Source organism: Bradyrhizobium sp., from assembly GCF_004799445.1.
Taxonomy (GTDB): domain Bacteria; phylum Pseudomonadota; class Alphaproteobacteria; order Rhizobiales; family Xanthobacteraceae; genus Bradyrhizobium.
This window is the reverse complement of the sequence record NZ_SSNA01000062.1, coordinates 1-55,079: the sequence shown is the minus strand read 5'-3', so window position 1 is coordinate 55,079 and position 55,079 is coordinate 1. Positions and strand designations below refer to the sequence as shown.

General features: G+C 62.6%; 59 protein-coding genes (1 of these 59 running past the window's edge). 40 read left to right on the top strand and 19 right to left on the bottom strand.

Annotated features, from left to right (window positions below; all coding sequences use genetic code 11):
- From E8A46_RS08725 to E8A46_RS08685, 9 genes are all read left to right on the top strand, one after another.
- Positions 1-674, top strand: the end of a protein-coding gene (locus E8A46_RS08725; RefSeq protein ID WP_291559489.1) for a pyruvate dehydrogenase complex E1 component subunit beta. The gene continues 727 nt to the left of window position 1, outside the view; only the last 674 of its 1,401 coding nucleotides appear in the window; its start codon lies off the left edge, out of view; the stop codon is at positions 672-674.
- A 3-nt stretch (positions 675-677) separates the two neighbouring features.
- A complete protein-coding gene (locus E8A46_RS08720) occupies positions 678-983 on the top strand; it encodes a DUF5076 domain-containing protein (protein ID WP_291559487.1) in 306 nt (101 codons plus the stop codon).
- A gap of 2 nt (positions 984-985) precedes the next feature.
- On the top strand, positions 986-1,438 hold the full coding sequence (locus tag E8A46_RS08715) for a nucleoside deaminase (RefSeq protein WP_291559486.1): 453 nt from the start codon (positions 986-988) through the stop codon (positions 1,436-1,438).
- A 105-nt stretch (positions 1,439-1,543) separates the two neighbouring features.
- Complete coding sequence (locus E8A46_RS08710; protein ID WP_291559484.1) at positions 1,544-2,878, top strand: pyruvate dehydrogenase complex dihydrolipoamide acetyltransferase; 1,335 nt, start codon at positions 1,544-1,546, stop codon at positions 2,876-2,878.
- Between the two features lie 60 nt (positions 2,879-2,938).
- Entirely contained in the window at positions 2,939-3,148 is a 210-nt protein-coding gene (locus E8A46_RS08705) for a hypothetical protein (RefSeq protein WP_291559482.1), read from the top strand.
- Between the two features lie 12 nt (positions 3,149-3,160).
- Positions 3,161-4,579 (top strand): dihydrolipoyl dehydrogenase, encoded by a 1,419-nt coding sequence (gene lpdA / locus E8A46_RS08700; protein ID WP_291559480.1) that lies wholly within the window; start codon positions 3,161-3,163, stop codon positions 4,577-4,579.
- 213 nt (positions 4,580-4,792) lie between these two features.
- Positions 4,793-5,002 (top strand): hypothetical protein, encoded by a 210-nt coding sequence (locus E8A46_RS08695; protein WP_291559478.1) that lies wholly within the window; start codon positions 4,793-4,795, stop codon positions 5,000-5,002.
- A 277-nt stretch (positions 5,003-5,279) separates the two neighbouring features.
- Positions 5,280-7,004 (top strand): dihydroxy-acid dehydratase, encoded by a 1,725-nt coding sequence (gene ilvD, locus E8A46_RS08690; RefSeq protein WP_291559476.1) that lies wholly within the window; start codon positions 5,280-5,282, stop codon positions 7,002-7,004.
- Positions 6,991-7,812 (top strand): tetratricopeptide repeat protein, encoded by an 822-nt coding sequence (locus tag E8A46_RS08685; RefSeq protein WP_291559474.1) that lies wholly within the window; start codon positions 6,991-6,993, stop codon positions 7,810-7,812. Before ilvD ends, E8A46_RS08685 begins: the two co-directional genes overlap by 14 nt.
- Positions 7,813-7,860: 48 nt before the next feature.
- On the opposite strand, the gene xth is transcribed toward E8A46_RS08685, so the two are convergent.
- Entirely contained in the window at positions 7,861-8,652 is a 792-nt protein-coding gene (gene xth / locus E8A46_RS08680) for an exodeoxyribonuclease III (RefSeq protein ID WP_291559472.1), read from the bottom strand.
- Between the two features lie 16 nt (positions 8,653-8,668).
- The gene (gene erpA / locus E8A46_RS08675) at positions 8,669-8,998 is read right to left on the bottom strand and encodes an iron-sulfur cluster insertion protein ErpA (protein ID WP_291559470.1); all 330 of its coding nucleotides are present in this window, start codon (positions 8,996-8,998) and stop codon (positions 8,669-8,671) included.
- 108 nt (positions 8,999-9,106) lie between these two features.
- Between erpA and E8A46_RS08670 the strand changes: the two genes are divergently transcribed.
- The 14 genes from E8A46_RS08670 to surE all read left to right on the top strand — a co-directional run bounded on the left by E8A46_RS08670 (position 9,107) and on the right by surE (position 22,733).
- Positions 9,107-10,321, top strand: coding sequence for a deoxyguanosinetriphosphate triphosphohydrolase (locus E8A46_RS08670; protein WP_291559468.1), 1,215 nt, complete (start codon positions 9,107-9,109; stop codon positions 10,319-10,321).
- Positions 10,322-10,330: 9 nt separating this feature from the next.
- Positions 10,331-12,109 (top strand): arginine--tRNA ligase, encoded by a 1,779-nt coding sequence (gene argS / locus E8A46_RS08665; protein WP_291559466.1) that lies wholly within the window; start codon positions 10,331-10,333, stop codon positions 12,107-12,109.
- A 108-nt stretch (positions 12,110-12,217) separates the two neighbouring features.
- Positions 12,218-13,693 (top strand): SPOR domain-containing protein, encoded by a 1,476-nt coding sequence (locus E8A46_RS08660; RefSeq protein WP_291559464.1) that lies wholly within the window; start codon positions 12,218-12,220, stop codon positions 13,691-13,693.
- A 57-nt stretch (positions 13,694-13,750) separates the two neighbouring features.
- Complete coding sequence (gene nagZ, locus E8A46_RS08655; RefSeq protein ID WP_291559462.1) at positions 13,751-14,776, top strand: beta-N-acetylhexosaminidase; 1,026 nt, start codon at positions 13,751-13,753, stop codon at positions 14,774-14,776.
- Positions 14,773-15,603, top strand: a complete 831-nt coding sequence (locus E8A46_RS08650) for a ScpA family protein (RefSeq protein ID WP_291559460.1) — start codon at positions 14,773-14,775, stop codon at positions 15,601-15,603. The genes nagZ and E8A46_RS08650 overlap by 4 nt, the downstream gene beginning before the upstream one ends.
- A 21-nt stretch (positions 15,604-15,624) precedes the next feature.
- On the top strand, positions 15,625-16,341 hold the full coding sequence (gene scpB / locus E8A46_RS08645) for an SMC-Scp complex subunit ScpB (RefSeq protein ID WP_291559458.1): 717 nt from the start codon (positions 15,625-15,627) through the stop codon (positions 16,339-16,341).
- Between the two features lie 180 nt (positions 16,342-16,521).
- Entirely contained in the window at positions 16,522-16,758 is a 237-nt protein-coding gene (locus E8A46_RS08640) for a twin-arginine translocase TatA/TatE family subunit (protein ID WP_291559456.1), read from the top strand.
- 158 nt (positions 16,759-16,916) lie between these two features.
- Entirely contained in the window at positions 16,917-17,414 is a 498-nt protein-coding gene (tatB, locus tag E8A46_RS08635; RefSeq protein WP_291559454.1) for a Sec-independent protein translocase protein TatB, read from the top strand.
- On the top strand, positions 17,411-18,235 hold the full coding sequence (gene tatC, locus E8A46_RS08630) for a twin-arginine translocase subunit TatC (protein ID WP_291559452.1): 825 nt from the start codon (positions 17,411-17,413) through the stop codon (positions 18,233-18,235). Before tatB ends, tatC begins: the two co-directional genes overlap by 4 nt.
- 197 nt (positions 18,236-18,432) lie before the next feature.
- Positions 18,433-19,824, top strand: a complete 1,392-nt coding sequence (serS, locus tag E8A46_RS08625; RefSeq protein ID WP_291559450.1) for a serine--tRNA ligase — start codon at positions 18,433-18,435, stop codon at positions 19,822-19,824.
- Positions 19,825-20,041: 217 nt separating this feature from the next.
- Positions 20,042-20,497 carry a hypothetical protein gene (locus E8A46_RS08620; protein WP_291559448.1) on the top strand — a complete coding sequence of 152 codons (456 nt, stop codon included), beginning with the start codon at positions 20,042-20,044 and terminating at the stop codon, positions 20,495-20,497.
- Between the two features lie 179 nt (positions 20,498-20,676).
- Positions 20,677-20,916 (top strand): response regulator, encoded by a 240-nt coding sequence (locus E8A46_RS08615; protein ID WP_291559446.1) that lies wholly within the window; start codon positions 20,677-20,679, stop codon positions 20,914-20,916.
- 177 nt (positions 20,917-21,093) lie between these two features.
- On the top strand, positions 21,094-21,783 hold the full coding sequence (locus E8A46_RS08610) for a Crp/Fnr family transcriptional regulator (RefSeq protein WP_291559444.1): 690 nt from the start codon (positions 21,094-21,096) through the stop codon (positions 21,781-21,783).
- A 182-nt stretch (positions 21,784-21,965) separates the two neighbouring features.
- Positions 21,966-22,733, top strand: coding sequence for a 5'/3'-nucleotidase SurE (gene surE / locus E8A46_RS08605; protein WP_291559442.1), 768 nt, complete (start codon positions 21,966-21,968; stop codon positions 22,731-22,733).
- A 153-nt stretch (positions 22,734-22,886) separates the two neighbouring features.
- Here the strand turns inward: surE and E8A46_RS08600 are convergent, their stop codons facing one another.
- Positions 22,887-23,264, bottom strand: a complete 378-nt coding sequence (locus E8A46_RS08600; protein WP_291559440.1) for a response regulator — start codon at positions 23,262-23,264, stop codon at positions 22,887-22,889.
- Between the two features lie 275 nt (positions 23,265-23,539).
- Between E8A46_RS08600 and E8A46_RS08595 the strand changes: the two genes are divergently transcribed.
- The gene (locus tag E8A46_RS08595; RefSeq protein ID WP_291559438.1) at positions 23,540-24,190 is read left to right on the top strand and encodes a protein-L-isoaspartate(D-aspartate) O-methyltransferase; all 651 of its coding nucleotides are present in this window, start codon (positions 23,540-23,542) and stop codon (positions 24,188-24,190) included.
- A 108-nt stretch (positions 24,191-24,298) separates the two neighbouring features.
- On the top strand, positions 24,299-25,624 hold the full coding sequence (locus E8A46_RS08590; RefSeq protein WP_291559436.1) for a peptidoglycan DD-metalloendopeptidase family protein: 1,326 nt from the start codon (positions 24,299-24,301) through the stop codon (positions 25,622-25,624).
- 167 nt (positions 25,625-25,791) lie between these two features.
- Here the strand turns inward: E8A46_RS08590 and E8A46_RS08585 are convergent, their stop codons facing one another.
- Positions 25,792-26,763, bottom strand: coding sequence for an ATP-binding protein (locus E8A46_RS08585; protein WP_291559434.1), 972 nt, complete (start codon positions 26,761-26,763; stop codon positions 25,792-25,794).
- A 179-nt stretch (positions 26,764-26,942) separates the two neighbouring features.
- Here E8A46_RS08585 and yajC point away from each other — a divergent pair, with 179 nt between their 5' ends.
- The 5 genes from yajC to E8A46_RS08560 are packed head-to-tail and all read left to right on the top strand — an operon-like array spanning position 26,943 to position 31,267.
- A complete protein-coding gene (gene yajC, locus E8A46_RS08580) occupies positions 26,943-27,308 on the top strand; it encodes a preprotein translocase subunit YajC (RefSeq protein ID WP_291559432.1) in 366 nt (121 codons plus the stop codon).
- A gap of 41 nt (positions 27,309-27,349) precedes the next feature.
- Positions 27,350-28,948 (top strand): protein translocase subunit SecD, encoded by a 1,599-nt coding sequence (gene secD / locus E8A46_RS08575; protein ID WP_291559431.1) that lies wholly within the window; start codon positions 27,350-27,352, stop codon positions 28,946-28,948.
- Positions 28,949-28,960: 12 nt separating this feature from the next.
- Positions 28,961-29,965 carry a protein translocase subunit SecF gene (secF, locus tag E8A46_RS08570; RefSeq protein ID WP_291559429.1) on the top strand — a complete coding sequence of 335 codons (1,005 nt, stop codon included), beginning with the start codon at positions 28,961-28,963 and terminating at the stop codon, positions 29,963-29,965.
- A 46-nt stretch (positions 29,966-30,011) separates the two neighbouring features.
- Complete coding sequence (locus E8A46_RS08565) at positions 30,012-30,407, top strand: MTH938/NDUFAF3 family protein (RefSeq protein WP_291559538.1); 396 nt, start codon at positions 30,012-30,014, stop codon at positions 30,405-30,407.
- Positions 30,404-31,267 carry a phytoene/squalene synthase family protein gene (locus E8A46_RS08560; protein WP_291559428.1) on the top strand — a complete coding sequence of 288 codons (864 nt, stop codon included), beginning with the start codon at positions 30,404-30,406 and terminating at the stop codon, positions 31,265-31,267. Before E8A46_RS08565 ends, E8A46_RS08560 begins: the two co-directional genes overlap by 4 nt.
- Here E8A46_RS08560 and E8A46_RS08555 read toward each other — a convergent pair.
- The 5 genes from E8A46_RS08555 to E8A46_RS08535 form a co-directional block, all read right to left on the bottom strand.
- Complete coding sequence (locus tag E8A46_RS08555) at positions 31,259-32,362, bottom strand: serine/threonine protein kinase (protein WP_291559426.1); 1,104 nt, start codon at positions 32,360-32,362, stop codon at positions 31,259-31,261. The two genes, E8A46_RS08560 and E8A46_RS08555, sit on opposite strands and share 9 nt — an antisense overlap.
- Positions 32,363-32,369: 7 nt before the next feature.
- A complete protein-coding gene (gene trmFO / locus E8A46_RS08550) occupies positions 32,370-33,803 on the bottom strand; it encodes a methylenetetrahydrofolate--tRNA-(uracil(54)-C(5))-methyltransferase (FADH(2)-oxidizing) TrmFO (RefSeq protein WP_291559424.1) in 1,434 nt (477 codons plus the stop codon).
- A gap of 113 nt (positions 33,804-33,916) precedes the next feature.
- Positions 33,917-34,069 (bottom strand): DUF1127 domain-containing protein, encoded by a 153-nt coding sequence (locus tag E8A46_RS08545; protein ID WP_291559422.1) that lies wholly within the window; start codon positions 34,067-34,069, stop codon positions 33,917-33,919.
- 421 nt (positions 34,070-34,490) lie between these two features.
- On the bottom strand, positions 34,491-35,303 hold the full coding sequence (locus E8A46_RS08540; protein WP_291559536.1) for a lytic murein transglycosylase: 813 nt from the start codon (positions 35,301-35,303) through the stop codon (positions 34,491-34,493).
- 211 nt (positions 35,304-35,514) lie between these two features.
- A complete protein-coding gene (locus E8A46_RS08535) occupies positions 35,515-36,429 on the bottom strand; it encodes a DUF2189 domain-containing protein (RefSeq protein WP_291559420.1) in 915 nt (304 codons plus the stop codon).
- Between the two features lie 385 nt (positions 36,430-36,814).
- On the opposite strand from E8A46_RS08535, the gene E8A46_RS08530 reads away from it, so the two are divergent.
- On the top strand, positions 36,815-37,219 hold the full coding sequence (locus E8A46_RS08530; RefSeq protein WP_291559418.1) for a DUF3597 domain-containing protein: 405 nt from the start codon (positions 36,815-36,817) through the stop codon (positions 37,217-37,219).
- 162 nt (positions 37,220-37,381) lie between these two features.
- Positions 37,382-38,173: a fumarylacetoacetate hydrolase family protein gene (locus E8A46_RS08525; protein WP_291559416.1), complete on the top strand. Its 792-nt coding sequence runs from the start codon at positions 37,382-37,384 to the stop codon at positions 38,171-38,173.
- A gap of 32 nt (positions 38,174-38,205) precedes the next feature.
- Here the strand turns inward: E8A46_RS08525 and E8A46_RS08520 are convergent, their stop codons facing one another.
- The 3 genes from E8A46_RS08520 to E8A46_RS08510 are packed head-to-tail and all read right to left on the bottom strand — an operon-like array spanning position 38,206 to position 39,339.
- Positions 38,206-38,478: a GNAT family N-acetyltransferase gene (locus tag E8A46_RS08520; protein WP_291559414.1), complete on the bottom strand. Its 273-nt coding sequence runs from the start codon at positions 38,476-38,478 to the stop codon at positions 38,206-38,208.
- Positions 38,479-38,489: 11 nt separating this feature from the next.
- A complete protein-coding gene (locus E8A46_RS08515) occupies positions 38,490-38,771 on the bottom strand; it encodes a GNAT family N-acetyltransferase (protein WP_291559534.1) in 282 nt (93 codons plus the stop codon).
- Between the two features lie 31 nt (positions 38,772-38,802).
- Positions 38,803-39,339, bottom strand: a complete 537-nt coding sequence (locus E8A46_RS08510) for a DUF3828 domain-containing protein (protein ID WP_291559413.1) — start codon at positions 39,337-39,339, stop codon at positions 38,803-38,805.
- Between the two features lie 89 nt (positions 39,340-39,428).
- Between E8A46_RS08510 and E8A46_RS08505 the strand changes: the two genes are divergently transcribed.
- Complete coding sequence (locus E8A46_RS08505; RefSeq protein ID WP_291559411.1) at positions 39,429-39,557, top strand: hypothetical protein; 129 nt, start codon at positions 39,429-39,431, stop codon at positions 39,555-39,557.
- 224 nt (positions 39,558-39,781) lie between these two features.
- The gene (locus tag E8A46_RS08500; RefSeq protein ID WP_291559409.1) at positions 39,782-39,982 is read left to right on the top strand and encodes a hypothetical protein; all 201 of its coding nucleotides are present in this window, start codon (positions 39,782-39,784) and stop codon (positions 39,980-39,982) included.
- Between the two features lie 743 nt (positions 39,983-40,725).
- On the opposite strand, the gene E8A46_RS08495 is transcribed toward E8A46_RS08500, so the two are convergent.
- Positions 40,726-41,049, bottom strand: coding sequence for a hypothetical protein (locus E8A46_RS08495; protein WP_291559407.1), 324 nt, complete (start codon positions 41,047-41,049; stop codon positions 40,726-40,728).
- A 177-nt stretch (positions 41,050-41,226) separates the two neighbouring features.
- Between E8A46_RS08495 and E8A46_RS08490 the strand changes: the two genes are divergently transcribed.
- On the top strand, positions 41,227-41,997 hold the full coding sequence (locus E8A46_RS08490; protein ID WP_291559405.1) for an AAA family ATPase: 771 nt from the start codon (positions 41,227-41,229) through the stop codon (positions 41,995-41,997).
- Between the two features lie 109 nt (positions 41,998-42,106).
- On the opposite strand, the gene E8A46_RS08485 is transcribed toward E8A46_RS08490, so the two are convergent.
- The 4 genes from E8A46_RS08485 to E8A46_RS08470 all read right to left on the bottom strand — a co-directional run bounded on the left by E8A46_RS08485 (position 42,107) and on the right by E8A46_RS08470 (position 47,151).
- On the bottom strand, positions 42,107-42,301 hold the full coding sequence (locus tag E8A46_RS08485) for a hypothetical protein (protein ID WP_291559403.1): 195 nt from the start codon (positions 42,299-42,301) through the stop codon (positions 42,107-42,109).
- 310 nt (positions 42,302-42,611) lie between these two features.
- Positions 42,612-42,845: a hypothetical protein gene (locus tag E8A46_RS08480; RefSeq protein ID WP_291559401.1), complete on the bottom strand. Its 234-nt coding sequence runs from the start codon at positions 42,843-42,845 to the stop codon at positions 42,612-42,614.
- Positions 42,846-43,042: 197 nt separating this feature from the next.
- Positions 43,043-46,141, bottom strand: coding sequence for an excinuclease ABC subunit UvrA (gene uvrA, locus E8A46_RS08475; RefSeq protein ID WP_291559399.1), 3,099 nt, complete (start codon positions 46,139-46,141; stop codon positions 43,043-43,045).
- Positions 46,142-46,401: 260 nt separating this feature from the next.
- Complete coding sequence (locus E8A46_RS08470; RefSeq protein ID WP_291559397.1) at positions 46,402-47,151, bottom strand: outer membrane beta-barrel protein; 750 nt, start codon at positions 47,149-47,151, stop codon at positions 46,402-46,404.
- A 471-nt stretch (positions 47,152-47,622) separates the two neighbouring features.
- Here E8A46_RS08470 and E8A46_RS08465 point away from each other — a divergent pair, with 471 nt between their 5' ends.
- From E8A46_RS08465 to E8A46_RS08445, 5 genes are all read left to right on the top strand, one after another.
- The gene (locus E8A46_RS08465; RefSeq protein ID WP_291559395.1) at positions 47,623-48,120 is read left to right on the top strand and encodes a single-stranded DNA-binding protein; all 498 of its coding nucleotides are present in this window, start codon (positions 47,623-47,625) and stop codon (positions 48,118-48,120) included.
- A gap of 95 nt (positions 48,121-48,215) precedes the next feature.
- Positions 48,216-48,614 (top strand): DUF2306 domain-containing protein, encoded by a 399-nt coding sequence (locus tag E8A46_RS08460; protein WP_291559393.1) that lies wholly within the window; start codon positions 48,216-48,218, stop codon positions 48,612-48,614.
- Between the two features lie 225 nt (positions 48,615-48,839).
- On the top strand, positions 48,840-51,557 hold the full coding sequence (gene gyrA / locus E8A46_RS08455; protein ID WP_291559391.1) for a DNA gyrase subunit A: 2,718 nt from the start codon (positions 48,840-48,842) through the stop codon (positions 51,555-51,557).
- A gap of 130 nt (positions 51,558-51,687) precedes the next feature.
- Complete coding sequence (locus E8A46_RS08450) at positions 51,688-52,260, top strand: carbohydrate-binding family 9-like protein (protein WP_291559389.1); 573 nt, start codon at positions 51,688-51,690, stop codon at positions 52,258-52,260.
- 18 nt (positions 52,261-52,278) lie between these two features.
- Positions 52,279-53,742 carry an FAD-binding protein gene (locus E8A46_RS08445; RefSeq protein ID WP_291559387.1) on the top strand — a complete coding sequence of 488 codons (1,464 nt, stop codon included), beginning with the start codon at positions 52,279-52,281 and terminating at the stop codon, positions 53,740-53,742.
- A 160-nt stretch (positions 53,743-53,902) separates the two neighbouring features.
- Here E8A46_RS08445 and E8A46_RS08440 read toward each other — a convergent pair whose 3' ends face one another.
- Both E8A46_RS08440 and E8A46_RS08435 read right to left on the bottom strand, forming a co-directional pair.
- Positions 53,903-54,238 carry a PRC-barrel domain-containing protein gene (locus E8A46_RS08440; RefSeq protein ID WP_291559385.1) on the bottom strand — a complete coding sequence of 112 codons (336 nt, stop codon included), beginning with the start codon at positions 54,236-54,238 and terminating at the stop codon, positions 53,903-53,905.
- Between the two features lie 104 nt (positions 54,239-54,342).
- Complete coding sequence (locus E8A46_RS08435; protein WP_291559383.1) at positions 54,343-54,633, bottom strand: hypothetical protein; 291 nt, start codon at positions 54,631-54,633, stop codon at positions 54,343-54,345.
- Positions 54,634-55,079 lie beyond the last annotated feature (446 nt).

Genomic DNA, 55,079 nt, shown 5'->3' with positions numbered 1-55,079 from the left:
ATATGTCCGGCGGGCAGATGGGGTGCTCGATCGTATTCCGCGGCCCGAACGGCGCGGCCGCGCGGGTCGCTGCCCAGCACAGCCAGGATTACTCCGCCTGGTATTCGCAGATTCCCGGCCTCAAGGTGGTCGCGCCGTTTTCGGCCGCCGACTACAAGGGGCTGTTGAAGGCCGCAATCCGCGATCCCAATCCGGTGATCTTTCTCGAAAATGAAATGCTCTATGGCCATTCCGGCGAGGTGCCGAAGCTCGACGACTATGTGATCCCGATCGGCAAGGCGCGGATCGTGCGCTCCGGCGCTCACGTCACCATCATCTCCTGGTCGAATGGCATGTCCTACGCGCTGAAGGCCGCCGACGAATTGGCCAAGGAAGGCATCGAGGCCGAGATCGTCGATCTGCGGACGCTGCGCCCGCTGGATACCGACACCGTCGTCGCTTCGGTGAAGAAGACCGGCCGCGCCGTCACGGTAGAGGAAGGTTGGCAGCAAAACGGCGTCGGCGCCGAGGTCGCCGCCAGGATCATGGAGCACGCATTCGACTATCTCGATGCGCCGGTGGCGCGGGTGTCGGGCAAGGATGTGCCGATGCCCTATGCCGCCAATCTGGAAAAGCTCGCATTGCCCTCGGTGGCCGAGGTGGTCGCGGCCGCCAAGGCCGTCTGTTATCGGTGACGCATGGCCGGTCCCAGCGAGCAGCCGTTGCCGCCCGACGTGATAGGCCGCGATGATGCCACGGAGGTGTTGCGCGCCTTCGTGGTCGATGGCGGACTTTCCATCGCGTTCGCGCGCGCGTTCGAGGAGCCGGATATGTGGGGCCTGCTGCTGGTCGACGTCGCGCGTCATGCTTCGCGCGCCTATGCGCGCGAGAGCGCCTATAGCGAGGAAGAAGCGTTGAGGCGTATCATCGACATGTTCGAAGCTGAACTCGCGCGGCCGACCGATATGGGCAGCACTGCGCCGCGGTCGGGACAGGGGCACTGACTGTGACCATTGAAGCCTATCATTTCGATTTCATGGCTGAAGCCATTCGCGAGGCGGAGATCAGCATCGCCGAGGGCGGACTGCCGATCGGCGCGGTGCTGACGCGTGACACGAAAATCATCGCGCGCGGTCATAACCGCCGGGTGCAGGAGCAGAACGTCATTCTTCACGGCGAGATGTCATGCATGCGCAACGCCGGGGTGATCCCGTTTCATGACACCGTGATGTACACGACGCTGTCGCCCTGTTCGATGTGCGCGGGCGCGATCGGGTTGTTCAAGCTTTCGCTTCTTGTGATCGGCGAGTCCGTAACCTTCCCCGGCAGCAAGGACATCCTGACGCAGTTTGGCATTCCCTATATCGATCTTGCGGACGAGCGATCGGTCAACATGATGAAATCATGGCGATCGGTTCCCGCCAACGAGCGCCTCTGGCAGGGCGACATCGGCAATTGACGCGGGTCGTCGATCTTTCATCGGGTGGCGGTGACACCCAAACGGTCTTTGGTTGGCTTTCCAGCAAATGGAAGACAACGAGCAAGAATATCCTGTGAGGTCAGTATGCCCATCAACATTCTGATGCCCGCGTTGTCGCCGACCATGGAGAAGGGCAACCTTGCCAAGTGGCTCAAGAAAGAGGGCGACAAGGTCAAGTCCGGCGACGTGATCGCGGAAATCGAGACCGACAAGGCGACCATGGAGGTCGAGGCGGTCGACGAGGGCACGATCGCGAAAATCCTGGTACCCGAGGGCACCCAGGACGTCGCGGTCAATGACGTGATCGCGGTGCTCGCCGGCGACGGCGAGGACGTCAAGGCGGCCGGCGCAGGCGCCACGAGTGCGCCGCCGAAGGCCGCTGCCGCCGCACCGGCGCCTGCCGCCGCGCCGGCTCCGGCGGCAAAGATTCCGGCAGCGGAGCCGACAGGCCCAGCGCCACAGGCGGCAGCAGTCCCACAGACCAACGGTCACGCGCGGACCTTCTCATCGCCGCTCGCCCGGCGTCTCGCCAAAGAAGCCGGCATCGAGCTTGCGCGCATCAACGGATCGGGCCCGCACGGCCGCGTCATCGCGCGCGATGTCGAGGAAGCCAGGTCCGGCAAGGGGCTGAAAGCGCCTGCCGCAACACCGGCCGGCGCGCCGGCGTTCGCGCCCTCGATGTCGGACAAGCAGATTCTGGCGCTGTTCGAACCCGGCAGCTACGAAGTCGTACCGCACGACGGCATGCGACGCACGATTGCCCAGAGGCTCACCGCCTCGGTGCAGACCGTGCCGCATTTCTATCTGACGATGGACTGCGATATCGGCAAACTGCTCGCCGCGCGCGAGGAGATCAACGCCACGGCGCCGAAGGACAAGGAGAAGAAGCCGCTCTACAAGCTCTCGGTCAACGATTTCGTCATCAAGGCGATGGCGATTGCGCTGCAGCGGATACCCGATTGCAATGTGAGCTGGACCGAAGCTGGCATGCTCAAGCACAAGCATTCCGATATCGGGGTAGCGGTGGCAATGCCGGGCGGCCTGATCACGCCGATCATTCGCAGCGCGGAAACCAAATCGCTGTCGACGATTTCAGGCCAGATGAAGGATTTTGCGGCGCGCGCGCGGGCCCGCAAGCTCAAGCCGGAGGAGTATCAGGGCGGCACCACGGCCGTCTCCAATCTCGGCATGTACGGCATCAAGGATTTCACCGCCGTGATCAACCCGCCGCACGCGACGATACTTGCGGTCGGCACCAGTGAAGAGCGCGCGGTAGTCCGCAACGGCAAAATCGAGGCGGCGCACATCATGAGCGTGACGCTGTCGTGCGATCACCGCGCGGTCGATGGTGCGCTCGGGGCTGAGCTGATCGGCGCGTTCAAGATGCTGATCGAAAATCCGGTCATGATGATGGTGTGATGCAAGCCAAGCCGTTTGGGGGCGACGTTGAATGTTCGGACGCGATGGCCCTGGATATCGATGCTGCTCGCGGCGATCGCTGCGCTCAATCCCCTCGGCCTCGACGTGATCTATGCCGCGTTCTTCTCCGGTGAAGCGCTGTCGCGGAACATCTGGAGACCAATCGCGCTGACCGGAATGGCGATCATGGTTTTGGTTGTCGCGCTGGAATGGCGGACAAGAAAGTTCATCATCAATCGTCGTGCACGCATCACATCGACTTTGAGTTAGACGGGAGCCTTCATGGCCGATACATCCTTCGACATCATCATCATCGGCTCCGGCCCCGGCGGTTACGTTACCGCCATTCGCGCCGCGCAGCTCGGCTTCAAGACCGCGATTGTCGAGAAATCCTATCTCGGCGGTATTTGCCTGAACTGGGGCTGCATCCCGACCAAGGCGCTGCTGCGCTCGGCGGAAATCTACCACTACATGCAGCACGCGAAAGATTACGGGCTTTCCGCGGAGAACGTCTCGTTCGACGCGAAAGCCGTGGTGCAGCGCTCGCGCGGCGTCTCCAAACGCCTCAATGACGGCGTCGGCTTTCTGATGAAGAAGAACAAGGTGACGGTGATCTGGGGCGAGGCCGTCATCGATGCGCCCGGCAAGATCACGGTGAAAAAATCCGCGGTCGAGGCGCCGAAGGGCGCGCTGGGCGAGGGGGCTTACCAGGCCAAGCATATCATTCTTGCGACCGGCGCGCGGCCGCGCGTGCTGCCGGGGCTTGAGCCCGACAAGAAGCTGGTCTGGACCTATTTCGAGGCCATGGTGCCGGAAAAAATGCCGAAGTCGCTATTGGTCGTAGGCTCCGGCGCGATCGGCATCGAATTCGCATCGTTCTTCCACACCATGGGCGCTGACGTGACCGTGGTCGAGGTACTGCCGCAGATCCTCCCCGTCGAGGACGCCGAGATCGCGGGCCTGGCCCGCAAGCGCTTCGAAAAGCAGGGCATCAAGATCCTCACCAACACCAAGGTGACAAAGCTCGAGAAGAAGAGCGACAGCGTGGTCGCCACCATCGATGACGGCAAGAAGCCGCAGACGGTTGAATTCGACCGGGTGATTTCGGCGGTCGGCGTGGTCGGCAACATCGAAAATCTCGGGCTGGAAAAGCTCGGCGTCAAAACCGAGCGCGGCTGCGTGGTGATCGACGGCTACGGCAAGACCAGCGTGCCCGGCATCTATGCCATCGGTGACGTCGCCGGTCCCCCGATGCTCGCGCACAAGGCCGAGCACGAAGGCGTGGTGTGCGTCGAGGCCATCAAGGGTCTTCACCCGCATGCGATGGACAAGAATCTCATTCCCGGCTGCACCTATTGCAACCCGCAGATCGCTTCCGTCGGTCTGACGGAGGCGCGAGCGAAAGAGGGCGGCCGCGAGATTCGCGTCGGACGTTTCCCGTTCGTCGGCAACGGCAAGGCGATCGCGCTTGGCGAGGATCAGGGGTTGGTAAAGGTGATCTTCGATAAGAAGACCGGCCAGTTGCTCGGCGCGCACATGATCGGCGCCGAAGTCACCGAGCTGATCCAGGGCTATGTGGTCGCGATGAATCTCGAGACCACGGAAGAAGAATTGATGCACACCGTGTTCCCGCATCCGACGCTGTCGGAGATGATGAAGGAAGCGGTGTTGGACGCCTATGGTCGGGTGCTGAATATTTAGATGATCGTAACCGCGTGTTCTCGGCCCCCGAGCACGCTGGTAGCGGCAGTGATGAATATCTAGCCGAAAAATTTTTTGAACAAAGAATTTGCTCGCTGCTTCGTGATTCCAAACCCAGTAATAATCGTCGTCGTCCGTCCATATCTCTCTCGAACACAGCGGGGAACGTGAGGCGCCGGGCCTTGCACCGCGACTATTCAAGGGAGAAGAAGAATGAAGAAGTCGATTCTGACGATCGCGGGTTCCGCACTGCTTGTCTTGTCCGCGGTGCAGTTCGCCGCCGCCTCCGAGCCTCAGCAGGGCAGGGTCCATCACCGTGCCGCCGTCCGCGACAGCAATGCCTATGTGGCGCCCGCTTATGATGCAGCGCAGTCGGAGGGGTACCGCTATAGCGGTGGATATTCGGCGCCTGCTGGTCGCTGATATCCCTCGTCCCCGCCAAGCGAAGGGGCCGGTCGCGGTGCGACCGGCCTTTTGCTTTGCGGGAAAGGGTTGCTCTGCGGCAACGATTGTGGCTTGGGTGCAACAGTTGCCGAACATTTAACCCTCATATCAGCCCGCTCTTGTCTGCGCCGCTTTTTAGCCACACCCCTCCATGAAATGATTTCTTCGTAGGCTGAAGGCCACGGCGCTCGCGAAGACGATGGGAAATTGGGATTTCCCGGGTTCCAAAAGGGATGGCTGGGGAAACAGGTTCGCGATGGACGCCAAGACCAGCATCAAGAAGAGACTGCCGAGCCGTCACGTGACGGAGGGCCCGGAGCGGGCGCCTCATCGCTCGTATCTTTATGCCATGGGCTTGACCACCCAGCAGATCCACCAGCCCTTCGTTGGCGTGGCGTCTTGCTGGAATGAGGCTGCGCCCTGCAATATTTCGCTGATGCGCCAGGCGCAGGCCGTCAAGAAGGGGGTTGCCTCCGCCGGCGGCACTCCGCGCGAATTCTGCACCATCACCGTCACCGACGGTATCGCCATGGGCCATGACGGCATGCGCTCGTCGCTGCCGTCGCGCGAATGCATCGCCGATTCCGTCGAATTGACCATCCGCGGCCATGCCTATGATGCGCTGGTGGGTCTGGCCGGCTGTGACAAGTCGCTGCCGGGCATGATGATGGCGATGGTCCGGCTCAATGTGCCCTCGATCTTCATCTATGGCGGCTCAATCCTGCCCGGCAATTTCCGCGGCCAGCAGGTTACGGTGCAGGACATGTTCGAGGCCGTCGGCAAGCATTCGGTCGGCGAGATGTCGGACGCCGATCTCGATGAAATCGAGCGAGTGGCTTGCCCGTCAGCCGGCGCGTGCGGCGCACAATTCACCGCCAACACCATGGCGACGGTATCGGAAGCTATCGGGCTGGCGTTGCCCTATTCGGCCGGCGCGCCTGCGCCTTATGAAATTCGCGACGCGTTTTGCATGACCGCGGGCGAAAAGGTCATGGAGTTGATTGCCCTGAACATCCGGCCGCGGGACATTGTCACGCGTCGCGCGCTGGAGAATGCGGCCGCTGTGGTGGCCGCTTCCGGCGGTTCGACCAATGCTGCGCTGCATCTTCCGGCGATTGCCCACGAATGCGGTATCAAGTTCAACCTTTTCGACGTCGCGGAAATCTTCAAAAAGACACCCTATGTCGCGGATTTGAAACCAGGCGGTCGTTATGTCGCCAAAGACATGTTTGAAGCTGGTGGCATACCGCTTCTGATGAAGACGCTGCTCGACAATGGCCACTTGCACGGTGACTGTCTGACAGTCACGGGCCGAACGATCGCCGAGAACCTCAAGAGCGTGAAATGGAATCCGCACCAGGACGTGGTGCGGCCCGCTGACAGGCCGATCACCGTCACCGGCGGTGTGGTCGGCCTGAAGGGAAATCTCGCGCCCGAGGGCGCGATCGTGAAGGTCGCGGGCATGTCGAACTTGAAATTTACCGGTCCCGCCCGCTGCTTCGATCGCGAAGAGGATGCCTTCGAGGCGGTGCGGAAGAAGACCTACAAAGAGGGCGAGGTCATCGTGATCCGCTATGAAGGGCCGCGCGGCGGTCCCGGGATGCGCGAAATGCTGTCGACCACGGCGGCGCTGACCGGGCAGGGCATGGGCGGCAAGATTGCCCTCATCACCGACGGTCGGTTCTCCGGCGCGACCCGGGGCTTCTGCATCGGCCATGTCGGACCGGAAGCGGCGGTCGGCGGGCCGATCGCGCTGCTGCGGGACGGCGACATCATCGAAATCGACGCCAATATCGGGACTCTTAACGTAAAGTTGACCGAGGCGGAGTTGGCCGAGCGCAAGACCAAATGGCAGCCGCGCGCGACTAACCATACATCAGGTGCATTGTGGAAATACGCCCAGCAGGTTGGGCCGGCGGTGGATGGCGCCGTAACCCATCCGGGCGGGGCGCACGAGAAACTCTGTTATGCGGATATCTGAGCGTATCATTTTTGCGTTGATTTTAGGGGCCACGCCGGTGGCCACGCAGGGATTCGCCTTCGACGGAGCGCCGGTCAATCAGGATACCGCGATTCCGGTCGTTTCGGCCCAGTCGGGGGGCGCCGCTGCCGCCTTGAAGAAGGCCGTTCCCCAATCCGCGCCCGAGACCTCGCTGACCTCGTTGCAATACGCCGCCGAAGGCGGTCATCCCATCGCTCAGTGGAAACTGGGGCGGATGTACGCCGACGGCGATGGCGTCGCGCAGGACGATCTGCGCGCGTTCGAGTATTTCAGCCGCATTGCCAATGCCCATGCGGAAGACAGCCCTTCGGCGCCGCAGGCGGCGATCGTCGCCAATGCCTTCGTGGCGCTCGGGCGGTATTATCTCAGCGGCATTCCGAATTCGAAGATCAAATCCGATCCGGAGCGGGCGCGGGAGATGTTTTCCTACGCGGCCTCGTATTTCGGCAACGCGGACGCCCAATATGATCTGGCCCGGCTCTATCTGAAGAGCGCCGGATCGTCGCGCGATGACTTCCGCTATGGGGCGCGCTGGCTCGGCCTTGCCGCCCAGAAGGGCCAGCACCAGGCGCAGGCCATGCTGGGTCAGATGTTGTTCAATGGTGACCAGCTGCCGCGCCAGGCCGCCCGTGGACTGATGTGGCTGACGCTGGCACGGGACAGCGCCGCGCCGGATGAGACCTGGATCAAGGACAGCTACAGCAAAGCGATCGCCAAAGCGTCCGATGACGACCGTGCGATGGCGCTGCAGATGCTCGAGCACTGGGTGCAGGGTCGCAAGGACTGATCCCGCAAGGACTGATCCCTCGCGCTGCCTGCGAAAGAGGGGACGGGCTCAGGCCGCATCGAGGTCGAGATCGATCCAGACCGGCACGTGATCCGACGGTTTCTCCCAGGCGCGCACATAGCTGTCGATCCCGGCATCGATGAGCCGGTCACTGGCCTGCGGCGACAGCAGCAGATGATCGATCCGCAAGCCCTGGTTCTTCTGCCAGGCGCCCGCCTGATAATCCCAGAAGGTGTATTGGCCGGGGGCGTCGGTGACGGCCCGGAGCGCATCCGTCAGGCCGAGGCCGAGCAGCGATTGAAAGCTCTCGCGGGTGGCCGGGCGGAACAGGGCGTCGTTGACCCAGGCCGCCGGATTGTGGACGTCTTCCGCCTTTGGGATGACGTTGAAGTCGCCAGCCAATACCAGCGGTTCTTCGGTCTTAAGTCTTTCTCTTGAATACTCAAGAAGCCGAGACATCCATTTGAGTTTGTAGGGATATTTCTCTGTTTCCGGCGGATTGCCGTTGGGCAAATAAAGGCAGGCGATCCGGAGCACGCCATGCCTTAGCGTGACCACCCCTTCCAGGAAGCGGGCATGAGCGTCGTCATCGTCGCCGGCGAGGCCCGACTTGGTTTCGTCGAACGGCAGCTTGGACAGCAACGCAACGCCATTGAAGGTCTTCTGGCCGTGGGTGACGACGTTATAGCCGAGCGCCTCGATCTCCAGCCGCGGAAACGCCTCATCGACGCATTTGATCTCCTGCAGGCAGACGATGTCCGGCGAGCAGTCCTTCAGCCAAGTCAACAGATGGTCGATCCGCTGGCGGACCGAATTGACGTTCCAGGTGGCAATACGCATCAGGAATAGTGATCTCTCAGATTGAGAAACTGGTGCCGCAGCCGCAGGAGGCCGTCGCGTTGGGATTGACCACCCGGAACGACGCGCCGATCAGGTCGTCGACGAAATCGACCTCCGAGCCGGCGAGAAACGGCACCGAGGCCGGATCGACGAGCACCACGGCGCTGTCGCGCGCGATTACCAGATCGTCCTCGGTCCGTGCATGATCGACGTCGAATTTGTACTGGAAACCGGAGCAGCCGCCGCCCTCGACGCTGATCCGAAGCATGGCGCCGCCGCCCTCGACTTTAAGGATTTCGCCGATGCGGCGGGCTGCCCGCTCGCTGATGGTGACGGCTGCGGTCATGTCAAAGTCTCCGGTCGCGGGCGCCTGGCCCAAATTATCTGGTATCCCGCGCCCAGCATAGTTAAGTGCGCCGGACAGCGGAATCAAACATTCAGGAGATAAATAACCGTGTCGGTCGGAATGGCTGCTCCTCGCTCGGCCTATGCCTGCGACCCCGAGCGCAGCCGCGGGCGGCTGTTCGCGGAACCGCCGAGCAAGACCCGCAGCCCGTTCCGGCGCGATTGCGACCGGGTGATTCATTCCACTGCCTTTCGCCGCCTGAAGTACAAAACCCAGGTTTTCGTGTTCCATGAGGGCGATCATTACCGCACCCGGCTCACCCACTCACTGGAAGTGGCACAGATCGCCCGCGCGCTGGCCCGGCAGCTCGGCCTCGACGAGGATTTGACCGAGACGCTGGCGCTCGCCCACGACCTCGGCCATCCCCCGTTCGGCCACGCCGGCGAGCGGGCGCTGGATGCCTGTCTGCAAGCCCATGGCGGCTTCGATCACAATGCGCAGACCTTGCGCGTTGTCACCTCGCTGGAGCATCGCTATCCCGATTTCGACGGGCTCAACCTGACCTGGGAATCGCTGGAGGGCATCGTCAAGCACAATGGCCCGCTGACCGCGCGCAACGGCGCGGCGGTCGGTCGTTATCGCGACCGCGGCGTTCCGGTCGGCGTTTCCGACTACGTCCGGACATACGACCTGGAATTGTGGAGCTTTGCGTCGCTGGAGGCGCAGGTCGCCGCGATCGCCGACGACATTGCCTACGATGCCCACGACATCGACGATGGCCTGCGCGCCGGCCTGTTCGATGTCGACGATCTCAGGGTCATCCCGATTGCCGCTGACATGATCGCCGAAATCGCCAGGCGCTATCCTGGTCTGGACGACAGCAGGCGCGGCGCGGAACTGGTGCGCGAGCTGATTTCCCATCTGATCGGGGCGGTGGTCTCGGAAGCGCGCCGGCGTCTGGAGCTGGCGCGGCCGACGGGCGTCGACGATGTTCGCAACCATGGCGAAGTGCTGATCGCCTTTCCAGCCGAGGTGGCGCAGGCGGAAGCCGGAATCAAGGCATTCCTGAAGCTAAGAATGTACCGGCATTCGCGGGTGATGCGGGTGATGGGGGACGCAGAGCAGATCCTGTTCGACCTGTTCGCGCGCTACCACAACCATCCCGGCGATCTGCCGGCGGAATGGCTGCCGCCGGGCGGCGACCACAGCGAGACCGAAACCGAGCGGGCACGGCGGATCGGCAACTTCATCGCCGGGATGACCGATCGCTTCGCGCTGACCGAGCATCAGCGGCTTTTTGACTCGACCCCGGATTTGCGTTAGGCGGCGGCCATGGCCGGCAAACCCTCGACGCAACATCTCTTCGCCAACGTGCTGACGCGCGTGCACGCCGTCTGCGCGGCGGAGCTTGGCGCTGGCGCCGATCTGTCGCGCGTGGTCGTCGAGCCGCCAAAGGACCCGTCCCATGGCGACATGGCGACCAACGCCGCGATGGTGCTCGCCAAGGAAGCCGGAAAGAAACCGCGCGATCTTGCCGAACAGATTGCGGTCAGGCTGCGGACGGACGATTTGATTGCCTCCGCCGATGTCGCCGGTCCCGGCTTCATTAATCTCACCCTGAAGGTATCGGTCTGGGCCGACACGCTGCGCACCGTGTTAGGTGAGGGCCATTCGTACGGGCAAAGCGCGATCGGTGCGGCCGAGAAGGTCAATGTCGAATATGTCTCGGCCAATCCGACCGGGCCGATGCATGTCGGGCATTGCCGGGGCGCGGTGTTTGGCGATGCGCTGGCGAGCCTGCTGGTGTTCGCAGGTTATGATGTCTCCCGCGAATATTACATCAACGATGCCGGCGCGCAGGTCGATGTGCTCGCCCGCTCGGCCTTCCTGCGCTACCGCGAGGCGCTCGGCCAGAGCATCGGCGACATCCCCGAAGGGCTCTATCCCGGCGACTATCTGAAACCGGTCGGAGAGACGCTGGTTGCCGAATATGGCGACAAGCTGTTGACGATGCCGGAAGCCGGGTGGTTGCCGGCGGTGCGCGCCAAAGCCATCGCGATGATGATGGAAGCGATTAAAGGCGACCTCGCCGCGCTCAATATCAGGCACGACGTGTTTTTTTCCGAGAGGTCGCTGATCGAAACTGGCAACAACCGCGTTGCCCGGACCATCGATTTTCTTCGCGCCAAGGGCGATATTTACGAGGGCAGTTTGCCGCCCCCAAAGGGCGGGCCGATCGAGGATTATGAGGATCGCGAGCAGACGCTGTTTCGCGCCACGGCGTTTGGCGACGATGTCGACCGTCCGCTGATCAAGTCCGATGGCTCCTATACCTATTTCGCATCCGATATCGCCTACCACCGGGACAAGTTCGAGCGCGGCTTCCGCAACCTCGTCGATGTCTGGGGCGCCGATCACGGCGGCTATGTCAAGCGCGTGGAAGCAGCGATCAAGGCCGTCACCTCGGGCAAGGCCACGCTGGACGTGAAGATCGTGCAGCTGGTCAAGCTTCTGCGCAATGGCGAGCCGGTGAAGATGTCGAAGCGGTCGGGCGACTTTGTCACCTTGCGTGAAGTGGTCGACGAGGTCGGCAAGGATGCCGTCCGCTTCATGATGCTCTACCGCAAGAACGACGCGGTGCTCGATTTCGACCTCGCCAAGGTGATCGAGCAGTCGCGTGAGAACCCGGTATTTTACGTCCAGTACGGCCACGCCCGGGGCCACTCGGTGTTCCGCAATGCGCGGGAGATGATCCCGGATTTGCCGGAAGAGGCCGGTGCGCGGGCCGCCTTCCTGGCCGATGCGGCGCTCGAACGCCTGAACGACCCTGCGGAACTTGACCTGTTGCGGCGGCTGGCGCTCTACCCCCGGACCATCGAGGCGGCGGCATCCGCGCATGAGCCCCACCGAATCGCCTTTTACCTCTATGATCTCGCCAGCGAATTCCATGCGCTGTGGACGAGGGGACGCGATTTGCCCTATTTACGCTTCATTATCAATAATGATGCAGAGATTACAAAGGCGCGGCTGGCTTTGGTTCAGGGGGTCGTCTCGGTGTTGGCATCCGGGCTTGCCGTTCTCGGCGTCGATGCTCCGGACGAGATGCGCTGACGGAGACAGGCACCGCTCACTGGGGGATTATGTGAGCGGCATCCGGCAACGGCCGGTTCGTTTGTAGAAGTGGGCTGGCGGCTTTCCCGAAGGGGACGCATCATCACGATGGCTGATCGATATCAGGATAGACCTTTTCCCGCTGAAGACGACTACGATCGCGGCGGTGAGCAGCACGCGTCTGCCGGGCGGGACAGCGATCCCCTGGCGGAGCTCGCGCGCCTGATCGGGCAGACCGATCCGCTCGGGACGATGGGACGGGCCAATCTGCCGCTGCAGCCGCGGGACGTTGAGCGCGATCGGCGCGATCAGCATCAGCTGCCGCCGCAGGCTGATTATGGGACCGACGACGAGCCGATTCCCGCACCCAGCCCGCCATCATGGATGCAGCGCGCCGCCCGGCAGGAGGCGCCGGAGCCGCAGCCGGATTATCCCGCCGCCGTGCATCCGCTGCACCGCTACGGCGCCACCCATGCCGCGCCCTTGGCAGATGATATCCACGCGCCGTCGTTCGCTGATGCCGGTCATGAGCCGGATCCGTCGCGTTACGATGATGCACTCTACGGCGAGCTCGATTCTGGCGCGGAAGCCTTTCAGCACGATCCGGTCTACGCGGACGACGCCTACGATCAGGACGGCTACAGCGACGGTGCGGAGGATATCGTCCCCAAGCGCCGTGGCGGCATGGTCACCGTTGTCGTCGTGCTCGCGCTAGCGGTGCTGGGGACCGGCGGGGCTTTTGCCTATCGCACCTTCATGGGATCGGCTCGCAGCGGCGAGCCGCCCATCATCCGGGCTGACGCTGGCCCGACCAAGATCGTTCCGGCTCCCGCCGATGGCAGCGCCAAGGTCCCCGATCGCATGTCGAGCGGCGACGGCACCGAGAAAATCGTTCCGCGCGAAGAAACCCCGGTCGACGTCAATGCCAGGTCGGGCCCCCGCGTGGTATTTCCGCCGCTGAACCAGAACGGCAGTCCGCCATCGATGGCCATCGTGGGTCAAAGTGCCACGCCGCCGGCCAGTGCCGGGAATGGCACGCTATCCAACCCCGAGCCGCGAAAGATCAGGACCCTGTCCGTCCGGGGCGACCAGCCCGACGGTGCAGCGATGCCGGTAGGGGCCACGCCGCCGGCGGTCGCTAAGCCCACCCCGGCTGCGCGGACGGCCGCACCGGCGCCAACGGCTGCCCCGCGAGCCGCGCCTTCATCGGCCAATGCAAACGCCAATGGGCCACTCTCGCTCGCGCCGCAGTCCGCTCAACCGGCAGCGGAACCTGCGACCCGGGTGGCCTCCAACACCCCCGCGCAAATCGCGCCGAGTGGGGGCGGAGGCAGCGGCGGATACCTGGTGCAGGTTTCCTCGCAGAAGAATGAGGCCGATGCTCAGGCTTCCTACAGGGCGCTCCAAGGCAAGTTCCCGGCCGTGCTGGGATCTCGCGCGCCTGTCATCAAGCGTGCCGACCTCGGTGAGAAGGGTATCTATTACCGGGCCATGGTCGGTCCATTCGGCTCTCCCGACGAGGCCTCGCAGTTCTGCGGCAGCCTGAAGTCCGCCGGCGGGCAGTGCGTCGTCCAAAGGAATTAACGGCGGTTTCCTCGACCCTTGTTGACCCCCGGGGCGCCAGCGGGCTAATCGGCCCGCATGCAAAGCCGCGCATTCATTACAGGTGTATCCGGACCGGAGTTGACCCCCGCTGAGCGCGAATTCATCGGTTCAGAGCGGCCGTGGGGATTTATTCTATTCAAACGGAATATTGAAACACCGCAGCAGGTCGCTCTATTAGTTCAACAATTGAGAAAATCCGTGGACGCCCCGGATGCCCCGGTTCTGATCGACCAGGAGGGTGGCCGGGTCCAGCGTCTGGGGCCGCCGCACTGGCCGGTCTATCCGCCCGGGGCGCTCTTCGGTGCGCTTTACGACCTGGACCCAGCGCTCGGTCTGGCGGCAGCGCGGTTGAGCGCCCGGCTGATCGCCGCCGACCTCGCAGATCTCGGAATAAACGCGGACTGCCTGCCGCTGGCGGATGTGCCCGTTGCGGGGGCCGATGCGGTCATCGGTAACCGGGCCTACGGAACCGAGCCGGCGAAGGTCGCGGCGATTGCCCGCGCGGTAACCGACGGGCTGGACCAGGGCGGCATTTTGCCCGTGCTCAAGCATATTCCCGGGCACGGGCGGGCGACCGCGGACAGCCATTTCGGACTTCCAACGGTCGACACCCCCGAAAAGGAGCTGGAACGGACTGATTTTGCGGCGTTTCAACCGCTTTCGGACCTGCCGATGGCGATGACCGCACATGTTGTGTTTAGCGCGCTGGACCCCGCCCATCCGGCCACGACTTCTGCGACAATCATCGAACGGGTGATTCGCGGCGTGATCGGGTTCCAAGGTTTGTTGATGAGTGATGACGTGTCCATGAATGCGCTCGCGGGATCGATCGCCGAGCGGACGCGGGCCATCTTTTCCGCCGGCTGCGACGTGGTGCTCCATTGCAACGGCAGGTTCGACGAGATGCGTGAAGTCGCCGCAGAGACGCCGGAATTATCGGGGAAAGCGCTGGATCGGGCGAGGCGGGCGCTGGCGTCGCGTCGAGCGCCGCAGCCGTTCGATCGGCGGGCGGCGCGGACGGAACTGGATGCGATGATGAGCAGGGCAGGAACAGGCGCATGACCGCGGAAATTCTGTCATTTGAAACCGGACGGCCTGCCGAACTCGCGGACGACGAGCCCTCGCTGGTTGTCGACGTCGAGGGCTATGAAGGCCCGCTTGACCTGTTGCTCGCGCTGGCGCGCCAGCAGAAGGTCGATCTCGCCAAGATTTCCATCCTGGCGCTGGCGAATCAGTACCTGGTATTCATCGAGGCCGCCCGGAAGATCCGGCTTGAGCTTGCCGCCGACTATCTGGTGATGGCGGCTTGGCTGGCGTTTCTCAAATCGCGGCTGCTGCTGCCCGAACCCGTCACCGCGGACGGACCAAGCGCCGAGGAAATGGCGACGGCGCTGGCCAACCGGTTGCGCCGGCTGGAGGCCATTCGCGAAGCTTCCAACCGCTTGATGAACCGCCCGCAATTGCAGCGCGATATCTTTCCACGCGGCAATCCGGAATCCATCGCCGAAATCCGGCATCCCAAATATACCGCAACGCTGTTCGACCTGCTCACCGCCTATGCCGCGCAACGCCAGCAGCGGGTGCTGGCGACGGTGCATCTGGCCAAGCGCACGGTGTGGTCGCTCGCCGAGGCGAGGGCGTCGCTGGAGCGCTTGATCGGAATGGCCGAGGACTGGAGCCGCCTCGACGAATACCTCATCAACTACGTCGTCGATCCCTCGCAAAAGTCCACGGTCTTTGCGTCCAGTTTTGCCGCAGCGCTGGAACTGGTCAGGGAAGGCGAGGTCGAGCTGCACCAGAAAGAGGCGTTCGCGCCGCTGTATTTTCGAAAGCGTCCGCCGCAACCAGTATCCGACGCGATGACCGCGCCGGATCTGCCGGCCGAGTAAGTGGAAGAAGGAGACCGTGCCATGGCAAGCCTGGCGGAAAAACGCAAAGCCGATGCCGAGGAGCGCTCCGTGGAACCGGAAGCGCGGCCGGAGGAATTGCGGCTGCTGGAAGCGCTGTTGTTTGCTTCCACCGAGCCACTCGATCAGGCGACGCTCGCAAAGCGGATGCCCGATGGCGTCGACATCAAGGTCGCCCTGGCGCAACTGCAGGCGGATTACGCATCGCGCGGCGTCAACCTCGTGCGCATTGCCAACAAGTGGACCTTCCGCACGGCGGGCGATCTTTCCTGGCTGATGACGCGGGAGAGCACGGAGACGCGGCGGCTATCGCGCGCGGCGATCGAGATGCTCGCGATCATTGCCTATCATCAGCCGGTCACCCGCGCCGAGATCGAGGATATCCGCGGCGTGATTACCTCCAAGGGGACGCTGGATGTGCTGCTGGAAACCGGCTGGATTCGTCCGCGCGGCCGTCGCAAGACGCCGGGCCGTCCGCTGACCTTCGGAACCACGGAAGCCTTTTTGTCGCAGTTCAGCCTGGAGGCACTTGGCGATCTGCCGGGCCTGGAGGAACTGAAGGGCACCGGCCTGCTGGATTCGCGGCTGCCCTCCGGGTTCGGCGTTCCGACGCCATCGGATGACCCGGCCTTGCGCGATGACGAGGATCCGCTTGAGATCGGCGATCTGGAACTGGCCCTGGCCCCTGCGGTCGAGCCGGAGACCGGCGGCGAGGGTTGATTTAGCCCCGCCTTCGGCGGCCTTTGACCGCAACGTCGGCGCTGGTTAACGGTCTCGGCAATGTGTCGCGTCGGCCGCGATTTGACGCGGCTTAAGTCCTTGTTTTTGACACCTCCTGAGCCTACTTTCCGGACAGGTTAGCGAGGGTCCAGGGCCCCCGCATGTTTGGAGGGTTGCAGGATGGGTTCGCTTAGCATTTGGCACTGGATCGTCGTGATCGCAGTCGTCCTGCTGCTGTTCGGTCGCGGCAAGATTTCCGACCTGATGGGTGATGTCGCGCAGGGCATCAAGGCCTTCAAGAAGGGCATGCAGGACGACGAAAAGACTGCGGAAAAGACCGAGCCCGTAAAGACGATCGATCATAACGCCGCGCCTTCTGCGGCGACCCGGTCGGATGTCGGCAGCAAGGCTGTCTGAACCAGCGCTCGTTTTCGGCAAACCTCTGGCGGCACGTTGATCTTGCGATAGGCGTGCGGCAAGACGGGTTGAGGAATGACGCGGGCGGCCCGGATATTGCTCCCGGACATGGCTCATGGATACTGGGCGGAAATTGCCTCGCGTAAGCGGAACCTTTCATGTTCGACATCGGCTGGAGTGAATTCGTCGTCATCGCGGTGGTCGCGCTGATCGCCATCGGTCCAAAGGAATTGCCGGGCGTGCTGCGCATGGTCGGGCAATGGATGGGCAAGGCGCGCAAGATGGCCGCCGAATTCCAGGGCCAGTTCCAGGAAGCCATGCGTGAGGCCGAAATGGCCGACCTCAAGAAGAGTTTTGATGAGGTCAAGGAAGCCGCAACCGGCTTCACCAGCGGCAATGTCATGACCTCGCTGCAGAAGGACGTTAGCGCCGCGCTCAATATCGACGACGTCGACAAGCCCGCCGCGAGTGCGGATGCGCCGGCGACGTTGAACCTCGACGCGCCGGCGGCGAGCCCCGAAGCACTTGCCGACACGCAGCCAGCGACGTCCGAACCGCTGGCGCTGACGCCGGAAAGCCAGCCGCAGCCGGCAATCCAGCCCACCGCGCCGGTGGCAGCCGAGGCCGAACTCCCACGGGACGCCAAAGCGTCATGAGCGCCGAGGATATCGAGGCCAGCAAAGCGCCGCTGATGGATCATCTGATCGAGCTGCGCTCGCGCCTGATCAAGGCGCTGCTCGCGTTCGGCGTCGCCTTCATATTTTGCTTCTTCTTCGCCAAGCAGATCTACAACGTGCTGGTGTGGCCGTTCGTCTGGATCGCGGGCGCGGAGAATTCCAAATTCATCTACACCGCGCTCCTGGAGTACTTCCTGACCCAGTTGAAGCTGGCGCTGTTCGGGGCCGGTTTCATCTCGTTTCCGATCGTGGCCGCGCAGATCTACAAATTCGTGGCGCCCGGCCTCTACAAGCACGAGCGCGGCGCGTTTCTGCCCTATCTGATCGCGACCCCGTTCTTCTTCGTGCTGGGGTCGATGCTGGTCTATTTCGTGGTGCTGCCGATGCTGGTGCGGTTTTCGCTCGGCATGCAGCAGTTAGGCGGGCCTGAGACGGCGCAGATCCAGCTTCTGCCCAAGGTCGGCGAATATCTGTCACTGATGATGTCGCTGATCTTCGCTTTCGGCATTGCCTTCCAGCTGCCGGTGATCCTGACTTTGCTGGGGCGGATCGGCATCATCACCTCAAAACAGCTGCGCGAGAAGCGCCGCTATTTCATCGTGGTTGCCTTCATCATCGCCGCCGTGCTGACGCCGCCTGACGTGCTCAGCCAGGCCTCGCTCGCGATCCCCCTGCTGTTGCTGTATGAAGGCTCGATCGTGGCCGTGCGCATCGTGGAAAAGAACGCCACGGCGGCGAAGGCCAACGCCACCACACCACCGCCCGCAAGCCCGCCGCCCGATCCGACACCGGCGGAGTAGGGGCATAGCGCCCACGTATTCGCTCGTCATACCCCGCGAAAGCGGGGTATCCAGTACGCTGCGGCCTCGCGAATCCGTCGCACTGCTCTGGAATACTGGATCGCCCGCTTTCGCGGGCGATGACGGATGTGGTACTGGAGGCCCGCCGTTGACTCTCCGCAAATAAACGGAGAGTTCGCACCTAGGACCGTTCCAGCATGCACGACATCAAATGGATCCGCGACAATCCCGACGCCTTCGACGCCGCGTTGAAGCGGCGGGGGCTGGCGCCGTTGTCGAAGTCGCTGCTGGCGATCGACGAGAAGCGCCGCGCGGCGATCATGGCGTCGGAAGAGGCGCAGGCACGGCGCAATTCCGCGTCCAAAGAAATCGGCGACGCCAAGAAGGCCAAGGACGACGTGCGCGCGGCAAAACTGATGGCAGAGGTCGCCGAGCTCAAGACCACCATGCCGCAGCTGGAAGCCGCGACCAAGGCTGCGAACGAGGACTTGGCAAAGGAATTGGCGGCGATTCCAAACCTGCCGCTCGATGACGTGCCGCCGGGATTGGACGAGCACGGTAATGTGGTCCGGCATCATTTCGGTGCGGTGCGCAACTATGAGTTCACACCGAAACCGCATGACGATCTCGGCGGCGCGCTCGGCTTCATGGATTTCGAGGCGGCGGCGAAGCTAAGCGGCGCGCGCTTTGTGGTGCTGAAGAAAGGCTTGGCCCGGCTGGAGCGCGCGATCGGGCAATTCATGCTCGACCTTCATACCAACGAGCACGGCTATACCGAGATCAATCCGCCGCTCTTGGTGCGCAATGACGTGATGTTCGGTACAGGACAGCTACCGAAGTTTGAAAACGACCAATTTTGGGCCATCAAAGGTGAATTGCTCGCGGAGATCAAGAAGGATACGGCCGCGGGAGTTGATGGGGGTTCAGCGCTGAGGGCCTACGCAGGGGTGCTTGATAACCTGGACCACGATCGTCTCGGCCTCATCCCCACCGCCGAAGTCCCCCTGACCAATCTCGTCCGCGAATCCATCGTCGATGAAAAAGAGTTGCCGATGCGGCTGACGGCGCTGACGCCGTGTTTCCGCGCCGAAGCGGGGGCGGCCGGGCGCGACACCCGAGGCATGATACGCCAGCATCAATTTACGAAAGTCGAGCTGGTCTCGATCACCACGCCGGAAGCCAGCAGAGACGAACACGAGCGGATGCTGGCCTGCGCGGAGGAAGTGCTGCGGCGGCTCGATCTGCATTACCGGGTGATGACGCTGTGCGCCGGCGACATGGGCTTTGCCGCACAGAAGACCTACGACATCGAGGTCTGGATGCCGGGGCAGGGCGAGGGCGGGGCGTTCCGGGAAATCTCCAGCTGCTCGGTATGCGGCGAGTTCCAGGCCCGCCGGATGGATGCGCGCTATCGTGGTCCCGACGGCAAGCCGCGCTTTGTCCACACCCTGAACGGCTCGGGCACCGCGGTTGGCCGCGCGCTGATCGCGGTCATGGAAACCTACCAGCAGGAAGACGGCTCGATCGCCGTGCCCGATGTCCTGCAGCCCTATATGGGCGGGGTGAAGGTCATCGCCCGCGAAGCCTGATTTTGCGGCAAATTGTCCCGAGCCTTTTCCGTTTCGATTGAATCGAAACGGGGCTCTAGATTGTTGATTCGACGCGTTTTCTTGACGCGAACCGGTCTCCACTTCGCTTGAAAACGCTTCAGCCCGGCCCCGCCTTCGAGGTTGCGCAGGCGCCGTGTCCCGCTATCTTCGTTTCCGCCGCGGCGAGAGCCTCATTTTTGGGAAACGATGACACGCAATGGCCCTGCATCGCGATATCTATTGGGTGGGCAGACAATGGGCCGTCACCGGCTACGGCATCCAGGCCTGTGATCAGAAGCAGAAGGGCCAGTTCGATATCGAGGCTGCGAGACTATGGGATGACGGCGTGCAGGAAAGCGTGCGCGCGCTGAAATGGTTCAACACTGAGGATTTCGACAAGGCGGTTTCCGTCGCCCGCAAATATTATCCGGAGCCGCCGCGCAAGGCCCCGCTGGCGGCGCCGCCGGTTTCGCCGGTGAAGGACGACGTTGCTCCGTCAGAATCGCCCCAAACGGCGGCGCCGCCCGACACTCCGGTTTCACAGACGAAGGACGACGTTCCCCCTCCGCAGCCGCCGAAGCCGGTGGTTCGAAAATTCGAGATGCGGAATCGTGCCGTGCGCGCGAAATTCCTCCGCGTTTGGCGGATCCGCTCGCGCGCCAGCGGTCGCTGAGAAGAAATCGGCATTTGAATCGCAGTGGCGGGATCGCGATCGCCCTCGCCGATAAAGTTTTTCGAGATGAGCAATTTTGACCACGGCGTGTGACGCCGGAAGCGTCATTCTGAGGTGTCTCGGCCCTAGGGAGTCAGTACCGGGTTCGCTAGCGGGCCCACGGCAAGCCAGGATGCGTCATGCCCGAATATCAGCCGGTATCCTCAGCAGATATTGCCGCCATCGAGCGGCCGCGCTGTCCGGACTGCCGGCATAATCGCATGCTGCTGTCGAAGCTCGAGGCGGGACCGTCCGGCTTCGACTATCGTACATTCGAGTGCCAGAAGTGCGGTCGCGTGGAAACGACGGTGGTATCGAGCGACCCGATGAAATCGGATGTGCGCGGATGGCTTGCCGGCGAGCTCAAACGGCCGGTTTGAGGGTTGGACGCAGGGCGTGAACTTGCCACATTTCGCGCCAGGACGCGCGGGCATTTCTACCCAGAATTGAGTCGCCCGCCCGACATAATCGGAATATAGTGATTCCGTAACCGCACGGCCTGCGACTTTTGCCGGTAACCGAGAGTGTTGTGCTCCCGACTGGAAACGGACCAACACATGCCCAACACCCAATCATTTCAGATCAAGAATGGGTTTGATCCCCAGGTTTTTCTGGGCGAGACTGGCGCGGGCAAAACCATCGAGAAATACGTCAAGAACCAGAAGATATTCAGCCAGGGCGACGTCGCCGACACGGTCTTTTTCATCCTGAAGGGCAAGGTCAAGATCACTGTCCTGTCCGAGCACGGCAAGGAAGCCGTGGTCGGGATTTTCGCCGAGGGACAGTTCTTTGGCGAAGGCTGTCTCGAGGGGGCGAAACTGCGCGCCGCCACCAGCCATGCCATGGAAGACTGCCTGATCACGTCGATCAAAAAGAGCGCCATGCTGGCGCTGCTGGCCGCGGAGCCGAAATTCGCCCAATTTTTCATTTCCTATCTGTTGTCGCGGAACAGCCGGATCGAAGACGACCTGATCGATCAGCTGTTCAATTCCAGCGAACGACGCCTTGCACGCTTGCTCCTGCTGCTCGCAAATTTCGGCAAGGAGGGCGACGCGCCGCCGATCCCGGTGACCCTCAGCCAGGAAACCCTGGCGGAAATGATCGGCACCACGCGTTCCCGGGTCAGCTTTTTCATGAACGGTTTTCGGAAAAAGGGATTCATCGACTACAACGGCAAGATCGAGGTTCACCGCTCGCTGCTCGACGCGGTGTTGCGCGAGAAGCCTCACATCGACGGAGACACCTAGCGGCTCCGGCCGCGGTGCGGCAGGTCGATCCGGCGCCGTTTGCAAAATGCGCAAAAGACGCCTCCAACCGTTGTCGATACGCAAATAACCAGCAGGCACGACGGGTTTGCCTCGTGGGCGATAGCCGGATAAGACGGCGCTTCGACCGCCGTGGAATCGATCGAAGAGGGCCCGTCTGTTAGATGCGAATTCTCTGCACCAATGACGACGGCATCCATGCCCCCGGCCTGAAAATTGTCGAGGAGATTGCGCACGCGTTGTCCGACGATGTCTGGATCGTGGCGCCGGAACTCGATCAATCCGGCGTCTCGCATTCGCTGTCGCTGAACGACCCGCTTCGCCTGCGTGAAGTCGGGCCGCGACATTTCGCGGTGCGCGGCACGCCGACCGATTGCGTCATCATGGGCGCCCGCCACATCCTCGGTGAAACGCTGCCCGACCTCGTGCTGTCGGGCGTCAACAAGGGCCGCAACGTCGCCGAGGACGTCGTCTATTCCGGCACCATCGCGGGCGCGCTGGAAGGCACGATTCTGGGCCTGCCGTCCTTCGCGCTGTCGCAGGAATTCAGCATCGAGTCGCGGGAAAAGCCCCTATGGGACACCGCGCTGAAGTTCGGTCCGCCAATCCTGCGCAAGGTGATTGCCGCCGGCGTGCCCAGGAACACCGTGATCAACGTGAACTTTCCGGCCTGCGCGCCCGACGAAGTCGCCGGTGTGCGCGTGACGCGGCAGGGCAAACGCAACCTCGGGTTTCTGAAAGTCGACCAGCGCCGCGATGGCCGCGGCAACCCGTATTTCTGGATTGGGTTCGAGCGTTTGGCACAGATTGACGTGCCGGCCGAGGGCACGGATCTCTGGGCGCTGGCGGCGCGCTACGTCTCGGTGACGCCGCTGCGGCTCGACCGTACCGATGAGGCATTTTCCGAAGCGCTGACGGCGACGCTGAAATGACGCGCAGCATCACACCCGTCGCCGGGTCTCGCCTTCGACGAGCCCGATGACAGGCTCCAGCGGGTATCCACTGCGCTGGGCTTCACGATTCGATCTCTAACTGCTCTGGAATACTGGGTCACCCGCTTTCGCGGGTGACGACGGGTGGGCTGCCTAAACTGCCGCGCTCTTCAGGGTATTGTCGATCACCCGCGCCAGGGTTTCGATCTGGAACGGTTTCTGCAGCGCCGGGCGGTCGCGGTATTCCTCCGGAAGGCCCGATGAGCCGTAGCCGGTCGCGAAGATGAAAGGGCGGTTGCGCGCCTTGATCAGGTCGGCGACCGGCGAAATCACCTTGCCATTGACGTTGACGTCGAGAATGGCGAAGTCGAATTCAGCCGATTGTGCCAGCCGGATGGCTTCGTTGATTTCACCGGCTTCGGCAGCGACGCTGTAGCCGAGCTCCTCCAGCATGTCGGCAACCATCATTCGGATCATGACCTCGTCCTCGACGAGGAACACAGAACCGCCCGGCGGCCGCGTCGCAATCATGAATTCAGTCCTTGCCCCATGTCAGAACCAAAGGTTCGCAAATTACGACAACCGGTGCAATGTCGAGATGCGCAAACGCGCTCCAACCGGCCGTTTTGGCTCCGGATTTGCGAACAGGCCTGATTGCCCCGTGCGCTAACGCCGGGAGTGTATACGGGTTCCCCGGTTGGAACACTGATTTAGACTGAAATATTTCGTTAGGCCGGCAGGGCTTATGGCATCAACTTGGCTGATCTGGCGGGCCGCCGGCCGGCGAGCGACCTCATGGGACCGAAATGTCCACCACACAAAATCCGCCAAGACAGATGATGTTTCAGCTCAGCTTGCGGCGGCGCGGGATCAGCGATCAGGCGGTGCTCCGCGCCATGGAAGAGATTCCTCGCGACATGTTCGTCGAGGCCGCGGATCGAGCACATGCCTACCGCGACAGCGCGCTCGGCATCGCTTGCGGGCAGACCATCAGCCAGCCCTTCGTGGTGGCTTACATGACGGAACAGCTGCAATTGCAGCAGAATCACCGGGTGCTCGAGATCGGCACCGGCTCCGGATACCAGGCCGCCATCCTGTCCCGGCTATGCGGTCACGTCCTGACCATCGAGCGTTACCGGACGCTGGCCGATCGTGCCCGGGCGCGGCTTGCCGAGCTCGGTTGCGACAATGTCGAGGTGACGTTGGGGGACGGCTTTGACGTCCCCGCCGATGCCGGCAATTTCGACCGCATCATCGTCACCGCGGCGATGGAGCAAATCCCCGATGCGCTGGCGCAGCGGCTCAAGCCCGGCGGCGTCCTGATCGCGCCGGTCGGACCACACCAAGGCACCCAGACCCTGGTTCGCCTGGTCAGGACCGATGCCGGCTTTGAGCGCAAACAGCTCGTGGACGTGCGCTTCGTGCCGGCGCTGCCCGGTATTGCCCGCGAGCTGTAAAAACCCGGATCGGCTGTCCCGCCAACCTCTTATTCGTAAGCTTAAGTGGTTGTTTACTCAGCGCGTGTTTACTCAAAACAGGTATTTGTTGCGTACGAGTGAGTAACCATGTCCGGTGTCGTCGAGTTGCTTTGCTCGCGTCGCGTGCCGCAAGTCGCGGTGCTGGCGCTGATGTCGATCGGTTTTGCCGGCTGCAGCGCCGACATGTCGTCGCGTCTTTCTCAAAATCCCTATGCCTCCCAGTCTGATGCCACAGGCACGGTGCCGCCCGCCGCGATCGAGCGCCGCGACCTTCCGCAATCTGCACATCCGCAATACCAGTCGCAGGCCCTGCCGGCGATTGCCGCCCCGCAGTCCTATCCGGCCGCCAATACCGGGGTGTCCGGAGGGGGGCGTGGATTGGGCTCTTATGCTCCACTCGCCCATCCGATCGAGACCACTGGCAGCGTCCCGCGCTCGGTCGCAGCCCGGACCCCGGGCCAGGGTACCACCATTATCGTCGGTACCAGCGACACGCTCGATTTGTTGGCGCGCCGCTACAACGTTTCGACCGCCGCGATCCTGCAGGCCAACGGATACAAGGGGCCGCGCGTCCTTTCTCCGGGTCAGCAGCTGATCATTCCGCATCCAACCGCAGCTGCCGCAGCTGCCGCAGCGCCCGCAACGACTGTTCCTGCGAGCAGGCCGGTGGCCGCCGCGAGCGCGCCGCCTTCGGTTCATGTCGTCAATCACGGCGATACCCTGCTCAGTATTGCCCGTCGCAACCATGTTTCGGTCGCCGAACTCGCCAGAGCCAACGGCATCGAACCATCCGCCAAACTCAAGCTTGGCATGAAGCTCAATGTCCCCGGCGCCAAGACCGCCGCGGCGGCGCCGGTTGCCCAGCCGGCAGTCGTTGCTGTCGCGCAGCCGGTCGCGGCGTCCTTGGCGCCGGCGACCAAGGTGGCCACCGTGACCTCCGATCCCCAGCAAAAGGCCCGATTGGCGCAGGCGACGACGGTCGAAGACACCTCGGCCGAAACGCCTGTCAAGGCCGCTGAGGCGACCGGTGCGTTGCCGACCTTCCGCTGGCCGGTCCGCGGCAAGGTCATCACCAGCTACGGCGCCAAGACTAACGGCAAGTCCAATGACGGCATCAATCTGGCGGTGCCCGAAGGCACGCCGGTGAAGGCCGCCGAAGACGGCGTCGTCGCCTATTCCGGAAACGAGCTCAAAGGTTACGGCAATCTGGTTCTGATCCGGCACACCAACGGCTATGTCACCGCCTATGCCCATGCGAGCGAACTGCTGGTGAAGCGCGGCGATACCATCAAGCGGGGGCAGATCATTGCCAAATCCGGTCAATCCGGCGAGGTGGCTTCGCCACAACTGCACTTCGAGATCCGCAAGGGATCTTCCCCGGTCGACCCGCTTCAATTCCTCAACGGCGCTTAAGGGTCACGTGTCCCCCGGACGCGGTGCAGCGTCCTTACGCTGCCCCGCAGAGCCGGGACCAACGCAACTTTGATTTCAGTGTGGACCCCGGCTCAGCTGCGCATCGTCCGGACGATGCTTCGCATCGCCGGGGAGCGCGCCGCGCAGCGTCCGGGGAACGCAAGGTCTTACTTCCCGGCCAACCTCACCCCGAGCCGTCCCGCCAGTTCCTGGGTGAACTGCCAGGCGACCCGTCCCGAACGGGAGCCGCGCGTGGTCGACCATTCCAGCGCTTCGCGTTCAAGCTCTTCGTCGGCGAGCGTGATGCCGAAATGGCTGCAATAGCCTTTCACCATCGCGAGGTATTCGTCCTGGCTGCAGCGGTGAAAGCCGAGCCACAGGCCGAACCGGTCCGAGAGTGACACTTTTTCTTCGACCGCCTCGCCGGGATTGATCGCCGTCGAGCGTTCGTTCTCGATCATCTCACGCGCCAGCAGGTGCCGGCGGTTGGAGGTCGCATACAAGATCACGTTGTCGGGACGGCCCTCGATGCCGCCTTCCAGCACCGCCTTCAGCGATTTGTAGGAGGCGTCATTGCCGTCGAACGACAGGTCGTCGCAGAACACGATGAAATGGAAATGCGAGCCGCGGAGCAAATCCATCAGGGCCGGCAGGCTCTCGATATCCTCGCGATGAATCTCGATCAGCTTCAGGCGATCAGCCGGCTTGCGGGCGATGTTGATGCGGGCATGCGCGGCCTTCACCAGCGACGATTTTCCCATGCCGCGCGCGCCCCACAGCAGTGCATTGTTGGCGGGAAGCCCATTGGCAAAACGTTCGGTATTCTCGATCAGAATGTCGCGCATCCGATCGATACCCTTGAGCAGGCCGATATCGACGCGGCTGACGCGCGGCACCGGTGCCAGCCGTCCATCGGGATGCCAGATGAACGCGTCGGCGTGGCCGAGTGCATCTGCGGCGGAGGATGCGGGCGAGGGGGCCGAAAGGCGCGCGGCGATGGTTTCGAGCGCGCGCGCAATCCGCTCGGCGGCGTCATGCTCGGAGGACGCTGCTTGGCGTTTTGTCGCCGATACCGGCGATTTCCGCCGGCCCGTTCGGGAGGCGGGTCGAGGCGCCGTTTTGCTGGGTTTTCTTGTCATCCTTGGCCTTCCTTGCGACGCACCCTTAACGGGCCTTACGGGGGGCCGCAAGCGGCGCAAATCAGGATTTGGCAGCGTTGCAATTGGGACCGCGGCCGCTATAGTCCGCGCGAATTTGCCCGGACCGGCCTGGCGCTCAGGCGCCGCCGGTTCATACCCGTTCCACGAGGATTGTCCGAATGCTGATTACCCCTGCGTTTGCTCAGGCCGCGGCCGGCGGCGATACCAACAGCATGTTGATGTCGCTGCTGCCGTTCGCGCTGATCTTCGTGATCATGTACTTCCTGATTCTGCGGCCGCAGCAAAAGAAGGTGAAGGACCACGCGGAACTGGTGAAGAACATCCGCCGCGGCGATACCGTGGTAACGACCGGCGGCTTGGTCGGCAAAGTGACCAAAGTGGTGGACGACGACCAGATCGAGTTCGAGATTTCGGACGGCGTCCGGGTGCGGCAGATGCGGCAAATGATTTCGGGCGTTCGCGCCAAAGGCGAGCCGGCCAAGGAAAAAAGTGAGCCCGCCAAGGACGAAACCTCCGCGAGCTGATTTTCGGCGCCGCATTCTCCTGGATCTGACGGGTCAACTCAATGTTGTATTTCACGCGGTGGAAGGCGCTGGCGATCATTTTCGGGGCGCTGGTGGTGTGCCTGTGCGCCGTTCCGAATTTCTTTCCCGAGGCGAAAGTAAAGACCTGGCCGCTCTGGGCGCAGCGTCACCTTGTGCTCGGGCTCGATCTGCAAGGCGGCTCCTACCTGCTGCTGGAGGTCGACTCCAACTACGTCAGGAAAGAGAAGCTCGATCAGGTGCGCGATGACGCCCGGCGCGTGCTGCGTGAAAACAAGATCGGTTACACCGGCCTGGCATCCCGCGCCGACTACGTCGAAGTGCGGGTCAAGGATAGCGACGCCCAGACGGCGCTGGCGAAGCTGCGGGAGCTGTCGCAGCCGCTCGGCGGTCTGCTCGGCTCCAGCGGCCAGCGCAGCCTCGAGGTCAGCGATGCCGGCGGCGGGCTGATCCGCCTGACGGTGCCGCAGGCGGCCATCACCGAGCGCATCCGCCAGACCATCGAGCAATCGATCCAGATCGTCGAGCGCCGCGTCAACCAGCTCGGCACGGTCGAGCCCTTGATCCAGCGGCAAGGCACCGACCGCATTCTGGTGCAGGTGCCGGGCCTGCAGGACCCGACCGAGCTCAAGCGGATCCTCGGCAAGACCGCCAAGATGGAATTCCGCATGGTCGATTCGACCGTGCCGCCGGATCAGGCCACGCAGGGCCGGGTGCCGCCGGATTCCGAAATTCTGATGAGCGCGCAGGCCCCCAAGATACCCTATGTCATCAAGAAACAGATACTTGTGTCGGGCGGCGAACTCACCGATGCGCAGCCGGGCTTCGACCAGCGCTCGGGCGAGCCGATTGTCAGTTTCCGGTTCAATTCCTCGGGCTCGCGCAAATTCGCGCAAGCGACATCGGAGAATGTCGGGCAGCCGTTCGCGATCGTGCTCGACAATGAGGTGATTTCCGCGCCGGTGATCCGTGAACCGATCACCGGCGGTTCGGGACAGATCTCCGGCAGTTTCACGGTGCAGGCCGCCAACGAACTGGCGATCCTGCTGCGCGCCGGCGCCTTGCCGGCCCCGCTCACCGTCATCGAGGAGCGCACCGTCGGCCCCGGCCTCGGCCAGGATTCGATCGAAAAGGGCGAACTGGCGGCCTATGTCGGATCGATCATGGTCATCGTGTTCATGCTCCTGACCTACCGGCTGTTCGGGGTATTCGCCAACATCGCGGTCGCCATCAACGTCGCCATGATCTTCGGCGTGTTGTCGCTGCTGAACGCCACGCTGACGCTGCCGGGCATCGCCGGCATCGTGCTGACCGTCGGTATCGCCGTTGATTCCAACGTGCTGATCTATGAACGTATCCGCGAGGAAATTCGCGGCGGCCGCAACGCGATTTCCGCGATCGACGCCGGCTTCAAGCGCGCGCTGTCGACGATTCTCGATTCCAACATCACCACTTTCATCGCCGCCGCGGTGCTGTTCTATATCGGCACCGGACCGGTGCGCGGCTTTGCGGTAACGCTCGGTATCGGCATCCTCACCACGGTTTTCACCGCGTTTACGCTCACCCGGCTGATCGTTGCGGGGTGGGTACGGTGGAAGCGGCCGCAAAGCGTGCCGATCTAGGGGAATGCGGCTTTGACTCATTTCGTTCTTATCGCGCTGGGCATCCTGATTGCCGTGCTGACCGTGGTCAGTGCGCTCGGCATCCTGCCGTCGTTGCGGATTGTGCCCGACAACACCCATTTCGACTTCACGCGCTTTCGCCGCATCAGCTTTCCGATCTCGGCGCTGCTCTCGATTGTCGCAATCACGCTGTTCTTCACCCACGGGCTGAATTTCGGGATCGACTTCAAGGGCGGCACGCTCTTGGAGGTGCAGGCCAAAACCGGCACGGCCGACATCGCCAGCATGCGTGCGACGCTGGGCGGGCTTGGCCTTGGCGACGTCCAGTTGCAGCAGTTCGGCGGCCCCGCCGACGTCCTGATCAGGGTTGCCGAACAGCCCGGTGGCGACGCCGCGCAGCAGGAGGCGGTGCAGAAGGTGCGCGGCGCGCTCGGCGACGCTGTCGAATACCGGCGTGTCGAGGTGGTGGGACCGCGCGTTTCCGGTGAGTTGCTCGCCTACGGCATGCTCGGGCTGATGCTGGCGATCTTCGCGATCCTGATCTATCTCTGGTTCCGGTTCGAATGGCAGTTCGCGCTCGGCGCCATGATCGCCAACGTCCACGATATCGTGCTGACGATCGGTTTCATGTCGATCAGCCAGGTCGATTTCGACCTCACCAGCATCGCGGCGCTGCTGACGATTCTTGGCTACTCGCTGAACGACACGGTCGTCATCTACGACCGTATTCGTGAAATGCTGCGGCGCTACAAGAAAATGCCGATGCCGCAATTGCTCAACGAGTCGATCAACTCGACGCTGTCGCGCTCGATCATCACCCACGTCACGGTGACGCTGGCGCTGTTGGCGCTGCTGTTGTTCGGCGGCCACGCGATCAACAGCTTCACCGCCGTGATGATGTTCGGCGTGGTGCTGGTCGGTACCTACACCTCGATTTTCATCGCGGCGCCCATCCTGATCTATCTCGGTGTCGGTACCCATCGGGCCGACGCGCCGGACACGCCTCAGAAGAAGTGACACCGGCATGATCCCGAAAAGTGGCAACCGGTTTTCGGACGAGATCATGCCCAGACAAACCACCAGCAGCTCCGACGCTCCACATCTTCCAAGGTCGGCCCCGATCGAGGCCTACGGCAATGGCGGCTTTGCCTTCGCTGAGATGTCGCATCGCGGCTCGTTGCTGTGTCTGCCGGATGCCATCTGGGCCTGGCCGGTGACGACGGCGAGCGATATCGACGAGGCCTCGCTGGCCCGCGTCTTCGCAGCCGCCAATGCTATCGACACCCTGATTATCGGCACCGGAACGGATCTCTGGGTGCCTCGCAGAGGCCTTCGAGAGGCGTTGCGCGCCGTCGACATCGTGCTCGACTCGATGCAGACGGGACCTGCAATCCGCACCTACAACATCATGATCGGCGAGAGGCGGCGCGTCGCGGCGGCGCTGATCGCGGTTCCATGAGCGATCCGGCCGAAGCAAGGGACGCCGCCAGCTTCTGCGCCGATTTGGTGCGCGCGCACGATTTTTCCCGCTATGCCTCCGCGTTGTTCGTGCCCGCTGCCCAGCGCCGCGCGCTGTTGGCGCTCTATGCCTTCAACGTCGAGATTTCGCGCGTGCACGAGCAGGTGAGCCAGCCGCTGCCGGGCGAAATGCGCCTGCAGTGGTGGACCGACATGCTGGCGGGCATGGACCATGGCGGCGTCGAGGGCAACCCGGTGGCCGCCGAATTGCTGCTGGCGATCCGGAGCTCGCGGCTGCCGGTCGAGCGGCTGTCGCGGTTGATCGAGGAGCATCAGTTCGATCTGTACAACGACCCGATGCCGACCTTGGCGGCGCTGGAAGGCTATATCAACGATACCTCGTCGGTGTTGTTTTCACTGGCCGCGGCGATCGCCGGACAGTCGTCGGAGGAGATCGAGCATCTCGGGCGCCATGCCGGGCTCGCCCAGGGCATGGCGCAGGTGATGGCTTCGCTGCCGCTGGACGCGTCGCGGCGTCAATTGTTTGTGCCGCTGCAGGTGCTGGAGCGGCACGGCTGCGGAATCGAGGAGGTATTCGCAGGCAAGGAAACCCCGAAATTGCGCGCCGCGCTGGACCAGTTCCTCGGCGAGGCGCGGGGGCATCTGAGGACGGCCTTTACGCTGCTCGTGAACATGCCGCCGGAAGCGCGGCCGGTGTTCTTGCCGCTGGCCCTCGTTCGGCACGACCTCGCGCGGATGTCGCGTGCCGACAACGATCCTTTCATACCGCGATCAACGTCAAGGTTGCGGACGCTGTGGACCTTGTGGCGGGCCTCGCGGTCGCGGGAATTCTCAGCTTGAGGGCGAATTCAGGTCCGCCGTCTCGAAATTGAACCGGTCCCGCAGGTTCTTGCGCGATTCCAGGATGTCCTTCAGGAACGCGCGATCGGCTGCGCTCGTCATCATCGGTTCGATCAGATCGAGCTGGTTGGTCGCGACGAGCTGCAGGATTTCGGTGCGCGGTTTGCCGCTGGCATCGCGCGGCAAAGCCTGCACCACCTGGATATGCTCGGGCGGTTTTGGTCCCTTTGCCGCGGCAAGGTCGCTGCGCAGCCGGACTTCGAGGGCGGTCTGATCGGCTTCGACGAAGGCATAAAGCCCGACGCCGGTCCGGCGGTCGGCGAAGGCGACAATGGCCGCATCGCGCACCGCCGGGTTTTGTCTGATCAGACCGATCAGCACCGGCGCGTCATTGACGAGGCGGCGGCCGCCGCCTTCGCGGTCGGTGAAATTGAACAGGCCGCGGGTGATGGCGCGGTATACCTTCTTGCCGGTCGCGAGCCAGATGCTGGCGACCAGCGATTTGCGCGCGAGAATCTTGCGCTCTTTCGGCGTCAACGCGTCGGCGGCGTAGCTGCGCTTGTGCTTCAGCAGGTGACGCAGGTCCTCGTAGGCCGCGATCCGGAACAGCCGGCCGCGGGTCCGAAAGCAGGCGGCGAGCTGGAAGTCGGTGAGATAGGCCCGGCCGTCGCGGCCCACCAGCCAGTTCTGCTCCTTGGCGAGATCATTATGGCAGATGCCGGCGCGATGCAGCTTGCGCAGCGCCTGCTTGGCGGATCGGAAATAGGCGGCATCGCCGAACGGCTTTGCCAGATGCAGGGCCACCCCGTCGATAAATCCGCGCACCAGCGCCTGCCGGCCGGCCCACAGCAGCTCGGGCCCGACGCGCAGGTCGCGCGCCAACGCCAGCGCCCGGCGCTCGCGCCCGAACAGATGGCGGGCCGGCAGATAGGACCACCACGGCACCTGATCGATCCGGCGCAATACCGCTTCGACGTCGCCATCGGCTGTTCGGAAGCGGCCGCGCTCGACCGTGGAGAACACGTCGCGCTTGAGCAATACGCCTTCGGTCCATCGCGCCGACAGAACCTCGGCGTCCTCGCTCGGCGAACTCATGAAACGCTCACGCTGCCGCCGCCACGCGTAGATGATCGGCGATCCAGCGATCGATATCCGACAGCGCGCGGGCGCTGATGGCCCGGCGCCTGGCGATCGTCTTTTCGTTGCCGCGCAGGCGCGTGCCGTCGGGGTTTCTGGTCGGCGGGTTGGCGAGCGGCGGAAACAATCCGAAATTGATGTTCATCGGCTGGAACGAGCGCGGGCCGTTGTCGATGGTTTCGAGATGCCCGCCGGTGATGTGTCCGAGCAGTGATCCGAGCGCCGTCGTCGAAGGTGGCGGTGGCAGCGACCGGCCACGCATTTCGGCGGCGGCATAGAGACCCGCGATCAACCCGATGCTTGCGGACTCCACATAGCCTTCACAGCCGGTCATCTGACCGGCGAAGCGCAGCCGCGGCGCCGCCCGAAGGCGCAACTGCGCATCGAGGAGTTTTGGCGAGTTCAGGAAGGTGTTGCGGTGCAAGCCTCCGAGCCGTGCGAATTCGGCGTTTTCGAGCCCGGGAATCGTGCGGAAGATGCGCTGCTGCGCGCCGTATTTCAGCTTGGTCTGGAATCCCACCATGTTGTAGAGCGTGCCGAGCTTGTTGTCCTGGCGCAATTGCACGATGGCGTAGGCCTTCACGGTCGGATCGTGCGGATTGGTCAGGCCGACCGGCTTCATCGGTCCATGGCGCAAGGTCTCGCGACCGCGTTCGGCCATCACCTCGATCGGCAGGCAGCCGTCGAAGTAAGGCGTATTGGCCTCCCACTCCTTGAAGTCGGTCTTTTCGCCGACGATCAGCGCATCGACGAAGCCGTCATATTGCTCTTTGGTCATCGGGCAATTGACGTAATCGGCGCCAGTACCACCGGGGCCGATCTTGTCGTAGCGCGATTGAAACCACGCCGCGGACATGTCGATGGAATCCCGGTGCACGATCGGCGCGATGGCGTCGAAGAAGGCCAGCGCGCTTTCGTCGGTCAGTTCGCGAATGGCGTCGGCGAGCGGCGCCGAGGTGAGGGGGCCGGTCGCGACGATGACGTTACCCCAGTCGGCCGGCGGCAGGCCGGCGATTTCGCCGCGCCGCAGTTCGATCATGGGATGGTCGTGCAAGGCCTTGGAGACCGCAGCCGAAAATCCGTCGCGGTCGACGGCCAGCGCGCCGCCGGCCGGCACCTGGTTGGCATCGGCAGCGCGCATGATCAGCGAGCCCAGCCGGCGCATTTCGGCGTGCAGCAGCCCGACCGCGTTATTGGCGGCGTCGTCAGAGCGAAACGAATTGGAGCATACGAGTTCGGCAAGGCCGTCGGTGCGATGGGCCTCGGTCATCCGGTCGGGACGCATTTCGTGCAGGACGACGTTTACCCCGGCATTCGCGGCCTGCCATGCGGCTTCCGAACCGGCGAGGCCGCCGCCGACGATATGCACGGATTGAAAAGAGGATTTGGTGCCTGTCATGGGCACAGAGGTAGCGCGTTTCGCGGCGTAGTGGAATGCGCGCGGCCGGCTGGATACGACAACGCCCGCAACTCGGCGGGCGTGGTCCGTCTCAACGGTCAGCTGAAACCGTTTCAGCCGTTGTAATTGCCGGCTGCAACGCGCGGAATATCCGAGCGATCAAGACCAATATCGGCCAGTTCGCGATCGGTGAGCTGGGACAATTCGCTGACATTGCGTTGATAGTCCCGGAACGCCTGGAACATTCGGATGAGCGAGAGCAACATGGGTAGTCTCCTTGCATCTTCGATTCAGCTCTTGGAAGGGAACCTCATCGTTGAAATGAATATAGGACAGTGTGTCGCGATGCAGAAGTTCCAATGCTGCGGTGCAGCTAATCATAAGGTGCATAGCTTCAGTAAGAAACGATTAACCGTTCGGCATGGCTGCCCACCGGGACCGCCAACATCGGCGGCGTTCCGTCGGCCCTATCGAAAGAGCCCCGTAAAATAACGGAATTTCGCAAATCAGGCGCGCGCCTTCATGCAACAAAGATAGGCGCAGCCATGCTCAGCGGCAAGGCGCGAGCAACAGGACCCGGTGGGTGGGGGCCTTCTTCGGGTCAGCTCTGGCCGATTGGACCATGCGCGATTCGCATGCTGAAGAGAAATAATGAATTGAAAATCATTCTTACAGAGAGGTGGATAATCAAGGTGTATGGGCGAGCTGGGTTGCGAAATAGCCGATGGTTTTGGCGTAGACGTCGCTCTTGTTCCATTGCTGCAGGACAACAAAATTGGGGCTGCCCACTTCCCAGTCCTTGCCGCGTTGCCAGCCGTAACTGGCCAGGAAATTCGCGGTTGACGCCAGCACGTCGGGCGCGCTGCGCAACAGGTCGCGGCGGCCGTTGCTATCGAAATCCACCGCGAATTTGATGTAGGACGACGGCATGAACTGGGTCTGGCCGATCTCGCCGGCCCAGGCGCCGCGCATCTCCGAAGCCGCGAGGTCACCGCGTTCGATGATGCGCAAGGCGTCCATCAATTCGCCCCGGAACATCTCCGCGCGCCGGCAGTCATAGGCCAGCGTCGCCAGCGAGCGAATGGTCGGAAACTTTCCGGTGTTGACGCCGAAGTCGGTCTCCAGTCCCCAGATCGCGACCAGAATTTCGCCGGGCACGCCATAGCTTTGCTCGATGCGCGACAGCACCGAACCATACTGTTTCAGCATGTTGGCGCCGCGCGTGAGGCGCGGCGGGACCATGCGGCCGGAAAACTCCTCGAAACTCTGGCTAAATACCTTTTGCGACCGATCCCGGGACAGCACCGCCTGATCGAGCGTCACGCCGTTGAGGCCTGAGGCGATTGCAGTTTGCGAGATTCCCTTGGCGGCGGCTTCGGTTTTGAAATCATCAAGCCATGCCTGAAAGCTGCCGGTGCCGCAGGGCGCCGCCGGCGCCGCGGCCGCCGGGATTGCCAGAACAGCGCTCACCGCAAAGGCGCGAGACAGGTAGCCGAACATCACCGAAATTCGCACAGAATTTTCACTCTCGGAGAAGAGATCCATCGGGCGGTTCCGTATGTTGGGGGCAACCGCGGCCAAAACAAGGCTTTTGGCAACAGCCCGCCAAGCGGGGCGGCAACGGTCGAACGACGTTTCGTCACAGCCTACACACCACACCGCCGGTCACAGGGCAACCGGCGGCGTGATTCGCTGTTGGCAGCTCCAAACGTTATGCGCCGTCCTTGCGCCGCCACGGAAACAAGGCGGCCGGGAAATCCGCGGCGGAACGCCGTTCGCGCGGCGGACGGGGAGGGATCGGCTTAAGATTAGGATCCGGCGCGATCACCTTGCGATAGAGGTGCCAGGTGGCGTGGCCGAGCAGCGGGATGACGACGGCGAGGCCGAGAAAGAGCGGAAGCGATCCCAAAACCAGCAGGGCCGCCACGATCAATCCCCAGGCCGCCATCGGCACCGGGTTACGTGCGACGGCGCGAAGCGATGTCACCATGGCATCACCGGCACCGGCGTGACGATCGAGCATCAGCGGGAACGACACCACACTGACGCACAGCGCCACGACGGCGAACAGGAAGCCCACGCCGCATCCCACGATGATCAACCACCACCCCTGCGGCGTCGTCAGCACGCGCCCTGCGAAATCCGGGATTCCGGCGGCGGCTTCGTAGCCGAACGCTGCGACGTAAATCGCCTGCGCCGTGGTCACCCAGGTCACGAACAGCGCCAGCAGCAGCGTGCCGAGCCCGAGCATTGCGCCGAATGACGGCGAGCGCAGCACATCGGCGGCGTCCCAGGCCGACGCCGGTTCGCCGCGCTCGCGGCGGCGGCTGAGCTCATAGAGACCGAGCGCCGCGAACGGGCCGAGCAGGGCAAAGCCCGCAGCCAGCGGAAACAGCAGCGGCAGTACCGAATAACCGAGCACGGTGCGCGCCAGCACCAGTCCAAGTACCGGATAGATCAGGCAGAGGATGATGGCGTGGCTTGGAACCGCCTTGAAATCCTCCCAGCCCAGCCGCAACGCTTCGCGCAGATCGGCAAGGCCGATCTTGCGGATCACAGGTGCTGCCGCGGCATCTTGTGCTGGCTGAGCCAGCGGCGTGACATTGCCGGAATATGGTGTGGCCATGGTCGCTATCTCCCTTGACGCAGCAGCCGCAATCCACGCCGGCGCAGGGCGCATGGGACCGTCTGCAGAAATGATCACGATCAAGGCCAGACGCGAAGACAGGGAATCCAAAACTGGCCGTGTCGCGAACTGTGCCATCAGGGTACTCTCAATTATCGACACTGTCGCTCACGCTTGAGTGAATTCTTTTGTTGTCGCAGCGCACTGCCAGGGTTGTCATGCCGCCGTCATTCCGCCGCAGTTAAGCTCACCTCTAGGCGCCTCTTCTGCATTGGGTAAAAAGTGGCCGACGCCGTTAAGCTTTGCAGCGATCGAGGCCCATGCTGCCGGTCACTGAGGACGTTCAAGCGCCTCGCACGATCGCCGCATTCATCGGGAGGAAACCATGAGCATTTTCGGAAAAATCATGAGCGCGATTTTTGGCACTAAGGTTGATGCAGCGCCGGCCAGCGGCGGCTCTGCATCTAGCCCGGCATCCGGATCGGCGGCGCCGGCCGGCGGATCGTCCTCCGCAACGGCCGCCCCGGCCCAATCCGTCGATGTCGCCCCGATCCTGGACAAGGCGGTCGCTGCCAAGAAAGAAAAACTGGAATGGCGCACCTCGATCGTCGATTTGATGAAGGCGCTCGATATCGATTCCAGTTTTGCCGCACGCAAGGAGTTGGGGAAGGAACTCGGCTACACCGGCGACAGCAATGATTCCGCCAGCATGAACATCTGGCTGCACAAGCAGGTGATGGCGAAGCTTGCCGCCAACGGCGGCAAGCTGCCCGCCGACGTCAAGTGGTAATCGATCCTCGCGCGCTATCCAAAAGGCCCGCGTCGTCGCGGGCCTTTTTTCATGCCGCGGCCAAAGCCGCTCCGTTGTCCTGCCGGTGTCTTGCCCGGCGCATCGCGCAGCGCTAGATACGCTTGCGGGAAAGATCAACCGACAGGAAAGCGGAGCAACGTCATGGATACCGTCGATCGCAGGACCCTTCTGGCATCGGGCGCGCTGGCCCTGGCGGGCGCTGCGGCACCGGGTGGTCCGGTGCGGGCGCAGTCGGGTCCGAAGCCGATTTTCACCGTACCCGCGATCACGATCCCGATTGCCGGCGAAGCCGACGTGTTTCCGGTGCGCCGCATCTATTGCATCGGACGCAATTATGCCGCCCACGCCATCGAGCGCGGCTCCGACCCGACCCGCGAACCGCCATTCTTTTTCCAGAAGCCGACCGACGCGATCCAGAATGTCGGGGTCGGCGAGGTGGCCGATCATCCCTATCCCTCGCTTACCAAGAACTATCACCACGAGGTCGAGCTGGTGGCCGCGCTGAAATCCGGCGGCAGCAATATTGCGCCGGAGAAGGCGCTCGATCACGTCTACGGCTATGCGCTCGGCCTCGACATGACCCGGCGCGACCTGCAGAACGGCATGGCATCCGAAAAGAAGCCGTGGGAGATCGGCAAGAGTTTCGACCATGGCGCCGTGATCGGCCCGATCCATCCGGTGGCGAAGACCGGACATTTCAGCAAGGGCGCGATCTCGCTTGCCGTCAACGGCACGGTGCGGCAATCCTCCGATCTCGACAAGATGATCTGGAGCGTCGCCGAGCAGATCGCCAAACTGTCGGAGGCGTTCGAGCTGAAGGCTGGCGACATCATCTATTCCGGCACGCCTGAGAATGTAGGCCCGGTGGTGAAGGGCGATGTGCTGTTGTGCAGGCTCGAGGGCCTGCCGGACATGTCGATCCGGATTGTGTGACGCGCTGCGTGTGGGGATGATGATGTGCGGGTTCACCCAACCATGTCCCCGTATTCCCGGTGCTTGCGCAAATAGTCCACCACGAAACTGCAGCCGGCGATGACCTTGTGGCCGTCGGCGCGGATCAGCGCCAGCGCGCCCGCCACCAGCTCCGAGGCGATGCCGCGGCCGCGCAGGGCGCGCGGCGTCTCGGTGTGGGTGATGATGACGGCCGAGGGCGTGAGGCGGTAGTTGGCGAAGGCAACCCCGCCCTCGACGTCGAGTTCGAAGCGGCTTTGCGCCGCGTTGTCGCGGACGTGATTCATGTCGATCTCGTTCAGGCAGATACCGCAAGCAGATCCTGATAAGGGGCGTTCTTCTCGATAAACGCCTTCACGAACGGGCACTCCGGGATCACCTTCAGGCCGTCGGCCCGCACCTGGTCGAGCGCGCCCCTGATCAATTTCGAGCCGATGCCTTTGCCGCCGAGTTCAGGCGGCACCTCGGTGTGGACGAAGGTAGTGACTCCCTCTGTCACCTTGTAATAGGTCGCGGCGAGATGGCCGTCGACGGTGAGTTCGTAGCGCTGTTGCGCCGTGTTGTTGACGACTTCGGTCATTTCATTGCTTTCCGTCATCTTGCAGATTTCATCAGGCCAGTTCCTTCAGGGACTCGCTGAGGATGTCGCGAATCGACCAGGCCTCGCCGTCGATGGTGCCGCTGATATCGTCGATCTTCCATTTTCCGTCTTCGCGCACGAAATTGTAGCGGATGGTGTTGTCGCTGGGCTTGGCGCGCGGCATCCGGCCGGCGATGGTGACCGCAATGACCGCCTTGTCGGTCTCCAGCTTCTCCGCCTCGACCTTGAATGATTTCACGTCCGGCTCTTGCGAGTTGGTGACGGGATCGAAGTCGATCGGCGGGATGTCGCCCTTCGGCGTGTTGGCATCGGCCCTGGCCCACAAATCGACCAGCGAGTTTGACAGGTACTTGGCCTTGGCGGCCTTATTCTCGATGATGAACGCGCCGCCGCCGTCGCCTTTACCCTTGGCCGCGCGCGCGTAGATGGCGTTGATGATCGCAACGGGATCGTTCGGGGAGGGTTGCGCGGCGCGGGCGCGGCGGCTTGCGGCGCCTGCGAGCAGGCCGGCAAGCCCGGTCAGAACGAATGTGCGGCGGGAAACCATGCGGGGCCTCAAATCGATTACCGCTTGCTTATAAGCGAGAATGCGGCCTTCGTGGGGGAACTTGTCAAAATCACCGCGGGGAGTGGATCATGGGCAATGAAAAAGGTCCCAACATCAAGAAGAAGCAGAAGTGCAAGAATTGCGAAGGCAAGGGCCTGCTCAAAAAGGGCGACAAGGTCGTCAAATGCCAGCGCTGCGGCGGGACGGGGTTGCGGTGAAGTAGCGACGAAACCTGCGTCCGTCATTCCGGGGCGCGAGTGACACGAGCGAACCCGGAATCTTGAGATTCCGGGTCTGGTCCTTCGGACCATCCCGGAATGACGATGCTGAATATCGGCCGGCCCCGCCCATTAACAAACGCCGCTGAATCTGGTTGAACTGCAGCGAAGCAGGCGGCCATCGGGATTCGCCGATCGCTTGTCCATCTCCAGGGGGATCATCCATGAGACTCATCCTCACTCTGCTCGGCATTGCCTTGCTCATCATTGCCGGGGTCTATTTCCTGATACCAGGGGAGCAGTTGCCAAGCTTCTTTCCCGGCCATGAGTCGGGCGTGATGCGGGTGCATATCAAGCACGGCGTGGTCGCAGCGGTGGCGGGCCTCGTGCTGCTGGCGGCGGGATGGTGGATGGGACGCAGGTGAGGGGACATCGCGCCAGGCCCGGCGCGCTCCCGATTCGAATTTCAAACAGCTTACTCTGGCGTCGTCGCCCGGCTTGACCGGGCGATCCAGTATTCCAGAGACGGCTCGTACCTATCGAGATATCACGGCGTACTGGATGCCCCGCTTGAAGCGGGGCATGACGATCGAGGGACATGACTTCGCGATCTCGCCGCTTGTTTAGCGCGAGTTTTGCTTTTTAACTTCCGCCCTCCCTTCAGAGGGCGTGGGGAATGCCGGGTGCCCAGTGCACCCGCAGCCTCGTGTGCGCATGGTAGTGGTAAATGCACACGAGTATTCACAGCGAGTTCACCGGAATCGCCCGGCATTCCCGCACGCAATGGTTTTAACGGTTTCCTCCGCGCTCTCCCCGGTGACCGGGCTTTCTTGCCACCGTCGCCGGCGGAATCGCTTCCGCCAACTTGACGCCAGCGTCGGGGCGTCAGGACCACACGGCTTTGCCGTCCGCATCGGCGCCGCTCGTCTCGCGTCGCTGCCGCGTCCATCGCATCCAACCCCGCGTCCGTGACGATCGCGATACGCCCCTCTGTGGGGTGGACGGCGGAATCAATAAAACTGCTTCTACCAATCGGTGAAGCGAAATATTTTTGCAAAGAAGGCTGGACAGCAAATTTGTAAAACAGCCCGTCGGGCAAATCACCATCCCGATTTCCGTTCGCCGGGACGACGAACTGATATGGCATGGCGTTCCCGACGAGACCGCCTCACCGCAGCTTGCGCACGTGAACATTGATATCAAGATCGATATCGCTGACGCAGGTTTGCGCCGTGCGGTGAGAGCCACCTTCATGCCAGCGGCCCTTGCGCGCATGGGCATCTCTGACATTGGCCAATCTCAGGCATCGCCATTGCGGAAGCGGGCCTGAACTGTCGCCGGCAAACTGCCAGGCGAGCACGACCTCTTCGCCGCTTCGGTTGGTGCCGATGATATGGGGGCACAATTCGCGATACCGGCCGTCATAGAGGCAGGTGGTCTGCTGCTCCCTGAGGATGGCGCTGCGGAAAAGATTGTAGGCCGTGCTTGGCATGGGGGCGGGGCCTTCGATGACCGATCAATCTGGCTGGACAGAGTTCAAGCACATCTTACCTCGAGCCGGCGCGGTCGACCCGTTGGGCGAAACATCACTTCCATTCAAACGATGTTCCTGTAATGTTCTATCGAGGGCTTGTCTGGGAGCTTCAGTCACGTGGAGCGGGGGCGAAATATGAGTTCAAGGCGAAATCGCACCATCAACATGCCGGCGCCGTATCTGAGGCGGCTCTGGCTCGATCCGTCGCGCATAGCCGATCGCAAGGCCTATCCGTTCTGCCTGCCTTTTCTCGGGGATGATTTCGAGCTGAGCCTCGATCGCTCCATCACCATCATCGTCGGCGAAAACGGCACCGGGAAGTCCACGCTGCTCGAGGGAATAGCGGTGCTCGCCGGGTATGACGAGGCCGGCGGCGGCAAGGGCTATCGCCCGGTCGATCATTCCAACGCGCTTGAAGTAATGGGCGGTGAGCTTTCGAAGGCGCTTCGCGCGAGCTGGCTGCCGAAGATCACCAACGGCTGGTTCTTTCGCGCGGAGAGTTTTTTCTCCGTCGCGAGATATCTGGATGAGGCCGCCCGCGGAACGCCCGGCCCGCCGCCCCCGGACTTCCTCTCCCATTCCCACGGCGAAGGCTTCCTGCGCTTCTTCGAGGAGCGCTGCCAGCGGCAGGGCATCTTCATCTTCGACGAACCGGAATCCGCGCTGTCGCCGGCGCGCCAGATGGAATTTCTGAAGCTGATGCATCGGATGGAGCAGTCGACCATCTGCCAGGTCGTCATGGCCACCCACTCGCCGATCCTGATGGCCTATCCCAACGCACGCCTGCTGCGGCTGACGAAATATGGCCTGGAGCCGGTGACCGTCGAGCAGACGGATCACTTCAAGGTGATGTGCGAGTTCTGCGGCGATCCGGCGGGGTTTGTGGAGGCGGTGATAGCCAATTGATGGAGATCGCCCGAGCGCAGGAGGACGAGTTGCATGCGTATTGCAGTTTATGCGTGCGTCGAGAGAAGAGGCGGCATGCGGTTCTGTAGCCCTGCGAACCGGCTGACGGTCAGTGCATGGCCCAGCTGGCGAGACGCCAGGACACCGAGCCCAAAAACCAAAGCCATCCGCCCATGGAAACGGCGACGACAACAATATAGAACGTCAGCAGCGCGTGATCCGTCAGGGATGATCGCGGAGCCGGCTGGTCCCGATCGTGGATTTTTGTCCCTTGAGCTGTTGTCATGGCCTCGTACGTCGTCACGTCAGCACCGTCCGTTCCCTGTCATTCCCATTAGTCACGATTTCGATCGCGACGGTTCACCGGGCGGCAAATTTGTCGCAGGTCAACCTAACCGCTTAACGTTACCGGCGATTCCCGGTCGGGTCTGTGAACTCGATCACACATCGGATCGGTTCAGTAAAAACCCAATGGCCGCCTCCCGACGCCGCCGACGCTAACGGTCGCCGGGCGGTTCTCACGGTCTCGCATTGGCGAATGTTGATGGCGTATCCGAATACCCGGCTATTGATGATGGGCCCCGGGGCAGGATGACGCGAGCGCGCGGGTCGCGCTAATGTTCGCGGGAGCCGAAGATATAGCCCAATAAAGCGGTCAGCAGCGGCAGCAACAGATTCAAAAGAACCAGTTGGGCCGCCTGCAGCCAGAACGACCGGAAGGCCTGGCGATGTTCGTGCGCATCCTGGGCGTATTCCTTCATCAGCCTGAGCCGGTCCAGATCGACTGCCTGGCTCGCCGAAATCTGCCGCAGCGGATCGAGAATATTGACGCATTGGTCGAATGCCACCGCGCGATCGGCAGCCTCGCTCGCCGACGGGCCTTGCGCCGGCTCGCCAGCCGGTGGGGTGGCATGAGTCTGACCGGTGGGGGCGGGCGAGGGTGATGTCGCGGGTGAGGACGGGGTTGCGGCCGGAGCGGAAGGCGATGGAGAAGGCGAGTTAGCGCTTCATGACTGGAGCAAACAAATCTCCACTCCTTCATAGCTCACTCCGCCGCCTCGCTCGCCCCACGCTTCTTCCTGCCGCCGTCCGCCTTCGCCAGCACCGGCGCCAGGAATTTCCCCGTATAGCTGCGCGGCGCCTTGACGATGTCCTCCGGCGGGCCCCAGGCGACGATTTCGCCGCCGCCGTCGCCGCCTTCGGGGCCGAGGTCGATCACCCAGTCGGCGGTCTTGATCACCTCGAGATTGTGCTCGATCACGACGACGGTATTTCCCTGCGATACCAGTTCGTGCAGCACCTCGAGCAGCTTCTTGACGTCGTGGAAATGCAATCCCGTGGTCGGCTCGTCCAGGATGTAGAGCGTGCGCCCGGTGGCGCGCTTCGACAGTTCTTTGGCCAGCTTGACGCGCTGGGCCTCGCCGCCCGACAGCGTGGTGGCCTGCTGACCGACATGGATGTAATCCAGCCCGACGCGATGCAAGGTTTTAAAGGTTTCGCGCACCCGTGGCACCGCCTTGAAGAATTCGGCGGCTTCCTCGACCGTCATGTCGAGCACGTCGGCGATCGACTTGCCCTTGAACAGCACCTCCAGCGTCTCGCGGTTGTAGCGCTTGCCCTTGCAGACGTCGCAGGTGACGTAGACGTCGGGCAGAAAGTGCATCTCGATCTTGAGAACGCCGTCGCCCTCGCAGGCCTCGCAGCGGCCGCCCTTGACGTTGAAGGAGAACCGCCCGGGCTCGTAGCCGCGCGCCTTGGCCTCGGGGAGACCGGCGAACCATTCGCGGATCGGGGTGAACGCCCCGGTATAGGTCGCCGGATTCGAGCGCGGGGTGCGGCCGATCGGCGACTGGTCGATGTCGATGATCTTGTCGATATGCTCCAGCCCCTCGATGCGGTCATGCGGGGCGGCGCCTTCGCTGGCGTTGTTGAGTTTTCGCGCGATGGCTTTGTAAAGGGTATCGATCAGCAGCGTCGACTTGCCACCGCCGGAGACGCCGGTGACGCAGGTGAACAGTCCCAGCGGAATCTCCGCCGAGACGTTCTTCAGGTTATTGCCGCGGGCGTTGACGACCTTGATGGTGCGGCGATGGTTCGGCGGCCGGCGCTCGGGGATTTCCACCGACAATTCGCCGGTGAGGTATTTTCCGGTCAGCGAATTCGGGTTGCGCATGATGTCGGCCGGCGTGCCCTGGGCGACGATGTGGCCGCCATGGGTGCCGGCGCCGGGGCCGATGTCGAGCACATAATCAGCTAAGCGAATCGCGTCCTCGTCGTGCTCGACCACGATCACGGTATTGCCCAAGTCGCGCAGCCGCTTCAGGGTTTCCAATAGCCGCGCATTATCGCGCTGGTGCAGGCCGATCGAGGGTTCGTCCAGCACATAAAGAACGCCGGTCAGCCCCGAGCCGATCTGCGAGGCCAGCCGGATGCGTTGGCTCTCGCCGCCCGACAGGGTGCCCGAGGCGCGCGCCAGGGTCAGGTAATTGAGGCCGACATCGAGCAGGAACGTCAGCCGCTCGCGGATTTCCTTCAGCACGCGGGCGGCAATCTCGTTCTGCTGCGCGTTGAGCGCCTTCGGCACGGTCTCGAACCATTCGCCGGCGCGGCGCACCGACAGCTCGGAGATTTCGCCGATATGCTTGCCGCCGATCTTGACGCACAGCGCCTCCGGCTTGAGGCGATAGCCGTGGCAGGCTTCGCAGGGAATGTCGGAAAAATACTTGCCGAGTTCCTCGCGCGCCCACTCGCTCTCGGTCTCGCGATAGCGGCGGTCGAGATTGGTGATGACGCCCTCGAACGGTTTCTTGGTGTCGTAGGAGCGCACACCGTCCTCGTAGGAGAACTTGATCTCGTCGTCTCCCGATCCATGGAGCAGCGCATTTTGCGTCTTCTTCGGCAGGTCCTTCCACTTGGTATCGAGCGTGAACTTGTAGAATTTGCCGAGCGCGGTCAGCGTCTGGATGTAATAGGGCGAGGATGATTTGGCCCATGGCGCGATCGCGCCCTTGCGCAGGCTCAGCTCCTTGTCGGGAATGACGAGGTCCTCGTCGATATGCTGCTCGATGCCGAGGCCGCCGCAGGCCGGGCAGGCGCCGTAGGGGTTGTTGAAGGAGAACAGCCGGGGCTCGATTTCCGGAATGGTGAAACCGGACACCGGGCAGGCGAATTTCTCCGAGAACAGGATCCGCTCCGGCCCGCTCTTGTCGTGGATTTTGGCGACTTTCTTTGTCGCTGGCTCGCTCTGCTCCCTCCCCCCTTGCGGGGGAGGGTCGGGGAGGGGGGTGGCCCCGGACGCCTGTGCGCGTGGCTTACCCCCCTCCCGGCGCTTCGCGCCGACCTCCCCCGCAAGGGGGGAGGTAACTGAGGCGGAGTCGGCGCTGGCAGGCGCATCCGCATATTCGATCACCGCGAGCCCTTCGGCGAGCTTCAGCGCGGTTTCAAAACTTTCCGCCAGCCGCTGGCTGATGTCCGGCCGCACCACGATGCGGTCGACCACGACGTCGATGTCGTGCGGGAATTTCTTGTCGAGGGTAGGCGCGTCGGCGAGCTCATAGAACGTGCCGTCGATCTTGACCCGCTGGAACCCCTTCTTGAGATATTCGGCGAGTTCCTTCCTGTATTCACCCTTGCGGCCGCGCACCACCGGCGCCAGGAGATAAAGCCTGGTGCCTTCGGGCAGCGCCAGCACGCGGTCGACCATTTGCGAGACGATCTGGCTTTCGATCGGCAGGCCGGTGGCGGGCGAATAGGGCACGCCGACCCGCGCCCACAACAACCGCATGTAGTCGTAGATCTCGGTGACGGTGCCGACGGTCGAACGCGGATTCTTCGAGGTGGTCTTCTGCTCGATCGAGATCGCCGGCGACAGGCCGTCGATCTGGTCGACGTCGGGCTTCTGCATCATCTCCAGGAACTGGCGCGCATAGGCCGACAGCGATTCCACGTAGCGCCGCTGTCCCTCGGCGTAGATGGTGTCGAAGGCGAGCGACGATTTGCCCGAGCCCGACAACCCCGTGAACACCACGAGCTTGTCGCGCGGGATTTCGACGTCGATGTTCTTCAGATTGTGTTCGCGCGCGCCGCGAATGGTGATCGCGCGCTGGCTGTTGTGTTGGCGCTTCGCCCTGATCACTTCATCCATAGCGATATTTCCAGGCGCGTCGGGCGCGCGGCTTTAAGGACGCGCGCATCGCCGGGAATACCGGGATCGGACGCCAATGGGTTCGCTCGGAACATAGGAAGAACGAGAGAGGATTTCCAGTGCTCCGTGCAAACCGTCAACGGTTTGTTGCGGAACCAGGTTGCAATGGCGGCAGCAGGCAGTAGCGCCGTATCGACGCCAGCAAAAAGGCCGGCGCGAAGCCGGCCTTCTTTAGCTAAGTCGAGACGCTCGGACCGCGATCAGTATTTCGCGACCACCGGGCCGCCCCAGCGATAGTTGACGCGGACCGTGACGAGATCGGCATCGCCGCGAATGCGGTCGGAACTCACCAACGTAGCGTTGGCGAGAGTGGTGAAGTTGGTGTTGTTATTGGCGATGAACAGATGGTCGTATTCAAGCGCTGCCGACCAGTTCGGCGCAAAGCTGAATTCGAGTCCGGTTCCGACCGTGCCGCCCCAGCGATTGTCGCCCGATGACGTTGCAACGACGACGCCGCCAGTGAGCAGATCATTGCGATCGGCGACGACGGCCGCGCCGCCCTTCAGATAGAGCAGGGCGGTATTCCAGGAGTAACCAATCTGTCCGGTAAACAGACCGAACGCATCCATCCGCGACCGATTGACGGTGGGGGGATTAAGGACGCTGACATTGCTGCCGCTGAGATTGGCCCAATCACCCTGGAATTCCAGACCATACACCCAGGAGCCGGTTTGGAAGCGATAACCGATTTGACCACCGGCGACGGCGCCTGAGGTGGTATGGCATCCGTCGGCCGCAATGAAGATGCCCGCAGCCGTAACCGAATCGAAGCAGCGACGCTCGCTACCCCAGCCACCGTTGATGCCGACGTAAACGCCGCTCCAATCATACGCGGCCGGAATCATCACCGGCGCCTTGCTATAGGTCTGCGCCGGAAGATCGGCAGCAAGCGCGGGCGCGGCGATACCCATCGCCACCACACCAACGACACCCAGCAAGAACCTCTTCATCCCGTTCTCTCCGGCCTCTTGTTCGCTTCGTATGACGTCGAAGCGTTTTGCCCCACCTGCGATCGCCCTGCGATCAGGTTTCAGAATCAACCATAACGGCAGTGGGGAACAAAAGCCGTCTCCGAAATGCAACACTCTGGGGCCAAGTGGGATTTCTGGAAGTGGATGAATTGTAAGGTTTTTCTGGAGGCCGCGGGAACCTCTTTCGCGGTCTTGGAATGAAGGTCAGCCCGGCAAACGATACCGCTCGCGGCCACGATCCCACCGGTACTCTTTTCCAGGAACAAAACTGGAACATTCCGGGATGAAATGCTATATGTGGATAACCGCCGATCCCGGAGCTTGCGGCGCGGGCGAGCGTATAGGGTCGGCGCAAGGTAGTCCCAAAAGTGACCAATGCGGTCACCGGGACCTTGAGCCGATGGCTTGGGGTTGGACCAGTCCCAGTGATGACGAGAGTGGAGAGCGGCGATGGCAGGTAGCGTGAACAAGGTGATTCTGGTCGGAAATCTCGGCAAGGATCCCGAAATCCGGCGCACGCAGGATGGGCGGCCGATCGCCAATCTCAGCGTGGCCACCTCGGAAAGCTGGCGTGACAAGGCCACCGGCGAGCGCAAGGAGAAGACCGAGTGGCATCGCGTCGTCATTTTCAATGAAGGTCTTTGCAAGGTCGCCGAGCAATATCTGAAGAAGGGCGCCAAGGTTTACATCGAGGGCCAGTTGCAGACGCGCAAATGGACCGACCAGGCCGGCGTGGAGAAATATTCGACCGAGGTGGTGCTGCAAGGGTTCAACTCGAACCTGACCATGCTCGATGGTCGCAGCGGCGCTGGTGCCGGCGGCGGCAGTTTCGGGTCCGACGATCAGGCCGGCGATTTCGGCGCCAGCGGACCGTCGAGTGCCGCGCCACGTCGCGCGGTTGCGGCCGGCGCGCGCAACAGCGACATGGACGATGACATTCCGTTTTGATTCCGGTTCTGGAGTCAATTCTTGAGAGGGGCTCGTAAGAACCCGAATTCGCTTATAAAACACAACCTCCACAAGGCGAGTTGGGGGCGCTGCTGATGGGTCTCGCGCCGTTGCTCGATGCCGCGCCGGCGATTCCCATCCATGCCGTCGCGGCGATGGCCGCATTCGGAATCAGCGTCGTCCAGCTTGCCGCTCCCAAGGGGACTTTGCCCCATCGCATGCTGGGCTGGATCTGGGTCGGCCTGATGCTGTCGGTCGCCGTCAGTTCGTTCTGGATTCATCAGATCCGGCTGGTCGGTCCGTGGAGTCCCATCCATCTGCTTTCGATCTTCGTGCTGATCACGGTTCCGCTGGCGGTATGGAGGGCGCACCAGCACCGGGTCGCGGATCATCGCCGCATCATGATCTCGGTCTTCTGCGGCGCCCTGGTGATCGCGGGCCTGTTCACGCTGCTCCCGGGACGGATCATGCATGCGGTTGTGTTCGGCCCCTAGGCCTCTCTTTGGCAGGCCTATTTCCAGGCCCAATGCGGCGCTGGAGAACCGGCGCTGCCGAACTGGTTCCCGGCGCGGTTTCGCGATCGCAAGAAGGCATCCGCCCAGCCTCCTAAGTCTCTGGAAAAACGAAGGGAAAAACCGCTCTGCGGCCCCGCAAAAGGGTGGTTTTGGCGGCCCCGATGCGCTATATGATTCGTAACCAGAACTGACCGGATTTCCCCCTTGTCTGACCTTGAAGATACGAAGCCCGGAGAGCCGCCGGGTCCTTCCGATATTCGTCCCGTATCCATTCTCGACGAGATGAAACGCTCCTACCTCGATTACGCCATGAGCGTGATCGTGGCGCGCGCGTTGCCGGATGCGCGCGACGGTTTGAAGCCGGTGCATCGCCGCATCCTCTTCGCGATGTACGAGAACGGCTTCGAATTCAACAAGCCGTACCGCAAGTCGGCGCGCACCGTCGGCGACGTCATCGGTAAATACCATCCGCACGGCGACCAGTCGGTCTACGACGCGATGGTGCGCATGGCGCAGGACTTCTCCATGCGCGTGCCGTTGATCGACGGGCAGGGCAATTTCGGCTCGGTGGACGGCGATATGGCCGCCGCGATGCGTTACACCGAATCCCGCCTGACCAAGATCGCGCAGCTGCTGCTCGACGACATCGACAAGGACACCGTCGATTACCAGGACAACTACGACGGTTCCTTCCGCGAACCGCGGGTGCTGCCGGCGAAATTTCCAAACCTGCTGGTCAATGGCGCCGGCGGCATCGCGGTCGGCATGGCGACCAACATCCCGCCGCACAATCTCGGCGAAGTGATCGACGCCTGCGTCGCGCTGATCGACGATCCCGCGCTCGGCATCGACGACCTGATCAAGATCATCCCCGGACCGGATTTTCCCACCGGCGGCATCATTCTCGGACGCCAGGGCATCCGCGCCGCCTATCACCTCGGCCGCGGTTCCATCGTGATGCGCGGCAAGGTGTCGATCGACACCATCCGCAAGGACCGCGAAGCCATCATCATCTCCGAAATTCCCTACCAGGTGAACAAGGCCACCATGGTCGAGCGCATCGCCGAACTGGTGCGCGACAAGAAGATCGAGGGCATTTCCGATCTGCGCGATGAATCCGACCGCGATGGTTTCCGCGTCGTGGTCGAGCTCAAGCGCGACGCGGTTCCCGAGGTCGTTCTGAACCAGCTCTACAAGTTCACTCCGCTGCAGACCAATTTCGGCGCCAACATGGTGGCGCTCGACGGCGGCCGTCCGCAGCTGATGAACCTGAAGGACCTGCTCACCCTGTTCATCGCCTTCCGTGAACAGGTGGTGACCCGCCGCACCAAGTTCCTGCTCAACAAGGCGCGCGACCGCGCCCATATCCTGGTCGGCCTCGCGATCGCGGTGGCCAATATCGACGAGATCATCCACGTGATCCGCACCTCGCCGGATCCCAACACCGCGCGCGACACCCTGATGTCGCGCGACTGGGCGGCCAAGGACGTCGCCGCGATGATCACGCTGATCGACGATCCCCGGCACACGCTTGCCCCCGACGGCACGGCGCGGCTGTCGTTCGAGCAGGCCAAGGCCATCCTCGACCTGCGGCTGGCGCGCCTGACGGCGCTCGGCCGCGAGGAAATCTCCCAGGAACTCGACAAGCTCGCGGTCGAAATCGCCGATTACCTCGACATCCTGCGTTCGCGCGCCCGCGTTCAGGCCATCATCAAGACCGAACTCGCCGATGTGAAATCCGAATTCGCAACCCCGCGCAAGACGGTGATCGCCGAGCATGAAGACGAGGTCGAGGACGAGGATCTGATCCAGCGCGAGGACATGGTCGTCACCGTCTCGCATGCCGGCTACGTCAAGCGGGTGCCGCTGTCGGCCTACCGCGCGCAGCGCCGCGGCGGCAAGGGCAGGGCGGGGATGCAGACCCGCGACGAGGATTTCGTCAGCCGTCTGTTCGTGGCCTCGACCCACACCCCCGTGCTGTTCTTCTCCTCGCGCGGACAAGTCTACAAGGAAAAGGTCTGGCGGCTGCCGATGGCGGCGCCGAACGCCCGCGGCAAGGCCATGATCAACATCCTGCCGCTGGAGCAGGGCGAGCGCATCACCACCATCATGCCGCTGCCGGAGGATGAATCCTCCTGGGCCAATCTCGACGTGATGTTCGCCACCACCGGCGGCAATGTCCGCCGCAACAAATTGTCTGATTTCGTTGACGTCCGGCGTTCCGGCATCATTGCCATGAAGCTCGATGACGACGAGGCGATCGTCGACGTGCAGATCTGCACCGAGCGCGACGACGTGCTGTTGACCGCCGCCGGCGGCCAGTGCATCCGCTTCGCGGTCACCGATGTCCGGGTGTTTTCCGGGCGCACCTCGATGGGCGTGCGCGGCATCGCCTTGCCCGAAGCCGACAAGCTGATCTCGCTGGCGATCCTGCGCCATGTCGAGGCGACCTCGGACGAGCGGTCGGCCTACCTGAAAATGCGCCGCGCCGTGGCCGGCGAAGCCGCGGCCGAGGAGGCCGTGGAAGCCGAGGAAGAAACCACCGGCGCCATCCAGCTCAGTTCCGAGCGCTATGTCGAGATGTCGGCGCAGGAACAGGTGGTGCTGACGGTTTCCGTGAACGGATACGGCAAGCGCACGTCATCCTACGAATACCGCACCACCGGACGCGGCGGTAAGGGCATCGTGGCGATGTCCGTCAACAACCGCAACGGCAAGCTGGTGGCTTCATTCCCGGTCGAGGACTCCGACCAGATCATGCTGGTGACCGACAAGGGCCAACTGATCCGCTGTCCGGTCGAGGGTATCCGGATCGCCGGCCGCTCGACCCAGGGCGTCATCGTGTTCGACACCGCCGAAGACGAGCACGTGGTGTCGGTCGAGCATATCGGCGAGGAAGCCGAGAACGGCAACGGAGGCTAGGCGACCGCCCAGCCTGCGCTTCAAATCCACCGAGCAACTGCGATTTCAAGCCGCCGGCGGCGCGCGTGCGGGCCGTTCAGACTATAAAAAGTTGCATGGTGCGGTCGTCACCATCTGATAGCTTTGTCGCATGAAGCTCCTTCTCGTTGTTGCGATCCTGCTGACCGCTCCGGGTGCGCTGGCCTGTGAGCTGTCGCTGGTCACGCCGGCGCGGTCGGTTCTCAAACAGCCCGTTCAGGCAAAAGCCGCGCTTGCGGACGATATCCTGACCGTTGGCTACTCGGTGTCGTCGCCGTCACTGAACGCCAGAAAGAGTCTCGGTCCTCAACAACATCCATATATGTTTGACGTCGTGGAGTTGTTCGTGACGTTTTCGGAAACCGGATTTCCGTATTTTGAGTTCGAAGTATCGCCGTTCAATCAAACTTTTCAGGTGAGGATCGTCGGTCGCACCCTGCATCAGGAAGGCGTCGATCTCGGTCTGATGTCCACAGCGACCGTCGTACCGCGCGGGTGGAGCGCGGAATTGAAGATTCCGCTCAAGTCCCTCGGCTGGAACGGCGATCCCAACGCGGTCAGAGGAAATTTCTATTCCATTCTCGGGCGCGCTCCCCGCAGCTATTGGAGTTCGTTCCTGCCGAAGGCCAAAAAGCCCGACTTTCATCAGCCACAGTTTTTTCAGCCGCTACTGCAATGTGAATAGCGTTGGGAAGGAAACGAGATGGAAAGGCGTGATTTCCTAAAGGGCTCGGGTGGTCTATCGGCGTACCTGATCGTTGGCGGTTCGCTGCTTTCGGTCCGTCAGGCCGAGGCTGCAACGGGTTTGCCGATCGCGGCGCTGCAGGCGTCGCTCGATCCGAAAAAAGACAAGCTGCTGCGTCATGGCGACAAGGCTTCCACAGGCTTCGACACATCCTACAACGCGCGGACGCAAATCTCGCCGCAGGTGCGGGTGGTCGCCGCCAGCGCCGCGTCGGTCGGCGCCACGATCCGCTGGGCCACCGACAACGGAATTGGCTTCGCCATCCGCTCGGGCGGTCATTCTTATGAGGGGTTTTCGCAGAGTCCCGATCTGGTGATCGATGTTCGCGGCATGACCGCGATCAAGCTCTCGGCCGACAAGAAGTCGGTGTCGATCGGCTCCGGCGCGTCGCTCGGATCGGCTTACGGCAAGCTCGCCCCCAGCGATCTGGCGATACCGGCGGGAACCTGTTTTCCCGTGGGGGTCGCCGGCCATTCGCTGGGCGGCGGCTTTGGACTGCTCGGGCGCCCCTTCGGCCTTGCCTGCGACAGCATCCTGTCGATGGAGGTGATCGATGCTGCCGGCAAGATTCTCAACGTAAGCGAACAGGAAAATCCCGATCTGTTCTGGGCGCTGCGCGGCGGCGGCAACGGCAGCTTCGGCGTCGTGACGAACTTCAACTTTCGCACCAGCGCCGTCAACATGGTCGCCAAATTCGCGATCACCTGGAACAAGCCGGTCGCGCAAGGGGTGAAGATCGTGCGGGCATGGCAGGAGTGGCTGGAGGATTTGTCGCCGTCGATCACCTGCACGCTTCACCTGACAAAGGGGAAGGGGGGATTGATGACCCTGCATGTCGCCGGGCTGTCGGTCGCATCCGAAACCAGGCTGAGGGTCGAACTGAAGCGCCTTCAGACCCTGGCCGGTCCGGCAGAGACTCTAAGCACCAGCACGATGACGTTCGACAAGGCGGCCAACATCTTCAACGGCGGCGGTCCTGACACCGCTTTCATGAAGGGAAAATCCGATTACGTGACCGATCCCATGTCCGATCAGGGAATTCTGACCTTGCTGGATGGCCTGCAGAAATCACCGGTGGCGATCGCGGCGCTATGCGACAGCTATGGCGGCGCGATCAACAAGGTGGCTTCCGACGCGACGGCCTTCGTGCACCGGGGCAATACCAGATACTCGATCCAGTACGTCAAGGAGTGGCCCAGTGCGAGCGCTTCGGCCGCCAACATCGTGGCGATGCGGACGCTATATGCGTCGATGCGGCCGTTCGTTTCCGGTGGATGCTACGTGAACTATTGCGATCTCGATCTCGGGGATGGCTACGCCAAAGCCTATTGGGGCGGTAACCTGCCGCGGCTGACGAACCTCAAGGCACAGTTCGATCCGAAGAACATCTTCAGGCATGCGCAGAGCGTGCCGCTGAGCTAGGGCGCGTCCCCCGATAGCGGCAAAACTCCCGTGAGGCAATGAAACGACGCGATGTGCCAAAAGCAGAAGTGATCTATGCGCTCGCTGTATTTTGGCCGCCGCCTGCACCACGACCAGCTTCTTACCGGCGGTAGCATATACTCGCGGCAGGTCGGCTGCTCTACACCGACCAATACTGCGGATGGCGATAGACCGCGGAACGGTCGCCCCAGTCGAAAGCCTCGCCGTCAAGCTCCGATGGGCCGATCCGAAGTTCTTCCAACGTTAGGTTCGTTGTGTAGGCCTTACGCGCCACATCGTACTTCAGCGAATCCCAAGGCACCGGATAGTGGCGTACCTCACCTTTGAGTAATCCGCCGCATCTCACGACCGCGTAGGCAACTGTTCCGCTCTTCTTTTCAAGCATCAGTCGCTCGATCGTGCCGATTTTCTCATCGCCGCGACCGTAGACCGATGCAGTCTCTACGTGATCGCTGGGAACCAGGGTATGAGCCATGGCCAACTCCCTGCACTTCTTCGCCTCCGAACATTCACGTTCAGTAGACCCACCAAAATGTTTGCATTAATCGGATCATCAGCGATTGATGTGGATCAACCGCCCTAGGTGACATGACCTGGTCGGGCAGTCGCGCCAAGGCGAGGTCCCTCGGCATGTCCTTTTAGTGCCACAACGGACATCGGCAGGCGTTCAAAGCTTGCGATCGCTGCGCCGATCTGCGCCACCTCCTTAGCCGGACCAAGTCGGTTGAGCCGAGCCATCAGCGATGCGTGCAAGCTCTCGGGTACGGCGAACGTAGGAGATGGAACCTTGCCAACTGTGCGCCGCGCCGCGTCCTGGTTCTCCGCCTCGAGCACTGCCTTCGTCATCTCTCCGACGAATAGCGGATCCATGAAGCCAACGCTTGTGAAGATCAATCGATGACTAAGGTCGCGAGCATGACGCCACCGATCCCCGCATCGCGCTCGACGTGCTGCAGATAGCTCCGCCTCTTGAGGGCTCGTTTTTAGGGTTTCCCCAAGAAGTCAGATCGCAACCTGTCAGCAAAATAGATCAATGCAATCATGGCGAACGAGAGACAAAACACTTCGCCGGCAAATAGAAAAGCTTGCCCAGCAGTTGTCATGGGCCCCTCCCTTATTTGCTTTATTCGTTCAAGCACCGGCGCATCTGTAAGATTGCCAGCGAAAGCAAATCTATCCCTATGCGACTAGCGACGAATTGATTTGGAACAATGGTGCAATGCGGAAGGTACTGTTGCGCCCGCCCACTTTCGGTCTCCCCCGATTAGGGGACATTCTCAAAAGTTGGCATGTGTCAAAGATGCCAATGACCTACA

What these genes read in the sequence shown, in the direction of transcription:
- E8A46_RS08720 (WP_291559487.1), top strand. Translation starts at nt 678, where the DNA reads ATGGCCGGTCCCAGCGAGCAGCCGTTGCCGCCCGACGTGATAGGCCGC.
- E8A46_RS08710 (WP_291559484.1), top strand. Translation starts at nt 1,544, where the DNA reads ATGCCCATCAACATTCTGATGCCCGCGTTGTCGCCGACCATGGAGAAG.
- E8A46_RS08705 (WP_291559482.1), top strand. Translation starts at nt 2,939, where the DNA reads ATGCTGCTCGCGGCGATCGCTGCGCTCAATCCCCTCGGCCTCGACGTG.
- lpdA (WP_291559480.1), top strand. Translation starts at nt 3,161, where the DNA reads ATGGCCGATACATCCTTCGACATCATCATCATCGGCTCCGGCCCCGGC.
- E8A46_RS08695 (WP_291559478.1), top strand. Translation starts at nt 4,793, where the DNA reads ATGAAGAAGTCGATTCTGACGATCGCGGGTTCCGCACTGCTTGTCTTG.
- ilvD (WP_291559476.1), top strand. Translation starts at nt 5,280, where the DNA reads ATGGACGCCAAGACCAGCATCAAGAAGAGACTGCCGAGCCGTCACGTG.
- E8A46_RS08685 (WP_291559474.1), top strand. Translation starts at nt 6,991, where the DNA reads ATGCGGATATCTGAGCGTATCATTTTTGCGTTGATTTTAGGGGCCACG.
- xth (WP_291559472.1), bottom strand. Translation starts at nt 8,652, where the DNA reads ATGCGTATTGCCACCTGGAACGTCAATTCGGTCCGCCAGCGGATCGAC.
- erpA (WP_291559470.1), bottom strand. Translation starts at nt 8,998, where the DNA reads ATGACCGCAGCCGTCACCATCAGCGAGCGGGCAGCCCGCCGCATCGGC.
- argS (WP_291559466.1), top strand. Translation starts at nt 10,331, where the DNA reads ATGGCCGGCAAACCCTCGACGCAACATCTCTTCGCCAACGTGCTGACG.
- E8A46_RS08660 (WP_291559464.1), top strand. Translation starts at nt 12,218, where the DNA reads ATGGCTGATCGATATCAGGATAGACCTTTTCCCGCTGAAGACGACTAC.
- nagZ (WP_291559462.1), top strand. Translation starts at nt 13,751, where the DNA reads ATGCAAAGCCGCGCATTCATTACAGGTGTATCCGGACCGGAGTTGACC.
- E8A46_RS08650 (WP_291559460.1), top strand. Translation starts at nt 14,773, where the DNA reads ATGACCGCGGAAATTCTGTCATTTGAAACCGGACGGCCTGCCGAACTC.
- scpB (WP_291559458.1), top strand. Translation starts at nt 15,625, where the DNA reads ATGGCAAGCCTGGCGGAAAAACGCAAAGCCGATGCCGAGGAGCGCTCC.
- E8A46_RS08640 (WP_291559456.1), top strand. Translation starts at nt 16,522, where the DNA reads ATGGGTTCGCTTAGCATTTGGCACTGGATCGTCGTGATCGCAGTCGTC.
- tatB (WP_291559454.1), top strand. Translation starts at nt 16,917, where the DNA reads ATGTTCGACATCGGCTGGAGTGAATTCGTCGTCATCGCGGTGGTCGCG.
- tatC (WP_291559452.1), top strand. Translation starts at nt 17,411, where the DNA reads ATGAGCGCCGAGGATATCGAGGCCAGCAAAGCGCCGCTGATGGATCAT.
- serS (WP_291559450.1), top strand. Translation starts at nt 18,433, where the DNA reads ATGCACGACATCAAATGGATCCGCGACAATCCCGACGCCTTCGACGCC.
- E8A46_RS08620 (WP_291559448.1), top strand. Translation starts at nt 20,042, where the DNA reads ATGGCCCTGCATCGCGATATCTATTGGGTGGGCAGACAATGGGCCGTC.
- E8A46_RS08615 (WP_291559446.1), top strand. Translation starts at nt 20,677, where the DNA reads ATGCCCGAATATCAGCCGGTATCCTCAGCAGATATTGCCGCCATCGAG.
- E8A46_RS08610 (WP_291559444.1), top strand. Translation starts at nt 21,094, where the DNA reads ATGCCCAACACCCAATCATTTCAGATCAAGAATGGGTTTGATCCCCAG.
- surE (WP_291559442.1), top strand. Translation starts at nt 21,966, where the DNA reads ATGCGAATTCTCTGCACCAATGACGACGGCATCCATGCCCCCGGCCTG.
- E8A46_RS08600 (WP_291559440.1), bottom strand. Translation starts at nt 23,264, where the DNA reads ATGATTGCGACGCGGCCGCCGGGCGGTTCTGTGTTCCTCGTCGAGGAC.
- E8A46_RS08595 (WP_291559438.1), top strand. Translation starts at nt 23,540, where the DNA reads ATGTCCACCACACAAAATCCGCCAAGACAGATGATGTTTCAGCTCAGC.
- E8A46_RS08590 (WP_291559436.1), top strand. Translation starts at nt 24,299, where the DNA reads ATGTCCGGTGTCGTCGAGTTGCTTTGCTCGCGTCGCGTGCCGCAAGTC.
- E8A46_RS08585 (WP_291559434.1), bottom strand. Translation starts at nt 26,763, where the DNA reads ATGACAAGAAAACCCAGCAAAACGGCGCCTCGACCCGCCTCCCGAACG.
- yajC (WP_291559432.1), top strand. Translation starts at nt 26,943, where the DNA reads ATGCTGATTACCCCTGCGTTTGCTCAGGCCGCGGCCGGCGGCGATACC.
- secD (WP_291559431.1), top strand. Translation starts at nt 27,350, where the DNA reads ATGTTGTATTTCACGCGGTGGAAGGCGCTGGCGATCATTTTCGGGGCG.
- E8A46_RS08565 (WP_291559538.1), top strand. Translation starts at nt 30,012, where the DNA reads ATGCCCAGACAAACCACCAGCAGCTCCGACGCTCCACATCTTCCAAGG.
- E8A46_RS08560 (WP_291559428.1), top strand. Translation starts at nt 30,404, where the DNA reads ATGAGCGATCCGGCCGAAGCAAGGGACGCCGCCAGCTTCTGCGCCGAT.
- E8A46_RS08555 (WP_291559426.1), bottom strand. Translation starts at nt 32,362, where the DNA reads ATGAGTTCGCCGAGCGAGGACGCCGAGGTTCTGTCGGCGCGATGGACC.
- trmFO (WP_291559424.1), bottom strand. Translation starts at nt 33,803, where the DNA reads ATGACAGGCACCAAATCCTCTTTTCAATCCGTGCATATCGTCGGCGGC.
- E8A46_RS08545 (WP_291559422.1), bottom strand. Translation starts at nt 34,069, where the DNA reads ATGTTGCTCTCGCTCATCCGAATGTTCCAGGCGTTCCGGGACTATCAA.
- E8A46_RS08540 (WP_291559536.1), bottom strand. Translation starts at nt 35,303, where the DNA reads ATGTTCGGCTACCTGTCTCGCGCCTTTGCGGTGAGCGCTGTTCTGGCA.
- E8A46_RS08535 (WP_291559420.1), bottom strand. Translation starts at nt 36,429, where the DNA reads ATGGCCACACCATATTCCGGCAATGTCACGCCGCTGGCTCAGCCAGCA.
- E8A46_RS08530 (WP_291559418.1), top strand. Translation starts at nt 36,815, where the DNA reads ATGAGCATTTTCGGAAAAATCATGAGCGCGATTTTTGGCACTAAGGTT.
- E8A46_RS08525 (WP_291559416.1), top strand. Translation starts at nt 37,382, where the DNA reads ATGGATACCGTCGATCGCAGGACCCTTCTGGCATCGGGCGCGCTGGCC.
- E8A46_RS08520 (WP_291559414.1), bottom strand. Translation starts at nt 38,478, where the DNA reads ATGAATCACGTCCGCGACAACGCGGCGCAAAGCCGCTTCGAACTCGAC.
- E8A46_RS08515 (WP_291559534.1), bottom strand. Translation starts at nt 38,771, where the DNA reads ATGACCGAAGTCGTCAACAACACGGCGCAACAGCGCTACGAACTCACC.
- E8A46_RS08510 (WP_291559413.1), bottom strand. Translation starts at nt 39,339, where the DNA reads ATGGTTTCCCGCCGCACATTCGTTCTGACCGGGCTTGCCGGCCTGCTC.
- E8A46_RS08505 (WP_291559411.1), top strand. Translation starts at nt 39,429, where the DNA reads ATGGGCAATGAAAAAGGTCCCAACATCAAGAAGAAGCAGAAGTGCAAG.
- E8A46_RS08500 (WP_291559409.1), top strand. Translation starts at nt 39,782, where the DNA reads ATGAGACTCATCCTCACTCTGCTCGGCATTGCCTTGCTCATCATTGCC.
- E8A46_RS08495 (WP_291559407.1), bottom strand. Translation starts at nt 41,049, where the DNA reads ATGCCAAGCACGGCCTACAATCTTTTCCGCAGCGCCATCCTCAGGGAG.
- E8A46_RS08490 (WP_291559405.1), top strand. Translation starts at nt 41,227, where the DNA reads ATGAGTTCAAGGCGAAATCGCACCATCAACATGCCGGCGCCGTATCTG.
- uvrA (WP_291559399.1), bottom strand. Translation starts at nt 46,141, where the DNA reads ATGGATGAAGTGATCAGGGCGAAGCGCCAACACAACAGCCAGCGCGCG.
- E8A46_RS08470 (WP_291559397.1), bottom strand. Translation starts at nt 47,151, where the DNA reads ATGAAGAGGTTCTTGCTGGGTGTCGTTGGTGTGGTGGCGATGGGTATC.
- E8A46_RS08465 (WP_291559395.1), top strand. Translation starts at nt 47,623, where the DNA reads ATGGCAGGTAGCGTGAACAAGGTGATTCTGGTCGGAAATCTCGGCAAG.
- E8A46_RS08460 (WP_291559393.1), top strand. Translation starts at nt 48,216, where the DNA reads ATGGGTCTCGCGCCGTTGCTCGATGCCGCGCCGGCGATTCCCATCCAT.
- E8A46_RS08450 (WP_291559389.1), top strand. Translation starts at nt 51,688, where the DNA reads ATGAAGCTCCTTCTCGTTGTTGCGATCCTGCTGACCGCTCCGGGTGCG.
- E8A46_RS08445 (WP_291559387.1), top strand. Translation starts at nt 52,279, where the DNA reads ATGGAAAGGCGTGATTTCCTAAAGGGCTCGGGTGGTCTATCGGCGTAC.
- E8A46_RS08440 (WP_291559385.1), bottom strand. Translation starts at nt 54,238, where the DNA reads ATGGCTCATACCCTGGTTCCCAGCGATCACGTAGAGACTGCATCGGTC.
- E8A46_RS08435 (WP_291559383.1), bottom strand. Translation starts at nt 54,633, where the DNA reads ATGGATCCGCTATTCGTCGGAGAGATGACGAAGGCAGTGCTCGAGGCG.